At 66.4% G+C, this 44,054-nt stretch carries 44 protein-coding genes, 1 tRNA gene, 1 other RNA gene and 2 pseudogenes (1 of these 48 only partly in view); 8 read left to right on the forward strand and 40 right to left on the reverse strand.

The features are described 5' to 3' along the window. From nuoL to rlmE, 19 genes are all read right to left on the reverse strand, one after another. On the reverse strand, positions 1-34 hold the start of the coding sequence (gene nuoL, locus F622_RS0105280) for an NADH-quinone oxidoreductase subunit L (RefSeq protein WP_019571465.1). Its footprint begins 1,976 nt before the window's first position; 34 of the gene's 2,010 nt are visible here — the first part of the coding sequence; its start codon is at positions 32-34; its stop codon lies beyond the left edge, outside the window. A gap of 6 nt (positions 35-40) precedes the next feature. Then, positions 41-346 (reverse strand): NADH-quinone oxidoreductase subunit NuoK, encoded by a 306-nt coding sequence (gene nuoK / locus F622_RS0105285; RefSeq protein WP_018141813.1) that lies wholly within the window; start codon positions 344-346, stop codon positions 41-43. An 89-nt stretch (positions 347-435) separates the two neighbouring features. Beyond that, complete coding sequence (locus F622_RS0105290; protein ID WP_018146228.1) at positions 436-1,092, reverse strand: NADH-quinone oxidoreductase subunit J; 657 nt, start codon at positions 1,090-1,092, stop codon at positions 436-438. 15 nt (positions 1,093-1,107) lie between these two features. Further along, positions 1,108-1,596 (reverse strand): NADH-quinone oxidoreductase subunit NuoI, encoded by a 489-nt coding sequence (gene nuoI / locus F622_RS0105295; protein WP_018146229.1) that lies wholly within the window; start codon positions 1,594-1,596, stop codon positions 1,108-1,110. A gap of 10 nt (positions 1,597-1,606) precedes the next feature. Then, a complete protein-coding gene (gene nuoH / locus F622_RS0105300) occupies positions 1,607-2,671 on the reverse strand; it encodes an NADH-quinone oxidoreductase subunit NuoH (protein WP_018146230.1) in 1,065 nt (354 codons plus the stop codon). Positions 2,672-2,683: 12 nt separating this feature from the next. After that, entirely contained in the window at positions 2,684-5,083 is a 2,400-nt protein-coding gene (gene nuoG / locus F622_RS0105305; protein WP_019571466.1) for an NADH-quinone oxidoreductase subunit NuoG, read from the reverse strand. Between the two features lie 33 nt (positions 5,084-5,116). Continuing rightward, positions 5,117-6,397, reverse strand: coding sequence for an NADH-quinone oxidoreductase subunit NuoF (nuoF, locus tag F622_RS0105310; RefSeq protein WP_018176461.1), 1,281 nt, complete (start codon positions 6,395-6,397; stop codon positions 5,117-5,119). Position 6,398: 1 nt separating this feature from the next. Further along, positions 6,399-6,929, reverse strand: coding sequence for an NAD(P)H-dependent oxidoreductase subunit E (gene nuoE / locus F622_RS0105315; RefSeq protein ID WP_018167902.1), 531 nt, complete (start codon positions 6,927-6,929; stop codon positions 6,399-6,401). Next, positions 6,929-8,182, reverse strand: a complete 1,254-nt coding sequence (locus F622_RS0105320) for an NADH-quinone oxidoreductase subunit D (RefSeq protein ID WP_018146234.1) — start codon at positions 8,180-8,182, stop codon at positions 6,929-6,931. Before F622_RS0105320 ends, nuoE begins: the two co-directional genes overlap by 1 nt. Next, complete coding sequence (locus F622_RS0105325) at positions 8,175-8,894, reverse strand: NADH-quinone oxidoreductase subunit C (protein WP_018146235.1); 720 nt, start codon at positions 8,892-8,894, stop codon at positions 8,175-8,177. The genes F622_RS0105320 and F622_RS0105325 overlap by 8 nt, the downstream gene beginning before the upstream one ends. A gap of 17 nt (positions 8,895-8,911) precedes the next feature. After that, a complete protein-coding gene (locus F622_RS0105330) occupies positions 8,912-9,388 on the reverse strand; it encodes an NADH-quinone oxidoreductase subunit B family protein (protein WP_012982122.1) in 477 nt (158 codons plus the stop codon). Continuing rightward, positions 9,379-9,735 (reverse strand): NADH-quinone oxidoreductase subunit A, encoded by a 357-nt coding sequence (locus F622_RS0105335; RefSeq protein ID WP_018146236.1) that lies wholly within the window; start codon positions 9,733-9,735, stop codon positions 9,379-9,381. The genes F622_RS0105330 and F622_RS0105335 overlap by 10 nt, the downstream gene beginning before the upstream one ends. Before the next feature lie 265 nt (positions 9,736-10,000). Further along, a tRNA-Leu gene (locus F622_RS0105340) sits at positions 10,001-10,085 on the reverse strand. Between the two features lie 22 nt (positions 10,086-10,107). Beyond that, entirely contained in the window at positions 10,108-10,491 is a 384-nt protein-coding gene (gene secG / locus F622_RS0105345; RefSeq protein ID WP_018167903.1) for a preprotein translocase subunit SecG, read from the reverse strand. Beyond that, the gene (gene tpiA / locus F622_RS0105350) at positions 10,488-11,255 is read right to left on the reverse strand and encodes a triose-phosphate isomerase (RefSeq protein WP_018176462.1); all 768 of its coding nucleotides are present in this window, start codon (positions 11,253-11,255) and stop codon (positions 10,488-10,490) included. Before tpiA ends, secG begins: the two co-directional genes overlap by 4 nt. A gap of 145 nt (positions 11,256-11,400) precedes the next feature. Next, entirely contained in the window at positions 11,401-12,741 is a 1,341-nt protein-coding gene (gene glmM, locus F622_RS0105355; RefSeq protein WP_019571467.1) for a phosphoglucosamine mutase, read from the reverse strand. Next, positions 12,741-13,628, reverse strand: a complete 888-nt coding sequence (gene folP, locus F622_RS0105360) for a dihydropteroate synthase (protein WP_018176463.1) — start codon at positions 13,626-13,628, stop codon at positions 12,741-12,743. The genes glmM and folP overlap by 1 nt, the downstream gene beginning before the upstream one ends. A gap of 104 nt (positions 13,629-13,732) precedes the next feature. Beyond that, positions 13,733-15,712: an ATP-dependent zinc metalloprotease FtsH gene (gene ftsH / locus F622_RS0105365; RefSeq protein WP_018146241.1), complete on the reverse strand. Its 1,980-nt coding sequence runs from the start codon at positions 15,710-15,712 to the stop codon at positions 13,733-13,735. Between the two features lie 43 nt (positions 15,713-15,755). Continuing rightward, on the reverse strand, positions 15,756-16,382 hold the full coding sequence (gene rlmE / locus F622_RS0105370; protein ID WP_018167907.1) for a 23S rRNA (uridine(2552)-2'-O)-methyltransferase RlmE: 627 nt from the start codon (positions 16,380-16,382) through the stop codon (positions 15,756-15,758). Between the two features lie 68 nt (positions 16,383-16,450). Between rlmE and yhbY the strand changes: the two genes are divergently transcribed. Next, positions 16,451-16,750 carry a ribosome assembly RNA-binding protein YhbY gene (gene yhbY / locus F622_RS0105375; protein ID WP_018146243.1) on the forward strand — a complete coding sequence of 100 codons (300 nt, stop codon included), beginning with the start codon at positions 16,451-16,453 and terminating at the stop codon, positions 16,748-16,750. Positions 16,751-16,799: 49 nt separating this feature from the next. On the opposite strand, the gene greA is transcribed toward yhbY, so the two are convergent. From greA to aroC, 7 genes and pseudogenes are all read right to left on the reverse strand, one after another. Continuing rightward, positions 16,800-17,279 (reverse strand): transcription elongation factor GreA, encoded by a 480-nt coding sequence (gene greA, locus F622_RS0105380; RefSeq protein WP_018146244.1) that lies wholly within the window; start codon positions 17,277-17,279, stop codon positions 16,800-16,802. After that, positions 17,276-20,509, reverse strand: coding sequence for a carbamoyl-phosphate synthase large subunit (gene carB, locus F622_RS0105385; RefSeq protein WP_018146245.1), 3,234 nt, complete (start codon positions 20,507-20,509; stop codon positions 17,276-17,278). Before carB ends, greA begins: the two co-directional genes overlap by 4 nt. 60 nt (positions 20,510-20,569) lie before the next feature. Next, complete coding sequence (gene carA, locus F622_RS0105390) at positions 20,570-21,703, reverse strand: glutamine-hydrolyzing carbamoyl-phosphate synthase small subunit (RefSeq protein ID WP_018176464.1); 1,134 nt, start codon at positions 21,701-21,703, stop codon at positions 20,570-20,572. Between the two features lie 518 nt (positions 21,704-22,221). Then, a pseudogene (locus F622_RS14190) lies at positions 22,222-22,479 on the reverse strand (hypothetical protein). A 411-nt stretch (positions 22,480-22,890) separates the two neighbouring features. Continuing rightward, positions 22,891-23,685, reverse strand: coding sequence for a 4-hydroxy-tetrahydrodipicolinate reductase (dapB, locus tag F622_RS0105395; protein WP_018146247.1), 795 nt, complete (start codon positions 23,683-23,685; stop codon positions 22,891-22,893). A gap of 71 nt (positions 23,686-23,756) precedes the next feature. Continuing rightward, positions 23,757-24,920, reverse strand: a complete 1,164-nt coding sequence (locus F622_RS0105400; RefSeq protein ID WP_018176465.1) for an MFS transporter — start codon at positions 24,918-24,920, stop codon at positions 23,757-23,759. 44 nt (positions 24,921-24,964) lie between these two features. Beyond that, a complete protein-coding gene (aroC, locus tag F622_RS0105405; RefSeq protein ID WP_018176466.1) occupies positions 24,965-26,068 on the reverse strand; it encodes a chorismate synthase in 1,104 nt (367 codons plus the stop codon). A 148-nt stretch (positions 26,069-26,216) separates the two neighbouring features. On the opposite strand from aroC, the gene F622_RS0105410 reads away from it, so the two are divergent. The 6 genes from F622_RS0105410 (at position 26,217) to F622_RS0105430 (ending at position 29,319) form a co-directional block, all read left to right on the forward strand. Next, positions 26,217-26,723, forward strand: coding sequence for a heme-binding protein (locus tag F622_RS0105410; protein WP_018167912.1), 507 nt, complete (start codon positions 26,217-26,219; stop codon positions 26,721-26,723). 45 nt (positions 26,724-26,768) lie between these two features. Further along, positions 26,769-27,203: a rhodanese-like domain-containing protein gene (locus F622_RS0105415; RefSeq protein ID WP_018937960.1), complete on the forward strand. Its 435-nt coding sequence runs from the start codon at positions 26,769-26,771 to the stop codon at positions 27,201-27,203. 74 nt (positions 27,204-27,277) lie between these two features. Continuing rightward, positions 27,278-27,463, forward strand: a non-coding RNA gene (gene ssrS, locus F622_RS13750) — 6S RNA. Positions 27,464-27,493: 30 nt separating this feature from the next. After that, positions 27,494-28,141 (forward strand): 5-formyltetrahydrofolate cyclo-ligase, encoded by a 648-nt coding sequence (locus tag F622_RS0105420; RefSeq protein WP_019571468.1) that lies wholly within the window; start codon positions 27,494-27,496, stop codon positions 28,139-28,141. 31 nt (positions 28,142-28,172) lie between these two features. Then, positions 28,173-28,637 (forward strand): EVE domain-containing protein, encoded by a 465-nt coding sequence (locus F622_RS0105425; RefSeq protein ID WP_018176468.1) that lies wholly within the window; start codon positions 28,173-28,175, stop codon positions 28,635-28,637. A 4-nt stretch (positions 28,638-28,641) separates the two neighbouring features. Further along, positions 28,642-29,319, forward strand: coding sequence for a glutathione S-transferase family protein (locus F622_RS0105430; protein WP_018176469.1), 678 nt, complete (start codon positions 28,642-28,644; stop codon positions 29,317-29,319). Positions 29,320-29,421: 102 nt separating this feature from the next. Here the strand turns inward: F622_RS0105430 and F622_RS0105435 are convergent, their stop codons facing one another. Both F622_RS0105435 and F622_RS13380 read right to left on the reverse strand, forming a co-directional pair. Beyond that, positions 29,422-29,700 carry a HigA family addiction module antitoxin gene (locus F622_RS0105435; protein ID WP_018176470.1) on the reverse strand — a complete coding sequence of 93 codons (279 nt, stop codon included), beginning with the start codon at positions 29,698-29,700 and terminating at the stop codon, positions 29,422-29,424. A gap of 19 nt (positions 29,701-29,719) precedes the next feature. Further along, complete coding sequence (locus tag F622_RS13380) at positions 29,720-29,848, reverse strand: type II toxin-antitoxin system RelE/ParE family toxin (protein ID WP_018176471.1); 129 nt, start codon at positions 29,846-29,848, stop codon at positions 29,720-29,722. Positions 29,849-29,932: 84 nt separating this feature from the next. On the opposite strand from F622_RS13380, the pseudogene F622_RS14285 reads away from it, so the two are divergent. Then, positions 29,933-30,133 (forward strand): annotated as a pseudogene (locus F622_RS14285) (hypothetical protein); the annotation flags it as partial. Here the strand turns inward: F622_RS14285 and F622_RS14105 are convergent. The 12 genes from F622_RS14105 to F622_RS0105500 all read right to left on the reverse strand — a co-directional run bounded on the left by F622_RS14105 (position 30,134) and on the right by F622_RS0105500 (position 43,370). Next, on the reverse strand, positions 30,134-30,283 hold the full coding sequence (locus F622_RS14105) for a hypothetical protein (protein WP_018176472.1): 150 nt from the start codon (positions 30,281-30,283) through the stop codon (positions 30,134-30,136). 75 nt (positions 30,284-30,358) lie between these two features. After that, complete coding sequence (locus F622_RS0105450; RefSeq protein ID WP_018167919.1) at positions 30,359-30,631, reverse strand: cupin domain-containing protein; 273 nt, start codon at positions 30,629-30,631, stop codon at positions 30,359-30,361. Between the two features lie 70 nt (positions 30,632-30,701). Further along, positions 30,702-31,370 (reverse strand): DUF6064 family protein, encoded by a 669-nt coding sequence (locus F622_RS0105455; RefSeq protein WP_018650401.1) that lies wholly within the window; start codon positions 31,368-31,370, stop codon positions 30,702-30,704. Between the two features lie 36 nt (positions 31,371-31,406). Further along, the gene (locus tag F622_RS0105460; protein ID WP_018176474.1) at positions 31,407-32,348 is read right to left on the reverse strand and encodes an aldo/keto reductase; all 942 of its coding nucleotides are present in this window, start codon (positions 32,346-32,348) and stop codon (positions 31,407-31,409) included. A gap of 59 nt (positions 32,349-32,407) precedes the next feature. After that, the gene (locus tag F622_RS0105465; RefSeq protein ID WP_018167922.1) at positions 32,408-33,259 is read right to left on the reverse strand and encodes a uroporphyrinogen-III synthase; all 852 of its coding nucleotides are present in this window, start codon (positions 33,257-33,259) and stop codon (positions 32,408-32,410) included. Then, a complete protein-coding gene (cysG, locus tag F622_RS0105470) occupies positions 33,256-34,710 on the reverse strand; it encodes a siroheme synthase CysG (RefSeq protein ID WP_018167923.1) in 1,455 nt (484 codons plus the stop codon). Before cysG ends, F622_RS0105465 begins: the two co-directional genes overlap by 4 nt. A gap of 2 nt (positions 34,711-34,712) precedes the next feature. Continuing rightward, positions 34,713-37,403: a nitrate reductase gene (locus tag F622_RS0105475; protein WP_018650402.1), complete on the reverse strand. Its 2,691-nt coding sequence runs from the start codon at positions 37,401-37,403 to the stop codon at positions 34,713-34,715. Between the two features lies 1 nt (position 37,404). Next, positions 37,405-37,767, reverse strand: coding sequence for a nitrite reductase small subunit NirD (nirD, locus tag F622_RS0105480; protein ID WP_018167925.1), 363 nt, complete (start codon positions 37,765-37,767; stop codon positions 37,405-37,407). Then, on the reverse strand, positions 37,764-40,253 hold the full coding sequence (gene nirB / locus F622_RS0105485; RefSeq protein ID WP_019571469.1) for a nitrite reductase large subunit NirB: 2,490 nt from the start codon (positions 40,251-40,253) through the stop codon (positions 37,764-37,766). Before nirB ends, nirD begins: the two co-directional genes overlap by 4 nt. Then, positions 40,253-41,053 (reverse strand): ABC transporter ATP-binding protein, encoded by an 801-nt coding sequence (locus F622_RS0105490; RefSeq protein ID WP_018650404.1) that lies wholly within the window; start codon positions 41,051-41,053, stop codon positions 40,253-40,255. The genes nirB and F622_RS0105490 overlap by 1 nt, the downstream gene beginning before the upstream one ends. 25 nt (positions 41,054-41,078) lie before the next feature. Further along, positions 41,079-42,017 (reverse strand): nitrate ABC transporter permease, encoded by a 939-nt coding sequence (ntrB, locus tag F622_RS0105495; protein WP_018167927.1) that lies wholly within the window; start codon positions 42,015-42,017, stop codon positions 41,079-41,081. A gap of 48 nt (positions 42,018-42,065) precedes the next feature. Next, positions 42,066-43,370 (reverse strand): CmpA/NrtA family ABC transporter substrate-binding protein, encoded by a 1,305-nt coding sequence (locus F622_RS0105500; RefSeq protein ID WP_018167928.1) that lies wholly within the window; start codon positions 43,368-43,370, stop codon positions 42,066-42,068. Positions 43,371-44,054 lie beyond the last annotated feature (684 nt).

A 44,054-nucleotide genomic window follows, 5' to 3' on the forward strand; every position in this document is an offset into this window, starting at 1 on the left:
GCGCCAGAACAATGAGCAGATAGATCGTATCCATGGCCGTTTATCCCTTCATTGCATCCATGTCCTGGACGTTGATGGTTCCGCGATTACGGAACAGCAACACCAGGATGGCGAGGCCGATGGCCGCCTCGGCCGCGGCGACGGTCAGGATGAAGAACACGAACACCTGGCCCGCGAGGTCCTGCAGGAAGAACGAGAAGGCAATGAAGTTGATGTTCACCGCGAGCATCATCAGCTCGATGCACATCAACAGCACGATCACGTTTTTCCGGTTCAGGAAGATCCCGGCCACGCTAATGGAAAACAAAAGCGCGGCCAGCACCAGGTAGTGCTCTAGCGTAATCATGTTCTAGCCCTGAGTTCTTTCGGGGACGTTGGCCGCCCCCGGTGTCCGGGTCCCGGCGCGCGGCCGGGATGCCTGTGTACTCGGTGTGCCTACTTCGAGCCGTCGTCCCTGCCCGGGGCGTTCGCCCCGGACCCCTGCGCACCCCGGCGCGGGGCTTCTTTCTTCTCCGACGGCATGGCGACCATGCGCACCCGCCCTTCGCGGGAGACCGCCATCTGCTTGCCCGGGTCGATCGACTTGTTGTCCGGCCGCTTGCGCATGGTCAGCGAGATCGCGGCGATGATCGCGACCAGCAGGATGACCGCGGCAATCTCGAACGGATAGACGTACTCGGTGTACAGGATCGCGCCCAGGGCCTCGGTGTTGGCGTACTCGGGGCCGGCGCGCTCGGGGGCGTCCATGGTGATGTAGCGGGTAATCACCAGCACCAGCACGGTGGCCATGGCCAGCGCCACCACGATCCCCGCCGGCAGATACTCGGCGAAGCCCTCGCGCAGTTTGGCGAGGTTGATGTCCAGCATCATCACCACGAACAGGAACAGCACCATGACCGCGCCGACGTACACCAGCACCAGGACGATGCCCAGGAACTCGGCCTCCGCCATGACCCACAATGCCGCGGCGGCAACAAAGCAAAGCACCAGGAACAGCGCCGCATGCACCGGGTTGCGCACGCTGATCATCGCCAGCGCGCCTCCCAGCAGGATCGCACCGAACAGGTAGAAAAGGACAAGCTCGAAGGTCATGAGGCGTTCCCTGCGTTACCGGTAGGGGGCGTCGACCGCGCGGGCCTGCGCGATCTCTTTCTCGAAGCGGTCACCAATGGCCAGGAGCTTGTCCTTGGTCATGATCTGCTCGCCCCGGTTCTCGAAGTGGTACTCGAAAAGGTGCGTCTCGACGATGGAATCCACCGGACAGGCCTCTTCGCAGAAGCCGCAGAAGATGCACTTGAACAGGTCAATGTCGTAGCGCGTGGTCCGCCGCGTGCCGTCGTCGCGCTCCTCGGAGTCGATGGTGATTGCCAGCGCCGGGCACACCGCCTCGCACAGTTTGCAGGCGATGCAGCGCTCTTCGCCGTTGGGATAACGGCGCAGGGCGTGCAGTCCGCGGAAGCGCGGCGACATCGGCGTCTTCTCGTCCGGGTATTGCACGGTGAACTTGCGGCTCAACAGGTAACGCCCGGTCAGGCGCAGCCCCAGCAGCAGCTCGAAGAACAGGAAACTCTTGAAGAAACGGCGCACGGCTTTCATCACGATCTCCTCAGGCGAACCACGGGCCGACGTTGAACGCGACCAGCACGCCCTCGACAAACAGCCAGACGATGGTCACCGGGATCAGGACCTTCCAGCCCAGGCGCATGATCTGGTCATAGCGATAGCGCGGGAAGGTGGCGCGGAACCACAGGAAGGCGAACAGGAACACCGCCGTCTTGAACAGGAACCAGTGAATCCCGTGATCCAGCAGCGCCCCGATCACCGGCCAGTCGAACACGGCGGCCGGCAGGATGCCCTGGAACGGCGACAGCCAGCCCCCCAGGAACAGGATCGCAGTCAGCGCCGAGATCAGGATCATGTTGGCGTATTCGGCCAGGAAGAACACCGCGAACGCCATGCCGGAGTATTCCACATGGAACCCGGCCACGATCTCGGACTCGCCCTCCGCGACGTCGAAGGGCGCACGGTTGGTCTCCGCGATCCCGGAGATGAAGTACACGAAGAACATCGGCAGCAACGGCAGCAGGAACCAGTGGTACATGCTCCCGGACTGCGCCTCGATAATCCCGCCCACGTTCAGGGTGCCGGCAGCCATCAGCACGCCCACCAGGGCGAAGCCCATCGCGATCTCGTAGGAGACCAGTTGCGCGGCCGAGCGCAGCGAGCCCAGCAGCGCGTACTTCGAGTTCGAGGCCCAGCCCGCGATGATGATGCCGTACACACCGAGGGAGGTCAGCGCCAGCAGATACAGCAGGCCGGCGTTCACGTCCGCCAGGGCCCCGCCGTCGAAAAACGGAACCACCGCCCAGGCCGCCAAAGCCGGCGCAATCGTAAGCACCGGGGCGCTGAGGAACAGGAAGCGATTGGCGTTGGTCGGGAGGATGACCTCCTTGGTCAACAGCTTCAGGGCGTCCGCGATCGGCTGCAACCAGCCGCGCGGGCCCACCCGGTTCGGGCCGATGCGCACGTGGGCGTAACCGATGACCTTGCGTTCGGCGAAGGTCGTGTAGGCCACGGCCAGCATCAGCGGAATCACGATCAGCTGAATGCCGATCAGGATCTGCATGACCGTCGGAAGGCTGTAGAAGAGGTTCATCATCCAGTCGAACATGTCTTAAGTCCCTCAGGCCCGCGCCAGCGTGACCGTGGTGTTCGGCAGGCCGAGGGCCCCCATGGCCGCGGAGCCCGCAAAGGTCACGGCCAGACCCGGCGGCACCGAATCGTCCAGCAACAGGGTCAATTCCGTTTCGGCCTTGCCCTGACGCAGTCGCACGCGGCTGCCATGGGCGTGCTCGCCGGCGGACTCGGGATGCACCAGCACGCTCTCGGCCAGCAGCCCTTCTGGGCTGGTCTGCAGCGGCTCGGCACGGCGCACCAGCGGATCGCCGCTGTAGAGTGCGGCCGCCTGCACACGGTACAGACCGTCGCCCGCGCCGGCCTCGGGCACCTCCACCTGCACCTTGTTGAGGTTGACACCGGTATCGAAGCTGGCTTCCGCCAGCTGGCCCTTCAGCTCGTCCCGCACTGCGGGCGAATCCAGGTAATCGAAGCCGCTCTGGTCGAGCAGATTGCCCAGCACGCGCCAGACCTTCCAGCCCGGCCGGGCGTCATCCGGGGCGCGCGAGGCGGCGCGGAAACTCTGCCAGCGGCCCTCGGCGTTCACGAAGGTCCCGGATTGCTCAAAGCTTGTGGCGATCGGCAGCAGCACATCCGCCACAGCCTCCAGTTCAGGCGTGGCGAAGCTGTTCAGGGCGACCACCAGACCGGCACGCTCCAGGGCTGCCTGGAAGGCCGCCGGATCGACCCCATCGCGGCCCGGCTCCAGCCCGGCGATCACGAATGCATCGCGTCCCTGTTCGAGCATCTCGGCGGCATTCGTACCGGCGACATCCAGCTCCGCCCCACCCGGGCCACGATGCGGCAGGACGCCAGCCAGCCAGGCACCCGCGGCATTCGCGCCCTGCGGCAGGTAGCCCAGGCTGGCACCGGTATGTTTGGCGATCCAGCCTGCCAGGGCCCGCAACGTGGCGAAAGCTGGCCCATTGATTGCGGCGGCGCCCAGCAGCACATGGCCCCGCTTCCCGTCCAGCAGCGCACGGGCTGCGCGTTCGAAGGCTTCCCGCGTCTCGCCGTCGTCTGTCGCGGCCGCCTTGACGATCTTTTCCAGCTTTTTCGGCAGCGACTTGCCGGCCGCGGCGAGCTGCCCGGCGATCCCGGCGAGCGCCAGGACCTGGTCGTGCTCGTCGCCCACCAGCTGGGCCTGAACCGGATAGGTCAGGTCCAGCAGCATGTCGTTGATCAGGCTCACATGTGCACCGCGCGAGGCCGCCTTGCGCAGGCGGTGTGCCAGCAATGGCTGCTCGCGGCGCGGGTTGCTGCCCACCAGCAGAACGGCATCCGCGTTTTCGAGCTCGCCAATCGCGACCCCCAGATACGGGAACAGCGGGGCCGCCGCCTCGTCGCGGAAATCGCGCTGATTCACGCGGTGATCGATGTCGGTGACACCCATGCCCCGCAGCACTTTTTGCGCCAAGTAGTGTTCTTCCAGCGAGAGTGCAGGCGAGAGCAACGCGCCCACGCGCGCCGGGGCCACTTCCTTCAGGCCCTCGACGGCGTAGCTCAATGCGGTCTCCCAGGAGACCTCCTGCCACTGGCCGTCGACCTTGATCCGTGGGCGGGTCAGTCGATCCTCCGCATACAGACCGGTGTAGCTGAAGCGATCGCGGTCGGAGATCCAGGTCTCGTTGACCGCGTCGTTCTCGCGCGGGACGACCCGCATCGCACGGCCGTCGTCGGTATGCAGGAACAGATTGGAGCCGACCGCATCATGCGGGGCAATCGTCGCCGCCTGCGCGTATTCCCAGGCACGCGCGCTGTAGCGCGACGGCTTGGCGGTCAGCGCCCCAACCGGACACAGGTCGATCACGTTGCCGGAGAGCTCGTGGGCCACGGTCTTCTCGACGTAGGTGCCGATGCGCATGTGCTCGCCGCGTCCGGTCGCGCCCAGCTCGCGCACCCCGGCGATCTCCTCGCCGAAGCGCACACAACGAGTGCAGTGGATGCAGCGGGTCATCTCGGTCTCGATCAGCGGACCGATGTCCTTGTCCTTCACCACGCGCTTGGCTTCGGTATAGGTGGACACGCTCTCGCCGTAGCCCATGGCCACGTCCTGCAGCTCGCACTCGCCGCCCTGGTCACAGATCGGGCAGTCCAGCGGATGGTTGATCAGCAGGAACTCCATGGTCCCCTTCTGCGCGCGTAGCGCCAGCGGGGACTGGGTGTACACCTTCATGCCGTCCATCACCGGCGTGGCGCAGGCCGGCAACGGCTTGGGTGCCTTTTCCACCTCGACCAGACACATACGGCAGTTGGCCGCCACCGACAGCTTCTTGTGGTAGCAGAACCGCGGAATGCGGATATCGGCATCATCGGCGACATCGATGAGCATGGCGCCCTTGGGCGCCTCCACCGTACGGCCGTCAATCTCGATGCTGACCAGATCTTGTTTCTGATCCTGACTCATGCTCGATTCCTGATGCGATGGCGCGGTAGAGCGTCAGGCGGCGTCTGCCACCGGGCTCCGGCCGTGCTGGATGTAGTATTCGAATTCGTGGCGGAAATGCTTGACGAAGCTGCGCACCGGCATGGCGGCGGCGTCGCCCAGGGCGCAGATGGTATGGCCCTCGATCTTGCTGGCCACGTCGTCCAGCCGTTCCAGGTCCTCGGGTCGGCCCTGGCCCTCGACGATGCGAGTAAGCATGCGGTAGAGCCAGCCGGTCCCCTCGCGGCAGGGCGTGCACTGGCCACAGGACTCGGAGAAATAGAAGCGAGAGATCCGCTGCAGGGACTTCACCATGTCGGCGGTCTCGTCCATCACGATCACCGCCCCGGAACCCAGCATGGAACCGGCATGCGCGATGGAATCGAAGTCCATGTTGGCCTTCAGCATCACGTCGCCCGGTACCACCGGCACCGATGATCCGCCCGGGATCACCGCCTTCAGCTTGCGCCCGTTCAGCACACCGCCAGCCATTTCCAGCAGATCCTTGAACGGAGTGCCCAGTGGGATCTCGAAGTTGCCCGGCTTGTTCACGTGCCCGGACACCGAGAACAGCTTCTCGCCCCCGGACTTGGGCACACCCAGATCCGCGAACCACTGGCCGCCGTTGCGGATGATCGACGGGATCGAGGCGAGCGACTCGGTGTTATTGATCGTGGTCGGCTTGCCGTACAGGCCGTAGTTGGCCGGAAACGGGGGCTTGAAGCGCGGCTGGCCCTTCTTGCCTTCCAGCGATTCCAGCAGCGCCGTCTCTTCGCCACAGATATAGGCGCCCGCCCCCAGCGACGGATGCAGATCGAAGTCCACCCCCGAGCCGAAAATGTCCTTGCCGAGGTAGCCGGCTTCGTAGGCCTCCTGCAGCGCGGCCGTAAAGCGCGTGTTCACTTCGTCCATGAACTCGCCGCGCATGTAGTTGTAGCCCACCGTCGCGCCGATCGCGTACCCAGCGATCGCCATCCCCTCGATCAGCGCATGCGGGTTGTACATCAGGATCTCGCGATCCTTGCAGGTACCCGGCTCGGATTCATCCGAGTTGCAGACGATGTACTTCTGCCCCGGGCTGTTGCGCGGCATGAACGACCACTTGAGACCGGTTGGGAAACCCGCACCTCCGCGGCCGCGGAGGTTGGAGGTCTTGACCTCCTCGATCACGTCCTCGGGGGCCATCTTGCCCTTGTAGACCTTCTCCAGCGCCTGATAGCCGCCGACGCTCTTGTAGGTCTCGAGCGCGGCGGCGTTGTCCAGGTAACGCGTCGCAAAGCAGATCTGGTTGGCCATGCTACTTCTCCAGACCGTCGAGGATCTCGTCGACCCGCTCGGGGGTGAGATTCTCGTAGTACTTGTGGTCCACCTGCATCATCGGGGCGCCGCAACAGGCTGCAAGGCACTCCTCTTCCAGCTTCAGGTAGAACTTGCCGTCCGGTGTACTCTCGCCGCGCTTGATGCCCAGACGCTTCTCGAGATGCTCGATGATCGGCTCGGCGCCGCGCAGCATGCAGGAGATGTTGTCGCACACCATGATGGTGTGCTTGCCCACCGGCTCCAGTTCGTACATGGAGTAGAACGAACCCACCTCGTACACCGCGATCGCCGGCAGCCCGAGATAGTCGGCCACGGCATCCATCTTCGCGGTGGAGAGATAGCCATCCTCGTGCTGCACCGCACGCAGAGCCCCCAGAACGGCCGAGCGCTTTTGATCCTCGGGATAGCGCGCCAGCCAGGCGTCGATTTCTTCGCGCTCGTGCGCGCTCAGCTCGACCTTCTTCGCGGCGTGCTTGTGGAAGGCGACAGTTTTCTGTTCGGCAGCCATCAGCGGTCGATCTCCCCGAATACGATGTCCTGAGTCCCGATGATGGCGACCACATCGGCCAGCATGTGGCCGCGCGCCATCTCGTCCAGCGCGGACAGGTGCACAAAGCCCGGCGGACGGACCTTCAGACGATACGGTTTGTTGGAACCATCCGAGACCAGGTAGACCCCGAACTCGCCCTTCGGATGCTCGATCGCCGCGTAGGCCTCGCCTTCCGGCAGGCACATGCCCTCGGTGAACAGCTTGAAGTGGTGGATCAGGGCCTCCATGTCGGCCTTCATCTCCTCGCGCTTTGGCGGGGTGATCTTGTGATCCTCGAGGAGCACCGGGCCCGGATTCTGGCGCAGCCAGTCCACACACTGACGAATGATGCGGTTCGACTGGCGCATCTCCTCGATGCGCACCAGGTAGCGGTCGTAACAATCGCCGTTGGTGCCCACCGGGATGTCGAAATCGAGACGGTCGTAGACCTCGTAGGGCTGCTTCTTGCGCAGGTCCCACTCGATTCCCGAGCCGCGCAGCATCGGGCCGGTGAAGCCCAGCTGCTTCGCACGATCCGGGTCGACCACGCCGATCCCGACAGTGCGCTGCTTCCAGATCCGGTTATCGGTCAGCAGGGTCTCGTACTCGTCCACGCAGCCGGGGAAGCGCTCGGTAAACGCCTCGATGAAGTCCAGCAACGAGCCCTGACGGATCTTGTTCAGGTCATCCACCACCTCCTGCGACTTCCAGGAGGACGGTTGATACTTCGGCATCGTGCCGGGCAGGTCCCGCGCGACACCGCCAGGGCGGTAATAGGTCGCGTGCATGCGCGCACCCGAGACCGCCTCGTAGCAGTCCATCAGGTCCTCGCGCTCACGGAAGGCGTACAGGAACACCGCCATGGCGCCGATATCCAGCGCATGCGCCCCCAGCCACATCAGGTGGTTCAGGATGCGGGTGATCTCGTCGAACATCACCCGGATGTACTGCGCGCGCAGCGGGGCCTCGATGCCCAGCAGCTTTTCCATCGCGAGCACATAGCCGTGCTCGTTAGCCATCATGGACACGTAGTCCAGACGGTCCATGTAGCCGATCGACTGGTTGTACGGCTTGCTCTCCGCGAGCTTCTCGGTGCCGCGGTGCAGCAGGCCGATGTGCGGGTCGGCCCGCTGCACCACCTCGCCATCCATCTCCAGCACCAGGCGCAATACGCCGTGGGCGGAGGGATGCTGCGGCCCGAAGTTCAGGGTGAAGTTGCGAATCTCAGGCATTCTCGGCTCCTTCGCCCGGCTTCTCGCCCTCGCTGTAGCGATGGTCGGCGCGGATCACCTTGGGCACCAGCACGCGCGGCTCGATCGTCACCGGCTGGTACACCACACGGGCCTGCTCGGCGTCATAACGCATCTCGACATGCCCGATCAGCGGGAAGTCCTTGCGGAACGGATGCCCCACAAAGCCGTAGTCCGTGAGGATGCGGCGCAGGTCCGGATGCCCGGAGAACAGGATGCCGAACAGATCGAAGGCCTCGCGCTCGAACCAGTTGGCCGAGGCCCAGACGTCCACGAGGGATTCGACCTCGGGGAACTCCTCGTCACTGAGCCAGGCGCGCATCCGCACGCGGCGGTTATGCTCGAGCGACAGCAGGTGGGCCACCACGGTGAACCGCGGGCCGTCCCAGTTGGAATCTTCCGGAGCATCATCGAAGGTGAAACGCCCGGAGGTCGCCGCTTCGACACCGCGGGAAAAGCCCGTATTGGTGGCGGAGTCGGTGCCCCATTCGTCCTGCCCGTATTCGAGGTAGTCCACCCCGCACAGGTCGATCAGGATCTCGAAGCCCAGGGCGTCGCGCAGCTTCTCGCCCGCCTCGCGCCAGGAGCCCGGTGCGATATCGACAGTAATCTCGCCGTTCGCCTCGTGCAGGCTTTCCAGGGCATCGCCCAGTTCCGCCCGCAGGGCGTCGGTCCAGTTGTCTTGTTCAGCCATCTGCTACCCCGGGTGCGTCAGCGCGCGATCGTGTTCGTGCGCCGGATCTTGTTCTGCAGCTGGATAATGCCGTAGAGCAGCGCCTCCGCCGTCGGCGGGCACCCCGGCACGTAGACATCCACCGGCACGATGCGGTCGCAACCGCGCACCACCGCATAGGAGTAGTGGTAGTACCCGCCCCCGTTGGCGCAGGAGCCCATGGAGATCACCCAGCGCGGCTCGGGCATCTGGTCGTAGACCTTGCGCAGAGCCGGCGCCATCTTGTTGACCAGGGTGCCGGCCACAATCATCACGTCCGACTGGCGCGGGCTCGGCCGAAAGATGATCCCGAAGCGGTCGAGGTCGTAGCGCGCGGCACCGGCATGCATCATCTCCACCGCGCAGCACGCGAGACCGAAGGTCATCGGCCAGAGCGACCCGGTGCGGGCCCAGTTGATGAGCTTGTCCGCCGAGGTGGTGACGAAGCCCTTCTCAAGAACGCCTTCTATTCCCATTCCAGCGCCCCCTTCTTCCACTCGTAGATGAAACCGACGACCAGAATGACAAGAAACAGGGCCATCGCAAGAAGCCCGAACAGGCCAATGGTGTCTAGCGACACGGCCCACGGGAAGAGAAACGCGATCTCGAGATCAAAGATGATGAACAGGATCGCGACCAGGTAGAAGCGGACATCGAACTTCAGCCGCGAATCCTCGAAGGCCTCGAAGCCGCACTCGTAGGGCGAATTTTTCGCCGCGTCCGGCTTGTGCGGACCCACGGCCATACCGACCACCAGCGGCACGACGCCGATCACGATGCCTACTGCGATGAACAGCAGGATGGGTAAATAACCTTCCAGCATTTCTCTCTCCCGTACGCCGCCTCAGGCGGGCAGGTTCGCGAGGCGTCGCGTGGATCGAGCGCGCCGGCGAGCCGTTCAGCGTTGCTGGTTGAAAGCGCGGGTACGACTCGGTCCCGCACAGACGCGGCAGAGCCGTACACCGGGCACGGAGTCTAGGTGATGCCCAAAAACGGTGTCAAGTATTCGTAATTTTATAAGATGCTGTTTTTATTGTTGATTACCCCGGGCGCCGACAGATATTCAGCGGCCCGGGGCAACGAGTATTTGGTGCAGATGGTGGGACTCGAACCCACACGGCTTGCGCCACTACCCCCTCAAGATAGCGTGTCTACCAATTCCACCACATCTGCCAATTCGTACAGGTACCGGATCTCAATCGGGCACATCGGCCGGCCGGCCGGATTGCGGGCCGCTGCCACCCGGGGGCTCTTGCCCCGGGAGCACTTCGGGCGGGAGGTCCGGCGGACCATCGCCCTCTTCTTCCATTGCCTCCATCTGGTCCAGCAGGCTCTCGGCCTCCGGGCTGGATGCCGCCAGATACGCAAGCGTCAGGCTGTTGAGGAAAAAGACCACCGCCAGCACGGCCGTCGAGCGGCTCAGGAAGTTCGCCGACCCGGCCGCACCGAACACCGTCGCCGATGCGCCGCTGCCGAAGGCCGCGCCGGCATCGGCGCCCTTGCCGTGCTGCATCAGGATCAGCGCGATCAGGCCAAGCGATACCGCGACCTGGACCACCAGGAGCAGGCCGTAAATCATGCCGCGACCTGCTCGCCCGCGGCGCGGGCAATGGCGGAAAATGCGTCGGCATCCAGCGAGGCACCGCCGATCAAACCGCCGTCGATGTCCTCGAGCGCCAGGAGGCCGGCCGCATTATCGGCCTTCATGCTGCCCCCGTAGAGGATGCGCAGAGCGGCTGCGACCTGCGGGTCGCGACCCGCAACACGATTGCGGATGAATGCATGCACTTCCTGGGCCTGTTCCGGCGTGGCGGTCAGACCGGTGCCAATCGCCCAAACCGGCTCGTAGGCGATCACGGCGCGGTCGAACGCCTCGACTCCGGCCGCATCCAGGACCGCATCGAGTTGCTCGGCGACCACAGTCTCGGTGCGCCCGCCTTCGCGGTCGGCCTTCTGCTCGCCCACACACAGGATCGGCGTCAGCCCGGCGGCCTGCGCCGCAACGAACTTGGCTGCTACCCAGGCATTGTCCTCGTTCTGCCGCTCGCGGCGCTCGGAATGCCCGACGATCACATAGCGGCAGCCCACCTCGGCCAGCATGGAGCCGGCCAGTTCGCCGGTGTAGGCACCCTTTTCCTGGTCGGAACAATCCTGCGCGCCGACGGCGATGGGGCCACCGGACAGGTCATTCGCGATTTCGGCGAGGTAGACCGCGGGCGGGCAGACCGCCACGTCCACGCCCCGGATGTCGCCCAGGCTGCCCTTCAGGGCGGACAGGAGCGCGCGGTTCGCGTCCCGCGAACCGTTCATCTTCCAGTTTCCGGCGACCAGCGGCGTGCGCATGCGGATCTTCCTCCTGCGATCGGCCGAACCCCGCAGATACACGGGGTCCGATCATGATGATTAGAGCGGCGGGATGTTACCGGCGCACCGGTAGCAAATCAACCAAGCCGTCGCGGGGCGCGCAGGCGAGGCTTGGTTGCGGCAATCAGATCGCCGCCCGGATGCTGTCCGCGATGCGCTCGGCGGCCGAGCGGGTCTCGTCGACATCTTCGCCCTCAACCATCACCCGCACCAGGGGCTCGGTACCGGAGGGACGCAGCAGGACCCGGCCACGCTGGCCGAGCTGATCCTCCACCGCGGCGACCTCGGCGCGCACTGGCTCGCCCTCCAGGCAGCCGGCCGCGGCACCGCTGACGGGCACGTTGATCAGGCACTGCGGCAGCTTGGGAATGGCCGCTGCGAGCGCCGAGAGCGGCTGACCGGTACGGTGCATCAGGTGTGCAACCTGCAACGCCGCCACCGTACCGTCGCCGGTCGTGGTGTGCTCCAGACAGACAATATGACCCGACCCCTCGCCGCCCAGGGTCCAGTCGCGACGGCGGAGCTCCTCCAGGACATAGCGATCCCCGACCTTCGCGCGCACGAACGGGATGCCGGCGCCCCCCAGGGCCTGCTCCAGCCCCAGGTTGGTCATCAGGGTCCCGACCACACCGCCGTCGAAGCCCCCGGCCTGTTGCCGCGCCAGCGCCAGGATACCGAGGATCTGGTCCCCGTCGACCACGGTGCCGTCGGCATCGGCCAGGATCACCCGGTCGCCGTCGCCGTCCAGCGCGATGCCGAGATCCGCCCCGGTCGCCCGCACCTGTTCGGCGACGTTCTCCGGGTGCAGGGCGCCGACCCCGTCGTTGATGTTGTAGCCGTCCGGACTGGCGCCGAGGATCTCGACCTGTGCCCCCAGCTCCTCGAACACGTGCGGGGAGACGTTGTAGGTCGCACCGTGGGCACAATCGATGACGATCTTCATCCCGCGCAGCTCGGAACGCGCCGGGATCGCGCTCTTGCAGAACTCGACGTAGCGTCCAGCGGCATCCTGGATGCGCACGGCCTTGCCCAGACGCGCACTGTTGATGGGCTGTGCCGGCTGATCGAGACGCGCCTCGATAGCCGCCTCGGTCGCATCCGGCAGCTTGTCGCCCTCGGGGGTGAAGAACTTGAACCCGTTGTCGTGGAATGGGTTGTGCGAGGCACTGATCACGACGCCCGCAGTGGCACGGAAGGTATGCGTCAAGTAGGCGATGGCCGGGGTCGGCATCGGTCCCAGCAACGCAACGTCCAGCCCGGCGGCGGACAACCCGGCCTCCAGTGCCGACTCGAACATGTAGCCGGACACGCGCGTGTCCTTGCCCACCAGGACCGGCCCCTGGCGGTGGCCGTTCTCGCCCAGCACCTCGCCCACGGCATACCCGAGGCGCAGCGCAAACTCCGGCGTCATCGGCCAGTCGCCGGTGCGCCCACGGATGCCGTCGGTTCCGAAATACTTGCCCATCAGTTCCCTCGATTGTCCTGTCCGTCGCCACCATCCGGTCGCAACGCTGAGTATAGCGCCAGGGCATCACGGGTCGCCGAGACATCGTGCACACGCAGGACACGCGCACCGGCCTGTGCCGCCAACAGGGCCGCCACGGCACTGCCGGGATCCCGCTCAGCGACCGGACGGTCATCCAGCAGCTGACCGATCATCGACTTGCGCGAGACGCCCACCAGCAGCGGCAAGCCGGAGGCCGCCAGGCGCGGCAGGCCGCGAAACAGCGCGACGTTGTGCTCCAGGGTCTTGCCGAAGCCGAAGCCCGGATCCAGCAGGATCTGGCCGCGCGGCACGCCGCCCCGCAACAACTCCGCCACCCGCTGCTCGAGGAAGGCGCGCACCTCGTCCACCACATCGTCGTAATGCGGCGCCCGCTGCATCGACTGCGGATCGCCCTGCATGTGCATCGCGCAAAGCGCTACGCCACGCTCGCGGGCCGCCCCCATCGCGACCGCCAGCGCCCCTTCGGCGCGAAAGCCGTTCACGTCATTCAGCATCCCGGCACCGACGGCAACCGCCTCGCGCATCATCTCCGGCTTCATGGTGTCCACGGACAGCGGAACATCCAGTTCCGCGCGCAGGGCTTCGATGACCGGAAGCACCCGCTGACGCTCATCCTCCAGCGCCACTGGCGCCGCACCGGGGCGAGTGGATTCACCGCCCACGTCAAGGATCTCGGCCCCCTCCGCGACCATGGCGCGGGCCCGCGTCAGCGCATCTTCCACCCGCGCGTACTGGCCACCGTCGGAGAACGAGTCCGGGGTGACGTTCAGAATCCCCATGATCCGCGGCTGCCCAAGGTCCAGGGCGTGCCCCCCGCATTGCAGTACCGGTGCGTCAGTCGGCACGATCGGCGTTCTCCTGTGAGTACCCAACGAAAAAGGCCGCCAGGACGAGGGCCTGGCGGCCAGTGGCGGCGACCGGACCCAAGCCCGGTCACGAAGTGGACGGATCAGGACTGCGGCGCAGGACCGCCGACCACACCCTTGTCATCGTCACCCCGACCATCGGAGCCGTCCTTGGCGTCACCATCGGCATCCGAGGCACCACCCTCGGCCTCGTCGCTGGCCTGCGCCGAGCCACCGGAACCGCCGCCGCTATCCCAATCCGCCGGCTCGCGGGGCTCGCGCCCGGCCATGATGTCCGCGATCTGCTTGTCGTCGATGGTCTCGTATTTCATCAGTGCCCGCGCCATCGCGTGCAGCGTATCGATATTGTCGACCAGGATCTGCTTCGCATGCTGGTAGTTCGCATCGATGATGTGACGGACCTCGGCATCGATCTGGCGCGCAGTGTCGTCGGACATCGGCTTCGACTTGCCCATTTGCCCACCCAGGAACGGATGCCCTTCTTCCTCACCGTAATCCAGCGGGCCGAGCTTTTCCGACAGGCCCCACTTGGTGACCATGTTGCGGGCGATCTGAGTGGCGCGCTCGATATCGTTCGAGGCTCCGGTGGTCACCTTGTCATTGCCGAAGATAATCTCTTCTGCCAGACGCCCGCCAAACAGGCTCGCCAGCTGACTCTCCAGACGCGTCTTCGAGTGGCTGTAGCGGTCCTCCTCGGGCAGGAACATGGTCACGCCCAGGGCCCGCCCACGCGGGATGATGCTGACCTTGTAGACCGGGTCGTGCTCCGGCACCGTCAGGCCAACAATCGCGTGGCCGGCCTCATGGTAGGCGGTCAGCTTCTTCTCGTCCTCGGACATCACCATGGACTTGCGCTCGGCGCCCATCATGATCTTGTCCTTGGCGCGCTCGAAGTCGGACATGTCCACCAGGCGCTTGTTGGAGCGCGCCGCAAACAACGCCGCCTCGTTGACCAGGTTGGCCAGATCCGCGCCGGAGAAACCCGGCGTGCCGCGCGCGATCAGATCCGGACGCACGTCGTCGGAGATCGGCGTTTTCTTCATATGCACCTTGAGGATCTGCTCGCGACCGCGTACGTCCGGCGGCGGCACCACCACCTGGCGGTCGAAGCGACCCGGGCGGAGCAGCGCCGGGTCAAGCACGTCCGGACGGTTGGTCGCGGCAATCACGATAACCCCCTCGGTGCCCTCGAAGCCGTCCATCTCGACCAGCAGCTGGTTCAGGGTCTGCTCACGCTCGTCGTGACCGCCGCCCATGCCGGCACCACGCTGGCGACCGACCGCGTCGATCTCGTCGATGAAGATGATGCAGGGGGCGTGCTTCTTGGCCTCGGCGAACATGTCGCGCACGCGCGAGGCGCCCACGCCAACGAACATCTCGACGAAATCGGAACCGGAGATGCTGAAGAACGGCACCTTGGCCTCGCCGGCAATCGCCTTGGCCAGCAGCGTCTTGCCGGTACCCGGAGAGCCGACCATCAGCACGCCGCGCGGAATCTGGCCACCCAGCTTCTGGAACTTGGACGGGTCGCGCAGGAAGTCGACCAGCTCGGTCACCTCCTCCTTGGCCTCGTCGCAGCCGGCCACGTCATTGAAGCTGACCTTGACCTGGTCCTCGGACATCAGCTTGGCCTTGGACTTGCCGAAGGACATCGCGCCCTTGCCACCGGCACCACCGCCCTGCATCTGGCGCATGAAGTAGATCCACACGGCGATCAGCAACAGGATCGGGAACCAGCTGATCAGGATGCTCATCAGCAGGGAGCGCTCGGCTTCCTCGTGGGCGTTCAGCTCCACGTTGTTCTGCAGCAGGTCGCCGATCAGACCGGGGTCGTTCGGGTTCACCGTGGTAAACGCCTGGCCCTCGATCGTCGTACCCTCGATCTTCTCACCCTTGATGGTCACGTTGTCCACGCGACCGCCCTGCACGTCGCGGATGAACTCGGAGTACGTAATGCTCCGAACATCCTGCGTCTGCTGCTGCGGGCCGAAGTTGTTGAAGACGGACATCAGGACGACGGCAATTACCGCCCAGATGATCAGATTCTTGGCCAGACCGTTCAAAACGACACCTCGAAGAACATTTAATCGTTAGCTTTTGGCAGCTTTACACATCCCGGGGCTCACGCGCCAATACGTACACTTCGCGTGACCGTGGCCGCGATGCCTTCGGCTTGCGCACCTTTACCGAGCCGAACCGCCGACGCACCTCGGCCAGATAGGCATCAGAACCTTCACCCTGAAACAGCTTGACCAGAAATGCGCCCCCGGGGTTCAGAATGCGTGTCGCCAAGTCCAGCGCCAGTTCACAAAGATGGATCGAACGCGGCAGATCCACCGCACCCGTCCCGGTCAGGTTGGGGGCCATGTCGGAAAGCACAAGATCGGCACGCTCATCGCCCACCAGGGCAAGTATCGCGTCCAGCACGGCGTCCTCGCGGAAGTCGCCGGTGACGATCTCCGCGCCCGGCACCGGGTCCATCGGCAAGATGTCCGTGGCAATCAGCACGCCCTTGCGGCCAATCTTCCGAGCGGCGTACTGCGTCCAGCCGCCCGGTGCCGCGCCGAGGTCCACCACGCGCATGCCGGGTTTCAGCAACCGGTCGCGCTCATCGATCTCCTGCAGCTTGTACACCGCCCGCCCGCGGTAACCCTCCTGCTGGGCCCGCTGGACGTAGGGATCGTCGAAATGCTCCTTCAACCAGCGCTGACTGGAGCGGCTACGCTTGGGCATTGAGCGGCCTCGCAGCTGCGGACGGCATGCTACAATTTTGATGTTTAAACACTGAAAAATGGCCTCCTGTGAATCTGACCGACGCGCAACGCCGCCATCTGCGCAGCCTCGCCCATCCGCGCAAGCCCATCGTGACCATTGGCCGCAATGGGCTGACTGATGCCGTACTGGCGGAGCTGGAGCTGGCGCTGACCCACCACGAGCTGGTCAAGATCAAGGTGAACATCGGCGACCGCGAGGTCCGCAACGGCACCGTGGAAGAGCTCTGTGAACGCACCGGCGCCGCGCGAGTGCAACGCGTCGGCTATGTCGCCACCCTGTTCCGCCGCAACCCGGATGACCCGAAGGTCTCCCTGGACCCGGCCTGACCCCACCGCCCGGTTGCGCCCCTGAGCGCGACCGGGACCCGCCGCGTCATCAGTTGACGTAGCGAACCTCCAGGATCTCGTATTCCGTCTCCCCGCCCGGGGCCTGCACGGTCACGACGTCGCCTTCTTCCTTGCCGATCAGCGCCCGCGCAATCGGCGAAGACACCGAGATCATGTTGTTCTTGATATCGGCCTCGTCGTCACCAACGATCTTGTAGGTGACCTGGCGCCCGTCCGCAGTCGCCTCCAGCACCACGGTGGTCCCGAACACCACCTTGCCGGTCTGCGGCAGGGTGGCCACGTCGATGATCTGGGCGTTGGAGAGCTTCGACTCCAGCTCGCGGATGCGGCCCTCGATGAAGCTCTGCTGTTCGCGTGCCGCGTGGTACTCGGCATTCTCCTTGAGGTCGCCGTGCTCGCGCGCATCGGAGATCGCGTTGACCACGCGCGGGCGATCCTCGCCCTTCAGCTTCTTCAGCTCTTCCTTCATCTTTTCCGCGCCAGTCACGGTCAAGGGCGTCTTGTTCATGCGCTTTTCCCTCCGAGATTTTCCTGGTGGAGGTCCTGCAGCCGGAAGACGTCATTCGCCCCCAGGTGATCCAGGGCCTGTACGGTGGCCTTGGCCCCGGCGATCGTGGTGGTATAGCCCACCTTGTGCATCAACGCCTCGCGGCGAATGGTGTAGGAGTCGGAGGTCGACTGCTTCCCCTCCACGGTATTGATGATGAAGCTGATCTCGTCGTTCTTGATCATGTCCACGATGTGCGGGCGACCCTCGGTGACCTTGTTCACGCGCGTCACCTGAATGCCGGCTTCCTCCAGCACGTTCGCCGTGCCACGCGTCGCCAGGACCTCGAAGCCCAACTCCACCAGGCGCCGGGCCACTTCCGCCACGTGCGGCTTGTCGATCTCGCGCACCGACACGAAGGCCTTGCCGGTGGACGGCAACAGTACGCCCGCTCCCAGCTGGCTCTTGGCGAACGCCTCGGCAAAACTGCGCCCGACCCCCATCACCTCGCCAGTGGATTTCATCTCCGGCCCCAGGATCGGGTCCACGCCCTGGAACTTGGCGAACGGAAACACCGATTCCTTCACCGAATAATAGTCCGGATAGACCGCATCGCCCACGCCCTGCTCGGGCAAGGTCTGCCCGACCATGCAACGCGCGGCAATCTTGGCCAGCGGCCGTCCGACGCTCTTGGAGACGTACGGCACGGTGCGCGAGGCCCGTGGATTCACCTCCAGCACGTAGATATCGTCGCCCTTGATCGCAAACTGGGTGTTCATCAGGCCGACGACCTTCAGGCCCAGTGCCATCTTGCGCACCTGCTCGACCATCTCGTCCTGGAGTTCCATGGACAACGAGAACGGCGGCAGGGAACAGGCGGAGTCGCCCGAGTGCACGCCGGCCTGCTCGATGTGCTCCATGATCCCGCCGATGATCACGTTCTCGCCATCCGAGATCGCGTCGACGTCGACCTCGATGGCGTCATCCAGGAAGCGGTCCAGCAGCACCGGGGCATCATTGGAGACGGACACCGCGTTCTTCATGTAGCTGCGCAGGTCCTCGCGGTCGCGCACGATCTCCATCGCGCGCCCACCGAGCACGTAGGACGGACGTACGACCAGTGGGTAGCCGATCTCCTCGGCCAGCTTCTCGGCCTCCTCCTCGCTGCGCGCGGTGCGGTTCGGCGGCTGCTTGAGCCCCAGCTTGTTCAGCAGGGCCTGGAAGCGCTCGCGGTCCTCGGCCAGGTCGATGGAGTCCGGGCTGGTGCCGATGATCGGCACGCCAGCGGCCTCCAGGTCCCGCGCGAGCTTCAGTGGCGTCTGGCCACCGTACTGCACGATCACGCCGGCCGGCTTCTCGGTCGCCACGACCTCCAGCACGTCCTCCAGCGTCAGCGGCTCGAAATACAGCCGGTCCGAGGTGTCGTAATCGGTCGAGACCGTCTCCGGGTTGCAGTTGACCATGATGGTCTCGTACCCGTCCTCGCGCATCGCGAGCGCGGCATGCACGCAGCAGTAGTCGAACTCGATGCCCTGACCGATGCGGTTGGGCCCGCCGCCCAGCACCATGATCTTCTGCTTGTCGGTGGGATCCGCCTCGTTCTCCTCTTCGTACGAGGAGTACATGTAGGCCGTGGTAGTCGCGAACTCGGCCGCACAGGTATCCACCCGCTTGTACACCGGGCGCACGCCCAGTCCATGGCGGTGTTTGCGCACCGCCTTCTCGGTATCGTTCACAAGCTTCGCCAGGCGCAGGTCGGAGAATCCGCGCTGTTTCAGACGGTACATCTCCTCGGCGCTGATCTCGCCCAGGATGCGGTCCTTCACGCCCTTCTCGACGTCCACCAGCTCCTGGATCTGGGCCAGGAACCAGGGGTCGATCGCGGTCAGGTCGAAGATATCCTGGATCGAGAAACCCGCACGGAAGGCATCGGCCACGTACAGCACCTGCTCGGGGCTGGGGTTGGCGAGCTTCGTGCGCAGCTGATCGGTCACGTCATCGGCGGTCAGATCGATGCGCTCGTCGAGGCCGTCCATGCCGGTCTCCATCGAGCGCAGCGCCTTCTGGAACGACTCCTGGAAGGTGCGGCCAATGGCCATGGCCTCACCCACCGCCTTCATCTGGGTGGTCAGGCGTGCATCCGCCTGCGGGAACTTCTCGAAGGTGAAGCGCGGGATCTTGGTGACCACGTAATCGATGGACGGCTCGAACGAGGCCGGGGTCAGACCACCGGTAATGTCGTTCTTCAGCTCGTCGAGGGTGTAGCCCACCGCCAGCTTGGCCGCGACCTTGGCGATCGGGAAGCCGGTCGCCTTGGAGGCCAGCGCGGAGGAACGCGACACCCGCGGGTTCATCTCGATCACGATCATGCGCCCGTTCTCCGGGTTGATCGCGAACTGCACGTTGGAGCCACCGGTCTCCACGCCGATCTTGCGCAGTACCGCCAGCGAGGCGTCGCGCATGATCTGGTATTCCTTGTCGGTCAGGGTCTGCGCCGGGGCCACGGTGATCGAGTCGCCGGTGTGGATGCCCATCGGATCGAGGTTCTCGATCGAGCAGATGATGATGCAGTTGTCCGCCTTGTCACGGACCACCTCCATCTCGAACTCCTTCCAGCCGAGCGCGGACTCCTCCAGCAGCACCTGGTTCACCGGCGAGAGATCGATCCCGTTCTTGACGATGTACTCGAACTCCTCGCGGTTGTAGGCGATGCCGCCGCCCGAACCACCGAGGGTGAACGACGGCCGGATGATCACCGGGAAGCCGATCTTCGGCTGGATCTCCTGCGCCTCCTCCCAGGAGTGCGCGAGCATCGCGGTCGGCGTATCCAGGCCGATATCAGCCATCGCCGCCTTGAAGTGGTCGCGGTCCTCGGCCATATCGATCGCCGCCTCGTTGGCACCGATCATTTCCACTCCGAACTTCTCCAGCACGCCTTCCCGGGACAGGTCCAGCGCGCAGTTCAGCGCGGTCTGCCCGCCCATGGTCGGCAGCACCGCGTCCGGGCGCTCCTTCTCGATGATCTGGGCGACCGTCTGCCAGTCCACCGGCTCGATGTAGGTGGCATCCGCCATCTCGGGGTCGGTCATGATGGTCGCCGGGTTGGAGTTCACCAGGATCACCCGGTAGCCCTCCTCGCGCAGGGCCTTGCAGGCCTGGGCGCCGGAGTAATCGAACTCGCAGGCCTGACCGATCACGATCGGGCCGGCCCCGAGGATCAGGATGCTCTGGATGTCGGTACGCTTGGGCATGTGACGGCTCTCGCAGGCTGTCGAAATCGGAAATTCGGTCGGAAAATCGGGGGGAAGGCGTTAGCTGCGCGCCGTGCGCATCATCTCGACAAAGTCGTCGAACGCCGGGGACACGTCATGCGGCCCCGGGCTCGCCTCGGGGTGGCCCTGCAGGCTGAACGCCGGGCAGTCGGTGCGGGCGATGCCCTGCAGCGTGCCGTCGAACAGCGACCGGTACGTCGGCGTCAGCGTCTCCGGCAGGTTGTCCTCGTCGATCGCGAAGCCGTGGTTCTGCGACGAGATCATCACTCGCCCGCTGGCCTCGTGCCGGATCGGGTGGTTCGCCCCGTGGTGGCCGAACTTCATCTTCACGCTCTTGCCGCCACTGGCGATACCCAGCAACTGATGCCCCAGGCAGATCCCGAACAGCGGCAGCTTGCGCTCGCAGAAATCCCGGATCGCCTCGATCGCATAGGTGCAGGGCTCGGGATCGCCCGGCCCGTTGGACAGGAACACCCCGTCGGGCTTCAGCTCCATCACCTCGTCCACCGGCGTCTCGGCCGGGACCACGGTCACGCGGCAGCCGCGATCGGCCAGCATGCGCAGGATGTTCTGCTTCATGCCAAAGTCGTAAGCCACCACGTGATAGTCGGCGGCCTTCGCATCGACCCGCGCCGGCTCCTCGCCCAGCTGCCAGGTCCCTTCCAGCCACTCGTAGCGGCTGCGCGTGGTCACCTCGCGCGCCAGATCCATGCCCTTGATCCCGGGGAACTCGCGCGCGGCCGCCAGGGCCGAGGCCTCGTCCACGTCGCCGGCCTGAATGCAGCCGTTCAGCGCGCCCTTCTCGCGCAGGATGCGGGTCAGCTTGCGGGTATCGATCCCGCTGATCGCCACAATGCCATGACGCAGCAGGTAGTCCGGCAGCGACTCGCGCGAGCGCCAGTTGGACACCAGCGGCGGCAGATCACGGATAATCAAGCCCGCGGCATGGGCCCGCGAGGACTCGTCGTCCTCCGGGTTCGTTCCGGTGTTGCCGATATGCGGATAGGTCAGCGTGACCATCTGCCGGTGATAGGACGGATCGGTGAGGATCTCCTGGTACCCGGTCATCGCGGTGTTGAACACCACCTCGCCAACCGTCTGGCCCAGGGCGCCAATCGCCTGACCATGAAACACAGTGCCATCTTCCAGGACGAGCAGAGCAGGCGCGGACACAGGGGGACCTCCAGGTGGTCTGGGTCGGGGCCGCCAGGCGATTCGCCGGCGGCGGTACTGCGATTCGTTCGGGATCTGCGACCCGCCCTCGTCCGCACCACTCTACCGGGGTGTGAACCCCTTTTTCGGCAACGATTCGGTGCTCGGAGGACGGATACGATTACGCCTTCAAGTGTACGCGAGCGCCGCGCGCGGCGTCCAACGAGATCCCCACTTCCGGCGTCTCCGCCCGCCACTCGCCGCCCGCTTTCCGGGCCCGAACACCGCCTACCCGGCCCAAGTATGAAACCGATGCTCCGTGGCTAGCCTGGCCATTCAGGCTGGCCCTGGTTCATCGCTCGGTGTTTACGGCGGCTCCGGTCCGCCACCTGCCAGGCGCTCTCTCGCGAGCGCACCGCGAGGTACTTTCTTGCTTACCCAAGAAAGTACCCTTCGAGGCGCACCCGGATTCCGCCCGGGAACCTTGCTCCAGGGCCCTCGGGCCTGCGGCGCTGAACTCGCTGCGCCTGCGGCTCCGCTCAGACATCCAGCGCCTTCTCCCGGCCCGAGCACCCTTCCGCAAGGGGCTCCATACGGGAGGGGAAGGTCAAAACAGACGGCATCTCGTAGGGTGCGGTTGAGCCCAGCGAAACGCACCATCTCCCACGCCGTGCGAAACCCTGATGCGATTCGCTTCGCTCATCCGCATCCTACGCCCCCGGCGCCCGCCACGCGGGCGCGGCACGCCATGGCCGAAGGCCGCGCGTGCCGAAGATGTATGAAGACCTAGCCATCATCCATTGGCAACAACGCTGGGATAGCCGTTGTTTTGACTTACCTCCCCGTTGTCGTCGCGCCGAGTGGAGAGGCTTTTCGCGGGATTCAAGGCGCTGGATGTCTGAGCGAAGCGCAGCGTAGCGAGTTCAGCGCCGCCCGCGAAAAGCCTCGGAGCGAGGGAAACCCCGGCCCGCGCAGCGGGCCGGGGTCGCGGCAGTCGGGCGTGTTTCTTAGTTACTTCTTTGCACGAGCAAAGAAGTAACTCGCGGCGCGCTGGCGAGTCAGCGCCTGGCAGGCGGCTCGACGAAAGCACCGTAAACACCCGATGCCGAACCAGGGCCAGCCACAACAAGCCTGTCGGCCGGTCGAAGGCACCGTAAACACCGGATGACGAACCAGGCCTAGCCTTCGCCAAACGCAGCCCCTACCGGCTAGAGGTCGCGCAGCCCCAGCACATCCTGCATGTCGAACAGCCCATTGCCAGCGCCGGCCAGCCAGACCGCCGCACGCACCGCACCGGAGGCGAACACCGTGCGACTGGAGGCCTTGTGGGTAATCTCCACACGCTCGCCATCACCCGCAAACAGAGTCGTGTGCTCGCCGACGATGTCGCCGCCGCGCACCGTGGCAAAACCGATAGTGCGCCGGTCACGGGCTCCGGTCTGGCCCTCGCGCCCGTAGACGGCGTCCTGCTCCAGATCGCGGCCCAGGGTCTCCGCGACCACACGCCCGAGCTTCAGCGCGGTACCGGAGGGCGCGTCCACCTTGTGCCGGTGATGGGCCTCCAGGATCTCCACATCCACGCTGTCGCCCAGCGCCCGCGCGGCCAGCTCCACCAGCTTGAAGGTCAGATTGACCCCGACACTCATGTTCGGCGCATAGACGATCGGCAGATCCCCTGCCGCCGCCTGCAAGCGCTGCTCCTGCTCCGCATCCAGCCCGGTGGTGCCGATCACCAGTGCCTTTCCGGCGTTCGCACACAGCTCCAGGTGCTGCATGGTCGCCTGCGGCGAGGTGAAATCGATCAGCACATCGAAATCGTCGGTAACCGTCGCCAGATCCTCGACCAGGCGCACCCGGCCCTCCGCGCCCACCGCCTGACCGATGGTCTCGCTGCCGGGGCGCTCACTGGCCGCCCCCAGCTGGGCATCGGGGTGTTCGTCCACCGCCTGCACCAGGTTCTGGCCCATGCGCCCGCCGGCGCCCGCAATCGCAATTCGAATCATCTTTGTTCCATCCAGTGCTATCGATCCATCGGGTTACGCGCACCCTACGAAGCTTTGCCCCGGCACGCCAGTTACAGGGTTCGCACCGGGGTGCGGAAACGCCATTCGCCATACACCGAGGCGATCACCCCGGCCGCGGCCAGGAACGCCGCGAACACATACACCGAGGCTGGGCTGATGCCATCCCACAGATAGCCGGCCACCAAGGATCCCGAGGCACCGCCCAACCCGAAGGCCAGCGACGAATACAGCGCCTGCCCGCGCCCCTGCAACCGCCCGGGGAAGAAATAGTGGATCAGCGAGATCGCCGCCGCGTGGTACACCCCGTAGCTGGCCGCATGCAGGATCTGAATGAACAGCAGCATCGGCAACGAATCCGGGACCGCCGCCAGCAGCCCCCAGCGCAGCGTCGTCAGCACCAGCGCCGCCGACACCAACAACCAGGCGCCGAAACGCAGGATCAGCCGCGGCATCAACAGGAACAGCACCACCTCCGCCGCCACCCCCAGCGCCCACAGCTGCCCGGCTACGGAGCGCGAGTAGCCGGCCTGTTCCAGGTACAGGGTAAAGAAGGCGTAGTACGGCCCGTGGCTCGCCTGCATGAAGAAGCAGGCCACAAACAGCGCGATCACCTCGGGGCGGCGCAGCACGGTTAGCAGGGGCGGGGCGTTATTATCCTCGTCGAGGTTGCGCGCCGGCTCGCGCACGAACTGCGACGCCGCCACCACCGCGATCAGCACCGCCAGCACGATCCACGGCAGCCAGGCCACGGCGATCCGGTCGAAGGCCCAGCCCAGCACCGCCACCGCGACGATGAAGCCGACCGAGCCCCACAGCCGGACCAACGCGTAGCGATGCGCATCCCGCCCCAGCGACCGCATGGTGGCCGCCTCGAACTGCGGCAGGATCGCGTTCCAGAAGAAGCTGTAGGCCGCCATCACCACGGCCAGCCACCAATACCCGGTGTACAGCAGCACGCCGGTGAAGGCGACCGCCCCGCCCAGCGCGCCCCAGCGGGCGATCGGCATGTGCGCGCCGGCGCGATCCGCCAGCCAGCCCCAGACGTTGGGCGCAATGATCTTGGTCGCCAGCACGATCGCCATCAGCTCGCCGATCTGGGCGCCGCTGAACCCCTCCTCGGAGAGGTACGGCCCCCAGAACGGCATGAAGGCGCCGAGGCTGGCGAAATAGAAGAAATAGACCGCGGACAGGCGCGCGTTCTGCGTCACTGCCATGAGGGGACCGCTACACGATCAGGACGACACGGCCGTAGGCCGCGTCATTCGCCGGGATGGTCGCGCAGCTCCAGCCCCGAGTCCGGGACATCGGCGTTCTGCGCACGGTGACGCAGGGCGTGGTCCATCAGCACCAGCGCCATCATCGCCTCGGCGATCGGGGTCGCGCGGATGCCCACGCAGGGGTCGTGCCGCCCCTTGGTGATCACCTCCACCGGCTCGCCGGCGGTGTTGATGCTGCGCCCGGGCAGACGGATGCTGGACGTCGGCTTCATGGCAATGCTGGCCTGCACCGCCTGACCGGTGCTGATCCCGCCCAGCACGCCGCCGGCGTGGTTGGACAGAAAGCCCTCGGGGGTGATCTCGTCGCGGTGCTCGGTGCCGCGCTGGGTCACGGATTCGAAACCCGCGCCGATCTCCACGCCCTTCACCGCGTTGATGCTCATCAGCGCGTGCGCCAGGTCGGCGTCCAGGCGGTCGAACACCGGCTCGCCCCAGCCGGCCGGCACCCCGGTCGCCTCGACCGTCACCCGTGCCCCGATGGAATCGCCCGACTTGCGCAGGGCGTCCATGTACTCCTCCAGTTCCGCGACCTTGTCCGGGTCGGGGGAGAAGAACGGGTTGTCGTTCGCGATCTCCGGCTGCTTCGGCTCCAGCTCGATCGGGCCGAGCTGCGACAACCAACCGCGGATGGTGATCCCGTAGCGCTGCTCGAGATAGCGCCGCGCGATGCCGCCGGCCGCCACCCGCAGCGCGGTCTCGCGCGCAGAACTGCGCCCGCCGCCGCGGTAATCACGCACGCCGTATTTCTGGTGATAGGTGTAGTCCGCATGCCCCGGGCGGAAGCGGTCCTGGATGTCGCCGTAATCCTTGGAGCGCTGATCGACGTTCTCGATCAGCAGCCCGATCGGCGTACCCGTGGTACGCCCCTCGAACACCCCCGACAGAATACGGACCTGATCCGGCTCGCGACGCTGGGTGGTGTGGCGCGACTGGCCCGGCCGGCGGCGATCCAGGTCAAACTGCAGATCCGCCTCGCAAAGCTCCAGACCGGGCGGACAACCGTCCACCACCGCGCCCAGGGCCGGCCCGTGACTTTCACCAAAGGTACTGACGACGAACAGTCGCCCAAAGCTGTTTCCCGACATGCGCGTAGTGTATCCGCGGCCGCGCCGGCTGTCGCCTGTTCCCCCACCCCGCGGCCGGTCGGCGACGGGCGGAATGGCACGCTCGGCAACCACGTCCCCTATCTGCCATGATCGACGTGCAGCACCCATAACCAGAAAGGAGGAACCCATGACGAATTCCCTGACCCGCCTGGTGACCGGCACCGCCGCGGCCCTGTGCCTCGGCCTCGCCAGCAGCGCCCAGGCCGATGTCTATACCCAGCGCTTCATGACCCTTGAACTGGCCAACGACATCGCCATGGGCGCCGTCGAGGCCTGCCGCGAGATGGGCCACCAGACCGCGGTGGTCGTGGTTGATCGCGCCGGCAACGACCAGGTGGTCCTGCGTGACCGCATGGCCGGCGTGCAGACCATCCAGATTGCCGGCGATAAGGCCCGGGCCGTGACCATGTCCGGCACCACCTCCGCCAACTTCCGCGACAACCGCGAAGACATCCGCATGGAGATGAACCACGTGGATGGCATCATCATGCTGGCCGGCGGCCTGCCAATCGAAGCGGCCGGCAGCATGCTCGGAGCGGTCGGCGTGTCCGGTGCGCCCGGCGGCGATCTCGACGAGGAATGCGCCCAGGCCGGGATCGACCGGGTCCAGGAACGCCTCGACTTCGCCATGTAAGCATTGCGGGTGCCAGGGAACGGCGCCCGCCCCCAGGAAAACACCATGACCGACACCCCCCGCCCCGCCCCGAAACGCATCTCGCCGGTGGAGACCTACGAGCGTCTGCAGGCACGCCCGCGCGACCTGCTGATCGACGTCCGCTCGACCATGGAGTATCTGTTCGTCGGCCATCCGACCGGCTCCATCCACATCCCGTGGATCGACGAACCCGACTGGACCGTGAACCCACAGTTCGTGCCGCAGGTGCGCAAGCTGCTGCTGGGCGGCGTCAGCGATCACAGCGAAGAAGCACCGGCCCTGTACCTGATCTGCCGCAGCGGCAAGCGCACGCTGGACGCCGGGCAGGCCCTGGTGGACGCCGGCATCGAGCATGTCTTCTCGGTGGACGAGGGCTTCGAAGGACCACTGGACGAGAACCACCAGCGCTCCACCCGCAGCGGCTGGCGCTACCACGGCCTGCCCTGGGAGCAGTGCTGAGGCCCGCGACGGATCCCCTACAGCCACGGGGGTTGCGCGCACCCCGGGGGGTTTGGTTCATAATGAACTCGGACGCGTCACTGCGGCGTTCGATTGTGGCCCGGTGGTACCCTTGAGCCTTAATTTTTCACCACGGGACCGAGTACTTCCGTTTCGCTGTGCATGTCCGTCTTCGAGCGGAAAGCCTAAAGATCCGGAGACTTCTCCCACCTGAGCCCTAGGTTCAAGGTCAAGGGCCACGCCGGCGCCTGCGGGGCGCGTCCACTTCTTTATTGATCCCGATTTCCTTTATGCCTGCGGAAACCGACTCCGTTCAAGATTCGCTATCGCCCGACGATCTGCGTGCCCTGCGTCTGCGCCTGCGCCGCGCGCGGGCGGCTTTGTCGGATTCCCAGCTCGACCACCACTCTGCCGCCATTTGCGGACACCTGCTGCGCTGGTTCGAGCGCTGGAAGCCGCATTGTGTCGGCGCCTATCGCGGCCTGCGCGGCGAGGTCGACCTGACCCCACTGACCGTCGCCCTGGCCCGGCGCGGCACCCGCATCGCCCTGCCGGTGATGGACGACAAACGCCCCGGGCACATGCATTTCCACACCTGGGCCCCGGATGAGCCGCTTTGCCACAACGGCTTCGGCATCGCCGAGCCCTGTCCGGACGCCCCGCGCATCTGGCGCCGCGAGATGCAGGTGGTGCTGATGCCGCTGGTGGCCTTTGACACTGCCGGCAACCGCATGGGCATGGGCGCGGGCTACTACGATCGCTACTTCGCCCGGCGCCGCTTCGGCATCCGCCGGCCGAAACTGATCGGCGTGGCCCACTCGCTGCAGGGCGTCCCGGCGCTGCCCACACAGCCCTGGGACGTCCCGCTGGATGGCGTTGTCACAGAACAGGGCTGGCATGCGCTTCCAGACCGCGCGCGGCACAATACGCACACCTGACCACACCCCTTATTTGGCACGAGGAGCCCGCATGGCCTACTGGCTGATGAAGTCCGAGCCCGACGAGTTCAGCATCGACGACCTGGAACGCGTCGGCGTGGAGCCGTGGGACGGCATCCGCAACTACCAGGTGCGCAACATGATGCGCGACGAGATGAAGAAAGGCGATCTCGCCTTCTTCTACCACTCCAACGCCAAGCCGCCGGGCATCGTCGGCATCCTGCGCATCGAGAAAGAGGCCTATCCGGACACCTGCGCCTTCGACCCCGAAGACCCGCACTACGACCCAAAGAGCGACCCGGACAACCCGCGCTGGCTGCGCGTGGACGTCGCCTTCGAGGAAAAATTCGGCGACATCATCACCCTCGACTGGCTGAAGCAGCAGCCGCAGCTCGAGGACTGCCCGCTGGTGCGCCGCGGCAACCGGTTGTCGGTAATGCCCATCACCCAGGACCAGTGGGACTTCATCCTGAGCCACGCCCAGCGCGGGAAGTAACCGCGTGGCCACGCTCTACCACTTCCCGCACGATGCGAAGGCCGACCGCCTGCGCCTGGCCTGCGGCTACAAGGGTGTCGCGCTGGAGACCCGCGCGCTGGACTGGTTCGACGACGAGACCTTCTTCGAACTGGGCGTGGCCCGCCAGTCCCCGATCCTGCAAACCGACGACGGTACGCTGCACACCGACACGGTCACGGCACTGCGCGATATCGACCACCTGTTCCCGACCGGCGAGCCACTCTCCGACGGCGTCATCACCGAGGACGCCTGGCAGGCCCTGGTGGACTGGCGCGCCAAGGTGGAGATCGTGCTGGACCGGCTCTACGCCCCGCTGGCGCCGGGCTTTCACGGCATCGGCGAGAGCGCCGAGGCCCTGGCCGATTTCAAGGCGCATGTGCAGCACCGCTTCGGCCTGTCGCTGGAGGAGCTGGCCAACGACCGCTACGACGGCTACAACCAGCTCGCCAAGCTGAGCCACCTGCCGGAACTGGCCAAGCACCTGGCCGCCAACCGCTTCTACCTCGGCCACCCGTCGATCGCCGACTGCGTGATCGCCGCCGACCTCTACCCGCTACAAATGCACGACGGCATCAACCTGCCGGTCGACATGCTCTACTACCTCCGCCGCGTCGAGGAGACCTTCAACACCCCCCTCAACACCCACTGGCTCGCCCGCTGAAGACCATGTGGGAGCGGCCTTGGCCGCGAAACGGCGGTAGGCGCTGGCGCAGGCACGCTCCCACTGGACTGCTTGCTACATCGACGAAAGGAGCAGCAACGATCAGGCCGCCGCAAAGCGCCGGATATGATTCTCGTCCCGAGCCGCGGCCCGGGCCAGATCGTAGTTGGTCTGCATCGTGAGCCAGTGGCGTGCCTCGCCGATTCCCCCACTCTCCAGACGCACCGCAAAATCCGGTGAAATGGCGGCGTGTTCGTTGAGAACACGCGAGACCGCGTTGCGGGACATCCCCAGATGCTGCGCAAACTCCGTCACCGAAAGACCCAGCCCCGGCAGCACACGCCGGCGCAGGATCCGCCCGGGGTGGGGCGGGTTCCGCATCGCCGCGTCTTCCTGAAGGTCAGTGGTAATCTTCATAATCCACCTGATCCGCATCGTCGCCACTGAAAGGGAAGGTGACGACCCAGTTGCCGTTCACATGCACCGAGAAAAAGCCGGCGCGATCCCCACGCAGCGGATGAAAATCCATGCCCGGGAGATCTAGGGAAACACTGATCAATGTACACACTCGCGCTCGAGTCGCTTTTGCGCGCGAACAAGGCGCGGCGACTGCCGTGCAGTCACTCTGCACAAGGGAACCGCAACGCCGTGCGCGCGCAAAAGCGACCGAGCCCCTTGCATTCAATGGCTTGTGAGGTTGGCACCCCAGGTTCCCCGATCCTGCGTTGCGCCGCTGGCGGGTAGAACCACTACCCGCTGCACGACGCGCCTTGTCTCGGAAAACCTGGGGTGCCAACGCGAGCGTGTACATTGATCAGTGTTTCCCTAGCTGTCCGGGATGGGTCGCTGCATCCAGCAGCGCGAGAATGTCTTCCAGGTCTTCCACATGGTCCGCCGGCAACCCACGGCGATCGCCGCTCGCATACAAGCGTTTTAGTCCCTTGTGACGAATCTTCCTGATCATCGGCCTTCCTTGGCACGCAACTTCGACTGTAATCCGTAACGTTACGGTGGTCAATGCAATCCACTGACAAGCGGCTCAGCCAAAGCGGTAGTGCTTGCGGATGTCGCGGTGGATCTCCCAGGTGCAGTCCATGCCCTCGGGGAAGGTGACCAGGTCGCCCTCGCCGACCGTGACCGGCTCGCCGCCGTCCGGGGTCACCGTGACCTGGCCTTCCAGGATGTAGCAGACCTCGCGCTCGTCGTAGTGCCAGGGGAAGGTCGAGATCTCCTTCTCCCAGACCGGCCAGTCGAACACCCCCAGGCGTTCCAGGTGGTCGTGGTCCGGGCGATGAATCACTTCGATGGACATGACAGCCTCCTCAATACCGAGAGCACGCGAGCCTAAACCCAACGCGTTCGCAGACCAACCGGCGGCCCGGTCAAACACCCGGGCGCGGGCCTGCCCGAGCCGCACCTCCGAAGCGCCGCAGCAGCAGGAGCACGAACGCCCCCACGCCGAGGGCGGCCGGCAGGAATTCCAGCCACTGGCCAAGGCCCCAGGCCATGTAGCCGGTGACCAGCGCCCACAGCAGCGGGATGATCGCCAGCACCAGGGGCGGACGCGACGGCACCAGCAAAAGCATCCCCAGGGTCAGCAGCATCACCGGTCCCGGGACCACGCCGACATATTGCAGCTGCGTCCAGGGCGTTTCGGCCAGCGCGGCGTCCAGAAGTGGGTACCCCACGAAGGCATGGGCGATCAGCACCATCGCGGCCCCTCCCCCCAGCCGGCCGGGCCAGCCGAAGCGGGCCTGGCCCATCAGGGTCAGCGCGAACACCAGCATCAGGCCCTGGGCCACGAACACTCCGGCCAGCCATTCGGCGGCGAAGTGGAACGGCGCCAGCGAACCGCCGAAGAAGGCCACCCCGGTCCAGATCCACAGCACGCCCAGCAACAGGCCAATGACACGGCCAGCCGCACGCGAACCCGGAACCACCAGCCCCACAGCCACCAGTGCGAGCAGTGCGCCGATCCCGTGCAGGGGCCAGATCGCGGTGTTGTACTGGCCCAGGATCGCCAGCCAGGTCGAGGCCTCAAACGGCAGCATGTCGGCTCCCCGGTCGCAAGGATTCGGAGGCCAACCCTACAGGTCCTGCACGTACGCGACCATGCGGCTGCGCATTCCGGCGTCCGGCATGGGGCCGTACAGCGCGCCCATGTTCTCCTCCATGTGCGCCACCACCGAGGTCGCGGGGATCGCACAGGTCACGTCCGGGTGCGAGACGATGAACTTGAGCAGGAACTGCGGCCAGTTCTCGCATTCGATCTCCGCCGCCCAGTCCGGCAGCGGATGCCCCGCGAACTGGTTGATCAGCGCCTTGCGCCGAAACGGGCGGTTCGCGATCACCGCCACCCCGCGTTCCCGCGCCAGCGGCAACAGGCGCTGTTCCGCTTCGCGATCCAGGACGTTGTAGGTCAGCTGCACGAAGTCCAGGTCCTCGCGCCGCAGGATGCGCTCCAGCTCGTCGTGGCGCCGCCCGTGCGAGGTGGTCACACCGATATAGCGAACCTCCCCCGCCTCACGGCGCTCGCGCAGGGTTTCCAGGTGCGCCTCCCAGTTCTGCAGGTTGTGCACCTGCTGCAGGTCCAGGGTGTCGACACCCCACAGATCCCGCGACTCCGAATGCTGGTCGCGGCCGGTCGAGGTGCTGCGCGTCCAGATCTTGGTCGCCGAGAACACACCCTCCGGATGGCCCAGTTCGCGCAGGCCGTGACCGACCACCGCCTCCGCGCGCCCGTACATCGGCGAGGAGTCGATCATCCCGCCGCCACGGCGGACAAAGGTATCCAGGATGCGGGTACGCACCGCCAGCGCTTCCGGATCCTCCGGCACGTTGAAGGTAATCCACGTCCCCATCCCGATCACCGGGATCTCCTCCCCGGAAGACGGGATCGGCTTGCGCTGCGGCTCACGCCCCTCGGCGGTCCCACCGACAAGGGGCCACCCGGCCCCGGCCGCCACCGCGGACCCGGCCATCCAGCGCAGGAAGGATCGGCGTGAACGCCGCGGGGATGGATGTTTCATGGCAGGTGATCACCGAAGAAGACTCCATCCGTGGGCCATCCGGCCGCGCCACAAGTTCCCTATGCGACGGCCTGCAGGTGCCGGGCCAGCGCCGAGACCAGCGGTTTCATGAAGTATCGACCATCCGGTACCACGGTGGGGGTAATACCGTGAGCGTGCAGTTCATCCGCCACCACGGGGCCAATCGCCGCGACGATGGTGCGCCGCAACGCCTCCCGCAATGCATCCTGACGATCCTCGGCCTGGCCGACCCGCAGCAGACGCCGGACCTGGGCCTGGCTGGTAAAGGCGATCGCATCCACCTCTCCTGCGATCAGGGCTGCAATCAGCTCGCTCACACGCCCCGTCTCGGCGGCATCCGCGTAGCGGTAGGGCCAGACCAGGAACACCTCCGCGCCCGCCGCCCTCAGGAAATCCAGCAGGCGGCGGTTGGGCTCCGCACCGTAGAGCTGCACACCGATACGTTGTCCGTGCAGGTCCTGAGCGGACAGGGTCTGGATGATCCCTTCGGTGGTCGGTGCCGCCGCCACCGCATCGGGCCGCACACCGAACGGTTTCATCGCGCGGCCGGGTTTGGGGCCCCGTACCAGCGTCGGGGTTCCGGCCACGGCCGTCAGCCAGGTAGCCTCGCACCCGGCGCGCCGAGCAAAGCCGGTCAGCCGAGTAAACCCCTCCCCCGTCAGGAAGATCAGCCGATCGAACGGGGCATCGATGGCGGTTGCCAGCCAGGACTCGATGGCCGCCTGGTCGAGGCTGTCGTGGATGGCGACCAGCGGGCAGCGCCACACCTCGGCCCCGCGCCGCTCCAGCAGCCCGGCAAACACCTCCAGTGCACGGCTCTCCGGGAGCGCGACCCGGACGCCGGCCAGCCCGCCAGAGACCGCATGCGTACGATCCTCCAATCCGCTCACGCCGCGCTCGCGGTCACGACACCGGATGCCGGCATCAGCTGCGGGAACGTCGTGGCCGACCCGGCATCCGGCCGGAACCAGTCCAGGCGCTGATGGCAGGCGGCGACCTCGCCGATCACGATCAGGCTGGGCGAGCCGACCTGATCGCGTTCGGCGCGGGCGGCCAGGGTATCCAACGTGCCGGTCACGACACGCTGACGGGCGGTCGTGCCGTTCTCGATGATCGCGGCCGGGGTCCGCCCGGCACGGCCCGCACCCTTGAGCCCCCGGCAGATCTCCCCCAGCCCCTTGCGGCCCATATAGAACACCAGCGTCTCGCGGGTGTTCGTCAGCTGCGACCAGTCCACGTCCAGCCGGCCCTCGCGGGTATGGCCAGTAATGAAGCGCACGGACTGGGCATGATCACGGTGGGTTAGCGGGATGCCCGAATAGGCGGCACAGCCACTGGCCGCGGTGATGCCGGGCACCACCTGATAGGCCACGCCGTCGCGGGCGAGCACGTCCAGCTCCTCGCCGCCGCGGCCGAACACGAACGGGTCGCCGCCCTTCAGTCGCGCCACGCGCTTGCCCTCGCGCGCCAGCCGCGAGAGCAGTTCGCTGATCGCCTCCTGCGGCACGCAGTGATGATCGCGCTCCTTGCCGACATAGAAGCGCTCGGCCTCGCGCCGGGCCAGGTTCACCACCTCCGAGGACACCAGGCGGTCGTAGACGACCACGTCCGCCTGCTGCAACAGACGCAACGCGCGGAAGGTCAGCAGGTCCGGATCACCCGGCCCGGCGCCGATCAGATAGACCTCGCCCGGCGTGGCGGCATCCGCTTCATTCAATTCCTGTTCCAGACGCTCTGCGGCCGCATCCATACGTCCGGCCAGCGCCAGCTCGGTGGCCGGCCCGGCAAACGCACGCTCCCAGAAGGCCCGCCGCGCGTTCACACTGTCGAAATGGGCGCGCACCCGGTCGCGCAGGCGACCGGCGAGATCCGCCAGGCGCCCATAGCCGGACGGGATCAGGCTCTCGATCTTCGCGCGCAGCAGACGCACCAGCACCGGGGCACGGCCACCGGAGCCGATCGCGATGGTCAGCGGGCCGCGTTCGACGATGGCCGGCAGGATGAAGCTGCAAAGCTCGAGCTGGTCCGCCACGTTCACCGGGATCGAGCGCGCAACACAGTCCTCCGAGACCTGGCGGTTAACCTGCTCGTTGTCGGTCGCGGCGATCACGATCGCCACCTGCCCCAGGTACTCGGTTCGGTAGGTACCCGGCTCGCGGGTGATCGACTCCGGGTGCTCGCGCAACAAGCGCTCGGCGGCATCACTGTAGTCAGGGGCTCGCAGGCGCACCCGCGCCCCGGCCTCCAGCAGCAGCGCCGCCTTGCGCGCGGCCACCGGACCGCCCCCGACCACCAGGGCCTGGCGGCCGTGCAACTGCATATAGATCGGCAGGTGTTCCATGCTCATCCCTCCCGCGCCACGGGATCCGTGGGCGCCTCGGATTCTTCATTCAACAGGGTCTGGATCTCGGGGCGGCAGGAGCCGCAGTTGGTGCCGGCCTCGAGGCAGGCACCCACGGCCTCGCAGCTCGCCAGCCCCTGCTCGCGAATCGCCGTGCGGATGCGCGTCTCGTCCACGCCGAAGCAGGCGCAGACCATGCGCCCGCGTGCGGCCTGGCCGTTCGGCGGACACCCCGTGAGCAGGGCCATGCGTTCGTCATCGGTGATCGACTCGGCCGCGAACAGACCGCCCAGCCATTCGCGCTCGGGCAGGCCGCGGTCGGGACCCGCGAACAGCACGCAGGCAAGCCGGCCCTCGTGAATACGCGCGGCGCGGTAGCGACCACCCGCCGGGTCGGCGAACTCCAGCCACTCGCCGGGGCCGTCCAGCCGTGCCCGCCAGTCGGCGATCTCGGGTGGCGCGCCACGCCCGGCCAGTTCAAAGCGCAGATGCCGCGGCCCGCGCGCGGTCACCGCGTAGTCGGCCTCCGGGAGACTCACCGGCTCGCGGCTCAGCACGAAGCCGTGCCAGCCCATCGCCGCCGGGCGCACCGAGACGGCCGTGTGCTTGAACGCCGGCTGCCCGGAGACCGGATCGACATGCGCGGGCACCAGGGCATCCACCCGCGCCAGCCGCGCGATCGGCCGGCTCCAGTGCATCGGCACGAACACGCTGCCGGGGCGTTGCTCGCGGCTCACCTGCACCCGCGCCAGCAGGTGCCCGTGACGGCTGGTCACCGCGGCCAGATCACCCGCCTGCACACGAAACAGCCCGGCATCTACCGGATGGATCTCGACGAACGGCTCCGACTGATGCGCGCTCAGGCGCGGCGTCCGCGCGGTGCGGGTCATGCTGTGCCACTGGTCGCGGATGCGCCCGGTGTTCAGGCGCAGGGGGTACTCGGCGTCGATCGAGTCGGTGGGTGCGCGCGGATCGACGGCCACGAGGTGCGCACGGCCGCTGGGGGTGAAGAAGCGCCCGTCCCCGAACAGATGCGTGGTCCCGATCTCGCTGCCAGCCGGGAGCGGCCACTGCACGGGCTCCAGGACGTCGTACCCGGCGGCCGAAAGATCTGCCAGCGCGCCGATGTCGAAGTCACGCCTGCCCTCGTTTTCGAACGCGGACAGGGCCGCATGCTCGCGGAAAATCTCCACCGGTTGCGTATAGGGGAAGGCCTCGGCAAAGCCCAGGCGGCGGGCGACCTCGGCCAACGCCCACCAGTCGTGACGCGCCTCGCCCGGGGGTTCCCGGAACGGGCGCTGGCGCGAGATGCGCCGCTCGGAATTGGTCACCGTGCCGTCCTTCTCGCCCCAGGTGGTCGCCGGCAACAGCACGTCGGCCACGCGGGTCGTCTCGGTCTCGTGCACGCAGTCGGAGACCACGACCAGCGGGCAGTCGCGCAGGGCCCGCTCGAAGCGTTCGGCTTCGGGCAGGCTGAACAAGGGGTTGGTGCCGATGATCCAGATCGCCTTCACCTGCCCCGATTCAACCGCGCGGAACAGATCCAGCGCCTTGAGCCCCGGCTTGCGGGCGAGATTCGGTGCATTCCAGAAGCGGCTTACGCGATCCAGGGACATTTCGTCGAAGCCCATGTGCGCGGCCAACTGGCTGGCGAGTCCGCCAACCTCGCGCCCACCCATCGCATTGGGCTGACCGGTCAGCGAAAACGGGCCCATGCCCGGGCGCCCGATGCGCCCGCTGGCCAGATGCACGTTGAGGATCGTCCCGGCCTTGTCCACGCCGCTGTCGGACTGGTTGATGCCCTGGCAGAACGCGGTAACCGTCCGCTCCGTTCGCGCGAACCAGCGGAAGAAGGTGGCCACCGCCTCGGGATCCAGTTCGCAGGCCTCAGCGGTCACGGCAATCGACGGACTGGAGGCGCGGGCTGCCGCCAGGGCGTCGGCGAAGCCATCGACGTGGCGTTCCAGGAATGCCGGGTCCAGCGCATCCTCGCGGCGCAGGTGATCCAGCAGGCCGTTGAACAACCAGGCATCCGTGCCCGGCGCCAGCGGCAGGTGCAGATCGGCCGCCTGGGCAGTGGCCGTGCGCCGCGGATCGATCACCACCAGCTTCATCTCCGGGCGCGCCGCGCGGGCGGCCTGCAGGCGCTGGAACAGCACCGGATGCGCCCACGCCATGTTCGAACCGACCACCACGACCAGGTCCGCCTGTTCGAAGTCGGTGTAGCTGCCCGGCACGCCATCCATGCCGAAGGCGCGGGTGTGTGCGGCCACGGCCGTGGACATGCAAAGCCGCGAGTTGGTGTCGATGTTGGCCGAGCCGACGAAGCCCTTCATCAGCTTGTTGGCAACAAAGTAGTCCTCGGTCAGAATCTGCCCGGAGACGTACAGCGCCACCGCGTCGGGCCCATACCGGTCGATCACGTCGCGAAAGCCGCCCGCGACATGATCCAGCGCCGTATCCCAGTCGACGCGCGCGCCCTCGATCTCCGGATGCAACAGCCGCCCCTCGTCCCCCAGTGTCTCGGCCAGCGCCGCGCCCTTGGAACACAGGCGCCCGGCGTTCGCCGGATGGGAGGAGTCGCCGCGCACCTCCACCGGAAACTCGGCTCCCGGCGTCGCGGTCACCTCCACGCCGCAGCCCACCCCGCAATAAGGGCAGGTGGTGCGGGTCACGGCGTCGGATGTGGCCATCTCAGCCCGCCTCGCGGCAGTCAACCACCGGCGCCGCGTCCGAATCGGTGGCGGAGGCGGCCAGGTCCAGCCACACCTGGCCCTCGGTCACGCGGACCGGGAAGGCATGTGTGCAGCCCGAATCCGCGCCCGTGGCCGCGCCGGACGGCAGGTCGATCACCCAGTTGTGCAGTGGACAGGTCACACGTTCGCCGTGGACGATGCCCTGCGACAACGGCCCACCCTTATGCGGGCACTGGTCGCGCAGGGCGAAGACGCGGTCGTCCGCGGTTCGGAACACGGCGATATCGCCGTTGGGGCCAGCAACGACCCGCGCGCCCAGCGGCGGGATCTCGTCGAGATGGCAGATCGCGGTCCAGCTCATGCCGACACCTCCGGACGCGGGGTCCCCGGCGTGCCATCCGCCGGCCGGATGGGGATGAACTCATGCGCCGCATGGCCGGCGGCCCGCTCGGCCCAGGGATCCACCTGCGCCACCTCCTGCGACTGAAGGAAGCGGGCGTACAGCGCGGCACGGTTCTCGGCGTCGTCCACCAGGCGTTCCTTCACCTGCGTCAGCCCGACACGCTCGATCCAGGGCGCGGTGCGCTCCAGGTAGCGGGCGCTTTCGCGGTAGAGCTGCATGAAGGCCCCGGCGTATTCGAGCACCTCGGCCTCGGTCTCCACCTTGCAGAGGAAGTCGGTCGCGCGGACCTTCACCCCGCCGTTACCGCCGACGTGCAGCTCGTAGCCGGAGTCCACGCAGACCACGCCAAGGTCCTTGATCGTCGCCTCGGCGCAGTTACGCGGGCAGCCGGAGACGGCCATCTTGAACTTGTGCGGCGTCCACGATCCCCAGCTCATCCGTTCCAGCTGGATGCCGAGACCGGTGGAGTCCTGGGTGCCGAAACGGCACCACTCGGAGCCAACACAGGTCTTCACCGTACGCAGGGCCTTGCCGTAGGCATGGCCGGAGACGAACCCGGCCTGGCCGAGATCGCGCCACATGGCTGGCAGATCGCTCTTTTCCACGCCCAGCAGGTCGATGCGCTGACCACCGGTGAACTTGACCGTGGGCACCTCGTAGCGCTCGGCCACCTCGGCGATCGCGCGCAGCTCGGCCGGCGTGGTCACCCCGCCCCAGATGCGCGGGATCACCGAGTAGGTCCCGTCCTTCTGGATGTTGCCGTGGGCGCGCTCGTTGATGAAGCGCGACTGCGCGTCGTCCTGGTACTCCTTCGGCCAGGCCGCCAGCAGGTAGTAGTTGAGCGCCGGGCGGCAGACGTGACAGCCGTTCGGGGTCTTCCAGTCGAGCGCCGCGAATACCGCGTCCATCGTCTTCAGGCCGTCGCGGGCGATCGCCGCGCGGACTTCGTCGTGACTGTGGTCGGTGCAGGCGCAGACAGGCTTTTTCGCCGGGGCGTCGGAGTAGTCACCGCCCAGCGTGGTCGCCAGCAGCGACTCGACCAGTCCGGTGCAGGAACCGCAGGAGTTCGAGGCCTTGGTGTGGGCGCGAACGTCCTCCAGCGTGAACAGCTTGTGCTCGCTGATCGCCTGGACGATATCCCCCTTGCACACACCGTTGCAGCCGCAGATCTCGGCGTTGTCCGGCATCGCCGCCACGCGCGAGGCCTCGTCGCCGTGGCCGGAGTCGCCGATATGCGCCTGGCCGAACAGCAGGTTCTCGCGGATATCGGCGACCGGCGTGCCATCGCGCATCAACTGGAAGTACCAGGAGCCATCCAGGGTGTCGCCGTAGAGCACCGCGCCCTGGATGCGATTGTCCTTCAGCACCAGGCGCTTGTAGACGCCGCGCGCGGCGTCCTGGAACACCAGATCCTCGGTGGTCTCGTCACCGGTGAAGTCGCCGGCGGAGAACAGGTCGATCCCGGTCACCTTGAGCTTGGTCGAGGTCATCGAGCCCTCGTAGCGCCCAATGCCGTACTCCGCGAGGTGATTGGCGCAGACCTTGGCCTGTTCCCACAGCGGCGCGACCAGGCCATAGGTCGTGCCGCGATGCTGCACGCACTCCCCGACCGCGTAGATCGCCGGGTCATACGTCTGCATCGTGTCGTTCACTACCACACCGCGCTCACAGTGCAGCCCGGCGGACTCGGCCAGCGCGGTATTCGGGCGGATGCCGACCGCCATCACCACCAGATCGGTGTGTACCTCACTGCCATCGGCAAAGCGCACGCCGGTGACCCGCTCGTCCCCGAGGATCGCCTGGGTCTGGTGCGCCATGCGAAAGTCCATGCCGCGCTCCTCCAGCGAGGCGCGCAGCATGCCGGACGCCGCAGGGTCCAGCTGGCGCTCCATCAGGTGATCCATCAGATGCACCACGGTCACGTCCATGCCCTGGCGCATCAGGCCGTTCGCGGCCTCCAGCCCCAGCAGGCCACCGCCGATGACCACCGCTCGCCGATGCTCACGGCTGGAGGCCAGCATCGCGTCGACATCGTGGATGTCGCGAAAGCCCACCACGCCGTCGAGATCGGCACCCGGAATCGGGATCATCACCGGATCCGAGCCGGTCGCCAGCAGCAGCCGGTCATACGGCGCCTCGGTGCCGTCCTCGGCGATCACCCGACGACCGACGCGGTCGACCCGCTCGACGCGCTTGCCCTTGTGCAGGGTGATCCCGTGCTCGGCATACCAGGCATCGTCGTTCAGCATGATCTCGTCGACGGTCTTCTCCGAGGCCAGCACCGGCGAGAGCATGATGCGGTTGTAGTTGCCCCAGGGCTCGGCGCCGAACACGGTGATGTCGTACATGTCGGGCTTGAGCTTCAGCAGCTCCTCGACCGTGCGCATCCCGGCCATGCCGTTGCCGATCAGGACCAGCCGCGGCTTGTCGTTTGACGTGTTCATTACGCAGCCTCCGCTTCCGGGTTCTTGTGACGCTCGTGGAGGAAGCGCAGGACTTCGGCCCGGTAGTGGTTGTACTGCGGGTTGTCGGCCATCGCCAGACGCTCGCGCGGTTTGGGCAGGTCAATCTCCAGGATCTCGCCGATGGTCGCGGCCGGGCCGTTGGTCATCATCACGATGCGGTCGGACAGCAGCACGGCCTCGTCCACGTCGTGGGTGACCATCAGCACGGTGTTGCCCAGATCCGACTGGATGCGCATCACCTCATCCTGCAGGTGGGCCCGGGTCAGCGCGTCCAGCGCACCGAACGGCTCGTCCATCAGCAGTACCTTCGGCTCCATCGCCAGTGCCCGGGCGATGCCGACACGCTGCTTCATGCCTCCGGAGATTTCGTCCGGGCGCTTGTCGAGTGCGTGGCCCATGCCGACCATCTCCAGCGTCTGCAGGATCCACTCGCGACGCTCGGCCGCCGACTTGGTGCCCTTGAAGGTCTTGTCCACCGCCAGGGCGACGTTGTCGCGCACCGTCAGCCAGGGCAGCAGCGAGTGGTTCTGGAACACCACGCTGCGATCCGGTCCCGGCTTGCTGACTTCACGCCCGTCCAGGATCACCGCGCCGGTGCTGGTCTCCAGCAACCCGGCGACGATGTTGAGCACCGTCGACTTGCCGCAGCCGGAGTGGCCGATGATGGAGATGAACTCGCCGCGTTCCACGTGCAGGTCGACGTCGCGCAGCACCTCGGTAGCCGAAGGCCCTTCGCCAAAGGTCTTGTGGACGTGTTCGATGGAGAGATAGCTGGTCATGATGTTTCTCCTGTAAGGGGCCGGCTCAGCCGGCCTGCGTGCCACGGGTAACCCAGTTGCCGACGATGGCAACCAGACGGTCGAGGAAGAACCCGACCAGGCCGACGTAGACGAGCGCGAGCACGATGTCGCTGAGCATGGAGGCGTTCCAGGCATCCCAGATAAAGAAGCCGATGCCAACACCACCGATCAGCATCTCGGCGGCCACGATCGCCAGCCAGGCGAGACCGATCCCGATGCGCAAACCGGAAAAGACATACGGCGCGGCGGCCGGGAGCATGATCTTGGTGAAGTACTCGAAGCCGTTCAGGCGCAGCACGCGGGCCACGTTCACGTAGTCCTGCGAGATATTCCGGATACCGACGGAGGTGTTGATGATGATCGGCCAGATCGCGGTGATGAAGATCACGAAGATCGCCGACGGATTGCTGGCCTGGAACGCGGCCAGCGAGATCGGCAGCCAGGCCAGAGGCGGCACGGTACGCAGGACCTGGAACAGCGGGTCGAGTCCGCGCATCGCCCAGGTGGACTGGCCCACCAGCACGCCCAGGCCGATACCGGCGACTACCGCCAGCGCATAGCCGTAGGCCACGCGCTCCAGGCTGGCCAGCAACTGCCAGGCCATGCCGACGTCGTTACCGCCGTAGTCATAGAAGGGATTGACGATCAGTTCCCAGGTGTCGGTAATCACCTGGCTCGGGGCGGGCAACACGGCTCCCGGGGAGGACGCCATCATCTCCCAGATAAGCAAAAAAAGCGCCGTGACGACCACCGGCGGCACCACGACCGCGGCAGTATTGCGCAGGCGCCGGGCCCAGGCCCCGGGATCTGCCCCGGGGCGCGGCTGGGGCCTGGCCGCAATGGTGGTGGCCTTCCGGGCCACGGGCCGGGTGGGCGACGCGTCGGCCGCCGGGCGTTCGCGCCCGGAGCCAAAGGTCAGGGTGCGGTCGAGAATGGCACTCATCGCGAAATCCTCTTGAATCGTTTGTTCGGGGGTCAGTCGGGCAACGCGTCAGGACGCGAGCGCCTTGATGTCCAGGCTGTCGAGATAGGCCTGCGGGTTCTCCGGGTCGAAGACCTTGCCGTCGAAGAACGTTTCCTTGCCGCGCGAGGTGGACTCGGGGATGTCGGCGCCGTCGATGCCGAGCGCCTCGGCGGCCTCGCGCCAGATGTCCTCGCGGTTCACCTCGTCCACCAGCGCCGGCATGTCCAGGTCCGGCGGCAGATAGCCCCAGCGGATGTCCTCGGTGAGGAACCACAAGTCGTGGCTCTTGAACGGGTAGGAGGCCTGGTCCTTCCAGTAGCGCATCTGGTCGGGGTGATCCTCGACCACGCGTCCGGTGCCGTAGTCGAAGTTCCCCTGCATGCGGTCGATGATGTCGCCGTACGGGGCGTGGATGTAGCGCCGGCGCGAGCAGATCTCGGCGACCTCCTCCTTGTTCACCGGGTCCTCGCAGTACATCTGCGCCTCCATCACCGCCATGGTCAGGGCGCGCGCCGCGTTCGGATGAGCCTCCACCCAGTCGGCACGCATGCCCAGCGCCTTCTCCGGGTGGTTGTGCCACAGTTCGCCGGTGGTGTTGGCGGTGTAGCCGATGCCCTGATTGATCAGCTGCATGTTCCACGGCTCGCAGACACAAAAGGTGTCCATGGACCCGACGCGCATGTTGGCAACCATCTGCGCCGGCGGGACCACGATGGTGGCGATGTCGCGGTCCGGATCGATCCCGCCGGCGGCCATCCAGTAGCGGATCCACAGATCATGGGTCCCGCCCGGGAAGGTCATCGCCGCACGAATGTCGTCACCGCCGGCGGCCTTCTCGGCCAGGGCGCCCTTGAACTCCGTGGTGTCGGTGCCGACCTTCAGGTCCGCGTACTCGTCCCCGACCGAGATGCACTGCCCGGCCAGGTTCAGTCGCGCGAGGATCGTCATCGGCGTGCCCCGGCGATGGATCAGGTAGGGCATTGGCGTGAGGATGTGCGAGCCATCGATTCCGCCGCGTTGCGACCCCAGATCCAGGTTGTCGCGCACCGTGCCCCAGGAGGACTGCTTCAGCACCTGCACATCGGGCATGCCGTGAGCGGCGAAAAAGCCCTTCTCCAACGCAATGAACAGCGGTGCGGCATCCGTCAGAGCGATGAAGCCGAGCTTCGCCTCGGTGGTCTCCGGCTTGCCATTGCCGGCCTTCGCATAGCCCCAGGGCGCCGCGCCCGAAAGGCCCATTGCCGTGGCGCCGATTCCGGCGGCCATGCCGCCCAGGAAACGCCGGCGCGACAGGCCGGAGGTGTTCTTCGTGTCGTTCGTTTGATCGGTCATTACGGGTTCACTCCCCTTGTCAGCAAACACATCCCAAAAACGAAAAAAGGCGTCGCATCAGCCCGGCCGCTTGTGCAGCCGGGTGATGGACGCCTTTGTCCAGTCTCACGGGAGCCCCGGTCATCGGGTCTCCCTGTTGTCAGGCGACGAACCGCCGTTGGCTCGTCTTGCCCATCCTCCTGCAGGAGGTGTGCCAATTAGCCGTTGCTAGGCGACCCTGCGGGAAACAATCGCCACGTGGCGCGGAAAAATCGGATGGTTTCGAACACCGGGTCGAACGCTTGCGGGAAGCCCGAAGTCCGGAAGACAATCCCTGAGGCACCAGCCTGGGGCGCACTTGCGGTGCAGTTGACCTGCAATAGTGCGCTGCCAGAGGGCGACCTAACCCGCCGTAGGAGCCGCCTTGGCGGCGAAGCCCCTGCCCGCGCCGGACTTTGGCAGGGGCTTCGCCGCCAAGGCGGCTTGTATGTTTAACCCCGGCAGGCCTAGAAAGGGTCTGTCGGGGTGGAGGGACGAGGCCGGCATCTGGCCTGTGGCACAGACGGTAGGAGAATTCGTCCCACCCCTCACCTTAAACGCCGATAAGGAATCGATCGGCACGGGACCGACGATAGATGGCAAGCCAGCGTTCGGTGAGGCCCCGACAGACAACTCCAAGCTAGCTCGGGAGGTGTGATGATGGCA

Origin of the sequence: Thioalkalivibrio sp. ALMg3, assembly GCF_000381225.1 — a bacterium.
Taxonomy (GTDB): domain Bacteria; phylum Pseudomonadota; class Gammaproteobacteria; order Ectothiorhodospirales; family Ectothiorhodospiraceae; genus Thioalkalivibrio; species Thioalkalivibrio versutus.

What these genes read in the sequence shown, in the direction of transcription:
- nuoK (WP_018141813.1), bottom strand. Translation starts at nt 346, where the DNA reads ATGATTACGCTAGAGCACTACCTGGTGCTGGCCGCGCTTTTGTTTTCC.
- F622_RS0105290 (WP_018146228.1), bottom strand. Translation starts at nt 1,092, where the DNA reads ATGACCTTCGAGCTTGTCCTTTTCTACCTGTTCGGTGCGATCCTGCTG.
- nuoI (WP_018146229.1), bottom strand. Translation starts at nt 1,596, where the DNA reads ATGAAAGCCGTGCGCCGTTTCTTCAAGAGTTTCCTGTTCTTCGAGCTG.
- nuoH (WP_018146230.1), bottom strand. Translation starts at nt 2,671, where the DNA reads ATGTTCGACTGGATGATGAACCTCTTCTACAGCCTTCCGACGGTCATG.
- nuoG (WP_019571466.1), bottom strand. Translation starts at nt 5,083, where the DNA reads ATGAGTCAGGATCAGAAACAAGATCTGGTCAGCATCGAGATTGACGGC.
- nuoF (WP_018176461.1), bottom strand. Translation starts at nt 6,397, where the DNA reads ATGGCCAACCAGATCTGCTTTGCGACGCGTTACCTGGACAACGCCGCC.
- nuoE (WP_018167902.1), bottom strand. Translation starts at nt 6,929, where the DNA reads ATGGCTGCCGAACAGAAAACTGTCGCCTTCCACAAGCACGCCGCGAAG.
- F622_RS0105320 (WP_018146234.1), bottom strand. Translation starts at nt 8,182, where the DNA reads ATGCCTGAGATTCGCAACTTCACCCTGAACTTCGGGCCGCAGCATCCC.
- F622_RS0105325 (WP_018146235.1), bottom strand. Translation starts at nt 8,894, where the DNA reads ATGGCTGAACAAGACAACTGGACCGACGCCCTGCGGGCGGAACTGGGC.
- F622_RS0105330 (WP_012982122.1), bottom strand. Translation starts at nt 9,388, where the DNA reads ATGGGAATAGAAGGCGTTCTTGAGAAGGGCTTCGTCACCACCTCGGCG.
- F622_RS0105335 (WP_018146236.1), bottom strand. Translation starts at nt 9,735, where the DNA reads ATGCTGGAAGGTTATTTACCCATCCTGCTGTTCATCGCAGTAGGCATC.
- secG (WP_018167903.1), bottom strand. Translation starts at nt 10,491, where the DNA reads ATGATTTACGGCCTGCTCCTGGTGGTCCAGGTCGCGGTATCGCTTGGC.
- tpiA (WP_018176462.1), bottom strand. Translation starts at nt 11,255, where the DNA reads ATGCGCACGCCGCTGGTCGCCGGAAACTGGAAGATGAACGGTTCGCGG.
- glmM (WP_019571467.1), bottom strand. Translation starts at nt 12,741, where the DNA reads ATGGGCAAGTATTTCGGAACCGACGGCATCCGTGGGCGCACCGGCGAC.
- rlmE (WP_018167907.1), bottom strand. Translation starts at nt 16,382, where the DNA reads ATGCCCAAGCGTAGCCGCTCCAGTCAGCGCTGGTTGAAGGAGCATTTC.
- greA (WP_018146244.1), bottom strand. Translation starts at nt 17,279, where the DNA reads ATGAACAAGACGCCCTTGACCGTGACTGGCGCGGAAAAGATGAAGGAA.
- carB (WP_018146245.1), bottom strand. Translation starts at nt 20,509, where the DNA reads ATGCCCAAGCGTACCGACATCCAGAGCATCCTGATCCTCGGGGCCGGC.
- dapB (WP_018146247.1), bottom strand. Translation starts at nt 23,685, where the DNA reads ATGATTCGAATTGCGATTGCGGGCGCCGGCGGGCGCATGGGCCAGAAC.
- F622_RS0105400 (WP_018176465.1), bottom strand. Translation starts at nt 24,920, where the DNA reads ATGGCAGTGACGCAGAACGCGCGCCTGTCCGCGGTCTATTTCTTCTAT.
- aroC (WP_018176466.1), bottom strand. Translation starts at nt 26,068, where the DNA reads ATGTCGGGAAACAGCTTTGGGCGACTGTTCGTCGTCAGTACCTTTGGT.
- F622_RS0105410 (WP_018167912.1), top strand. Translation starts at nt 26,217, where the DNA reads ATGACGAATTCCCTGACCCGCCTGGTGACCGGCACCGCCGCGGCCCTG.
- F622_RS0105415 (WP_018937960.1), top strand. Translation starts at nt 26,769, where the DNA reads ATGACCGACACCCCCCGCCCCGCCCCGAAACGCATCTCGCCGGTGGAG.
- F622_RS0105420 (WP_019571468.1), top strand. Translation starts at nt 27,494, where the DNA reads ATGCCTGCGGAAACCGACTCCGTTCAAGATTCGCTATCGCCCGACGAT.
- F622_RS0105425 (WP_018176468.1), top strand. Translation starts at nt 28,173, where the DNA reads ATGGCCTACTGGCTGATGAAGTCCGAGCCCGACGAGTTCAGCATCGAC.
- F622_RS0105435 (WP_018176470.1), bottom strand. Translation starts at nt 29,700, where the DNA reads ATGCGGAACCCGCCCCACCCCGGGCGGATCCTGCGCCGGCGTGTGCTG.
- F622_RS13380 (WP_018176471.1), bottom strand. Translation starts at nt 29,848, where the DNA reads ATGGATTTTCATCCGCTGCGTGGGGATCGCGCCGGCTTTTTCTCGGTG.
- F622_RS14105 (WP_018176472.1), bottom strand. Translation starts at nt 30,283, where the DNA reads ATGATCAGGAAGATTCGTCACAAGGGACTAAAACGCTTGTATGCGAGC.
- F622_RS0105450 (WP_018167919.1), bottom strand. Translation starts at nt 30,631, where the DNA reads ATGTCCATCGAAGTGATTCATCGCCCGGACCACGACCACCTGGAACGC.
- F622_RS0105455 (WP_018650401.1), bottom strand. Translation starts at nt 31,370, where the DNA reads ATGCTGCCGTTTGAGGCCTCGACCTGGCTGGCGATCCTGGGCCAGTAC.
- F622_RS0105460 (WP_018176474.1), bottom strand. Translation starts at nt 32,348, where the DNA reads ATGAAACATCCATCCCCGCGGCGTTCACGCCGATCCTTCCTGCGCTGG.
- cysG (WP_018167923.1), bottom strand. Translation starts at nt 34,710, where the DNA reads ATGGAACACCTGCCGATCTATATGCAGTTGCACGGCCGCCAGGCCCTG.
- F622_RS0105475 (WP_018650402.1), bottom strand. Translation starts at nt 37,403, where the DNA reads ATGGCCACATCCGACGCCGTGACCCGCACCACCTGCCCTTATTGCGGG.
- nirD (WP_018167925.1), bottom strand. Translation starts at nt 37,767, where the DNA reads ATGAGCTGGACCGCGATCTGCCATCTCGACGAGATCCCGCCGCTGGGC.
- nirB (WP_019571469.1), bottom strand. Translation starts at nt 40,253, where the DNA reads ATGAACACGTCAAACGACAAGCCGCGGCTGGTCCTGATCGGCAACGGC.
- F622_RS0105490 (WP_018650404.1), bottom strand. Translation starts at nt 41,053, where the DNA reads ATGACCAGCTATCTCTCCATCGAACACGTCCACAAGACCTTTGGCGAA.
- ntrB (WP_018167927.1), bottom strand. Translation starts at nt 42,017, where the DNA reads ATGAGTGCCATTCTCGACCGCACCCTGACCTTTGGCTCCGGGCGCGAA.
- F622_RS0105500 (WP_018167928.1), bottom strand. Translation starts at nt 43,370, where the DNA reads ATGACCGATCAAACGAACGACACGAAGAACACCTCCGGCCTGTCGCGC.